The 57,671-nt window shown below is 52.5% G+C and carries 56 protein-coding genes (2 of these 56 cut by a window edge); 12 read left to right on the top strand and 44 right to left on the bottom strand.

The window, feature by feature from the left end; all coding sequences use genetic code 11:
* Nucleotides 1–243: the 3' portion of a protein YfbO gene (gene yfbO, locus K0778_RS09840; RefSeq protein WP_000188051.1), read on the top strand. 180 nt of this gene lie to the left of the window's left edge; only the last 243 of its 423 coding nucleotides appear in the window; its start codon lies beyond the left edge, outside the window; its stop codon occupies nucleotides 241–243.
* A 58-nt stretch (nucleotides 244–301) separates the two neighbouring features.
* Nucleotides 302–1,150 (top strand): tetratricopeptide repeat protein YfbP, encoded by an 849-nt coding sequence (gene yfbP, locus K0778_RS09835; RefSeq protein WP_000767280.1) that lies wholly within the window; start codon nucleotides 302–304, stop codon nucleotides 1,148–1,150.
* A gap of 83 nt (nucleotides 1,151–1,233) precedes the next feature.
* On the opposite strand, the gene nuoN is transcribed toward yfbP, so the two are convergent.
* The 14 genes from nuoN to lrhA all read right to left on the bottom strand — a co-directional run bounded on the left by nuoN (nucleotide 1,234) and on the right by lrhA (nucleotide 17,827).
* Entirely contained in the window at nucleotides 1,234–2,691 is a 1,458-nt protein-coding gene (nuoN, locus tag K0778_RS09830; RefSeq protein ID WP_000156701.1) for an NADH-quinone oxidoreductase subunit NuoN, read from the bottom strand.
* Between the two features lie 6 nt (nucleotides 2,692–2,697).
* The gene (nuoM, locus tag K0778_RS09825; protein ID WP_000926441.1) at nucleotides 2,698–4,227 is read right to left on the bottom strand and encodes an NADH-quinone oxidoreductase subunit M; all 1,530 of its coding nucleotides are present in this window, start codon (nucleotides 4,225–4,227) and stop codon (nucleotides 2,698–2,700) included.
* A gap of 163 nt (nucleotides 4,228–4,390) precedes the next feature.
* On the bottom strand, nucleotides 4,391–6,232 hold the full coding sequence (nuoL, locus tag K0778_RS09820) for an NADH-quinone oxidoreductase subunit L (RefSeq protein ID WP_001056643.1): 1,842 nt from the start codon (nucleotides 6,230–6,232) through the stop codon (nucleotides 4,391–4,393).
* Nucleotides 6,229–6,531, bottom strand: a complete 303-nt coding sequence (gene nuoK / locus K0778_RS09815; RefSeq protein ID WP_000612644.1) for an NADH-quinone oxidoreductase subunit NuoK — start codon at nucleotides 6,529–6,531, stop codon at nucleotides 6,229–6,231. Before nuoK ends, nuoL begins: the two co-directional genes overlap by 4 nt.
* The gene (gene nuoJ / locus K0778_RS09810) at nucleotides 6,528–7,082 is read right to left on the bottom strand and encodes an NADH-quinone oxidoreductase subunit J (protein WP_000393511.1); all 555 of its coding nucleotides are present in this window, start codon (nucleotides 7,080–7,082) and stop codon (nucleotides 6,528–6,530) included. The genes nuoK and nuoJ overlap by 4 nt, the downstream gene beginning before the upstream one ends.
* 11 nt (nucleotides 7,083–7,093) lie before the next feature.
* Entirely contained in the window at nucleotides 7,094–7,636 is a 543-nt protein-coding gene (gene nuoI, locus K0778_RS09805; protein ID WP_000172749.1) for an NADH-quinone oxidoreductase subunit NuoI, read from the bottom strand.
* A 14-nt stretch (nucleotides 7,637–7,650) separates the two neighbouring features.
* The gene (gene nuoH, locus K0778_RS09800; RefSeq protein WP_000118507.1) at nucleotides 7,651–8,628 is read right to left on the bottom strand and encodes an NADH-quinone oxidoreductase subunit NuoH; all 978 of its coding nucleotides are present in this window, start codon (nucleotides 8,626–8,628) and stop codon (nucleotides 7,651–7,653) included.
* Nucleotides 8,625–11,351: an NADH-quinone oxidoreductase subunit NuoG gene (gene nuoG / locus K0778_RS09795; protein ID WP_000190939.1), complete on the bottom strand. Its 2,727-nt coding sequence runs from the start codon at nucleotides 11,349–11,351 to the stop codon at nucleotides 8,625–8,627. The genes nuoH and nuoG overlap by 4 nt, the downstream gene beginning before the upstream one ends.
* Nucleotides 11,352–11,403: 52 nt before the next feature.
* Nucleotides 11,404–12,741, bottom strand: a complete 1,338-nt coding sequence (gene nuoF / locus K0778_RS09790; RefSeq protein ID WP_000789500.1) for an NADH-quinone oxidoreductase subunit NuoF — start codon at nucleotides 12,739–12,741, stop codon at nucleotides 11,404–11,406.
* Nucleotides 12,738–13,238 (bottom strand): NADH-quinone oxidoreductase subunit NuoE, encoded by a 501-nt coding sequence (gene nuoE / locus K0778_RS09785; protein ID WP_000545042.1) that lies wholly within the window; start codon nucleotides 13,236–13,238, stop codon nucleotides 12,738–12,740. Before nuoE ends, nuoF begins: the two co-directional genes overlap by 4 nt.
* 2 nt (nucleotides 13,239–13,240) lie before the next feature.
* Nucleotides 13,241–15,043 carry an NADH-quinone oxidoreductase subunit C/D gene (gene nuoC, locus K0778_RS09780; protein WP_000247879.1) on the bottom strand — a complete coding sequence of 601 codons (1,803 nt, stop codon included), beginning with the start codon at nucleotides 15,041–15,043 and terminating at the stop codon, nucleotides 13,241–13,243.
* A 93-nt stretch (nucleotides 15,044–15,136) separates the two neighbouring features.
* The gene (gene nuoB / locus K0778_RS09775) at nucleotides 15,137–15,799 is read right to left on the bottom strand and encodes an NADH-quinone oxidoreductase subunit NuoB (RefSeq protein WP_000386733.1); all 663 of its coding nucleotides are present in this window, start codon (nucleotides 15,797–15,799) and stop codon (nucleotides 15,137–15,139) included.
* A gap of 15 nt (nucleotides 15,800–15,814) precedes the next feature.
* Entirely contained in the window at nucleotides 15,815–16,258 is a 444-nt protein-coding gene (gene nuoA, locus K0778_RS09770; RefSeq protein WP_000062997.1) for an NADH-quinone oxidoreductase subunit NuoA, read from the bottom strand.
* Between the two features lie 630 nt (nucleotides 16,259–16,888).
* The gene (gene lrhA, locus K0778_RS09765; protein WP_000622290.1) at nucleotides 16,889–17,827 is read right to left on the bottom strand and encodes a transcriptional regulator LrhA; all 939 of its coding nucleotides are present in this window, start codon (nucleotides 17,825–17,827) and stop codon (nucleotides 16,889–16,891) included.
* 919 nt (nucleotides 17,828–18,746) lie between these two features.
* On the opposite strand from lrhA, the gene alaA reads away from it, so the two are divergent.
* Together alaA and yfbR are read left to right on the top strand one after the other, a co-directional pair.
* Nucleotides 18,747–19,964: an alanine transaminase AlaA gene (gene alaA, locus K0778_RS09760; protein ID WP_000074527.1), complete on the top strand. Its 1,218-nt coding sequence runs from the start codon at nucleotides 18,747–18,749 to the stop codon at nucleotides 19,962–19,964.
* 83 nt (nucleotides 19,965–20,047) lie between these two features.
* A complete protein-coding gene (gene yfbR / locus K0778_RS09755; RefSeq protein WP_000813859.1) occupies nucleotides 20,048–20,647 on the top strand; it encodes a 5'-deoxynucleotidase in 600 nt (199 codons plus the stop codon).
* A gap of 58 nt (nucleotides 20,648–20,705) precedes the next feature.
* Here yfbR and K0778_RS09750 read toward each other — a convergent pair whose 3' ends face one another.
* The 4 genes from K0778_RS09750 to yfbV form a co-directional block, all read right to left on the bottom strand.
* Nucleotides 20,706–22,538: an SLC13 family permease gene (locus K0778_RS09750; RefSeq protein WP_001012899.1), complete on the bottom strand. Its 1,833-nt coding sequence runs from the start codon at nucleotides 22,536–22,538 to the stop codon at nucleotides 20,706–20,708.
* A gap of 86 nt (nucleotides 22,539–22,624) precedes the next feature.
* Nucleotides 22,625–23,275 (bottom strand): hexitol phosphatase HxpA, encoded by a 651-nt coding sequence (hxpA, locus tag K0778_RS09745; RefSeq protein ID WP_001203392.1) that lies wholly within the window; start codon nucleotides 23,273–23,275, stop codon nucleotides 22,625–22,627.
* 10 nt (nucleotides 23,276–23,285) lie between these two features.
* A complete protein-coding gene (locus K0778_RS09740; RefSeq protein ID WP_000426124.1) occupies nucleotides 23,286–23,780 on the bottom strand; it encodes a YfbU family protein in 495 nt (164 codons plus the stop codon).
* Between the two features lie 82 nt (nucleotides 23,781–23,862).
* Nucleotides 23,863–24,318, bottom strand: a complete 456-nt coding sequence (gene yfbV / locus K0778_RS09735; RefSeq protein ID WP_000106627.1) for a terminus macrodomain insulation protein YfbV — start codon at nucleotides 24,316–24,318, stop codon at nucleotides 23,863–23,865.
* Nucleotides 24,319–24,655: 337 nt separating this feature from the next.
* Between yfbV and ackA the strand changes: the two genes are divergently transcribed.
* From ackA to yfcC, 3 genes are all read left to right on the top strand, one after another.
* Complete coding sequence (gene ackA / locus K0778_RS09730) at nucleotides 24,656–25,858, top strand: acetate kinase (protein WP_000095707.1); 1,203 nt, start codon at nucleotides 24,656–24,658, stop codon at nucleotides 25,856–25,858.
* Nucleotides 25,859–25,932: 74 nt separating this feature from the next.
* Entirely contained in the window at nucleotides 25,933–28,077 is a 2,145-nt protein-coding gene (gene pta, locus K0778_RS09725) for a phosphate acetyltransferase (protein WP_000086722.1), read from the top strand.
* A gap of 189 nt (nucleotides 28,078–28,266) precedes the next feature.
* A complete protein-coding gene (gene yfcC / locus K0778_RS09720; protein WP_001274493.1) occupies nucleotides 28,267–29,787 on the top strand; it encodes a putative basic amino acid antiporter YfcC in 1,521 nt (506 codons plus the stop codon).
* A 32-nt stretch (nucleotides 29,788–29,819) separates the two neighbouring features.
* Here yfcC and yfcD read toward each other — a convergent pair whose 3' ends face one another.
* The 3 genes from yfcD to yfcF are packed head-to-tail and all read right to left on the bottom strand — an operon-like array spanning nucleotide 29,820 to nucleotide 31,671.
* The gene (gene yfcD / locus K0778_RS09715) at nucleotides 29,820–30,362 is read right to left on the bottom strand and encodes an NUDIX hydrolase YfcD (RefSeq protein ID WP_000437935.1); all 543 of its coding nucleotides are present in this window, start codon (nucleotides 30,360–30,362) and stop codon (nucleotides 29,820–29,822) included.
* Between the two features lie 57 nt (nucleotides 30,363–30,419).
* Nucleotides 30,420–30,971 carry a phosphodiesterase gene (gene yfcE / locus K0778_RS09710; RefSeq protein ID WP_000772452.1) on the bottom strand — a complete coding sequence of 184 codons (552 nt, stop codon included), beginning with the start codon at nucleotides 30,969–30,971 and terminating at the stop codon, nucleotides 30,420–30,422.
* Between the two features lie 55 nt (nucleotides 30,972–31,026).
* The gene (gene yfcF, locus K0778_RS09705; RefSeq protein WP_000042442.1) at nucleotides 31,027–31,671 is read right to left on the bottom strand and encodes a glutathione transferase; all 645 of its coding nucleotides are present in this window, start codon (nucleotides 31,669–31,671) and stop codon (nucleotides 31,027–31,029) included.
* Between the two features lie 135 nt (nucleotides 31,672–31,806).
* Between yfcF and yfcG the strand changes: the two genes are divergently transcribed.
* Genes yfcG through K0778_RS09690 form a run of 3 tightly spaced genes read left to right on the top strand, consistent with a single transcriptional unit; the run spans nucleotide 31,807 to nucleotide 33,787 of the window.
* Entirely contained in the window at nucleotides 31,807–32,454 is a 648-nt protein-coding gene (gene yfcG / locus K0778_RS09700) for a GSH-dependent disulfide bond oxidoreductase (RefSeq protein WP_000566471.1), read from the top strand.
* A 56-nt stretch (nucleotides 32,455–32,510) separates the two neighbouring features.
* Nucleotides 32,511–32,873: a dihydroneopterin triphosphate 2'-epimerase gene (gene folX / locus K0778_RS09695; protein ID WP_000068457.1), complete on the top strand. Its 363-nt coding sequence runs from the start codon at nucleotides 32,511–32,513 to the stop codon at nucleotides 32,871–32,873.
* Nucleotides 32,874–32,893: 20 nt separating this feature from the next.
* Nucleotides 32,894–33,787 carry a TIGR01777 family oxidoreductase gene (locus tag K0778_RS09690; RefSeq protein ID WP_001028341.1) on the top strand — a complete coding sequence of 298 codons (894 nt, stop codon included), beginning with the start codon at nucleotides 32,894–32,896 and terminating at the stop codon, nucleotides 33,785–33,787.
* A 47-nt stretch (nucleotides 33,788–33,834) separates the two neighbouring features.
* On the opposite strand, the gene rpnB is transcribed toward K0778_RS09690, so the two are convergent.
* The 16 genes from rpnB to pdxB form a co-directional block, all read right to left on the bottom strand.
* Nucleotides 33,835–34,725: a recombination-promoting nuclease RpnB gene (gene rpnB, locus K0778_RS09685; RefSeq protein ID WP_000156149.1), complete on the bottom strand. Its 891-nt coding sequence runs from the start codon at nucleotides 34,723–34,725 to the stop codon at nucleotides 33,835–33,837.
* Nucleotides 34,726–34,921: 196 nt separating this feature from the next.
* Nucleotides 34,922–35,695: a histidine ABC transporter ATP-binding protein HisP gene (hisP, locus tag K0778_RS09680; protein WP_001293613.1), complete on the bottom strand. Its 774-nt coding sequence runs from the start codon at nucleotides 35,693–35,695 to the stop codon at nucleotides 34,922–34,924.
* Nucleotides 35,696–35,702: 7 nt separating this feature from the next.
* Entirely contained in the window at nucleotides 35,703–36,419 is a 717-nt protein-coding gene (locus K0778_RS09675) for an ABC transporter permease (RefSeq protein WP_000569958.1), read from the bottom strand.
* Nucleotides 36,416–37,102, bottom strand: a complete 687-nt coding sequence (hisQ, locus tag K0778_RS09670) for a histidine ABC transporter permease HisQ (protein WP_000965522.1) — start codon at nucleotides 37,100–37,102, stop codon at nucleotides 36,416–36,418. Before hisQ ends, K0778_RS09675 begins: the two co-directional genes overlap by 4 nt.
* A gap of 89 nt (nucleotides 37,103–37,191) precedes the next feature.
* Nucleotides 37,192–37,974, bottom strand: a complete 783-nt coding sequence (gene hisJ / locus K0778_RS09665; RefSeq protein ID WP_000737621.1) for a histidine ABC transporter substrate-binding protein HisJ — start codon at nucleotides 37,972–37,974, stop codon at nucleotides 37,192–37,194.
* Nucleotides 37,975–38,194: 220 nt separating this feature from the next.
* Nucleotides 38,195–38,977: a lysine/arginine/ornithine ABC transporter substrate-binding protein ArgT gene (gene argT, locus K0778_RS09660; RefSeq protein WP_000748271.1), complete on the bottom strand. Its 783-nt coding sequence runs from the start codon at nucleotides 38,975–38,977 to the stop codon at nucleotides 38,195–38,197.
* A 265-nt stretch (nucleotides 38,978–39,242) separates the two neighbouring features.
* Nucleotides 39,243–39,812, bottom strand: coding sequence for a flavin prenyltransferase UbiX (ubiX, locus tag K0778_RS09655; protein WP_000825700.1), 570 nt, complete (start codon nucleotides 39,810–39,812; stop codon nucleotides 39,243–39,245).
* A gap of 94 nt (nucleotides 39,813–39,906) precedes the next feature.
* Nucleotides 39,907–41,424, bottom strand: coding sequence for an amidophosphoribosyltransferase (purF, locus tag K0778_RS09650; RefSeq protein ID WP_000334220.1), 1,518 nt, complete (start codon nucleotides 41,422–41,424; stop codon nucleotides 39,907–39,909).
* Between the two features lie 36 nt (nucleotides 41,425–41,460).
* Entirely contained in the window at nucleotides 41,461–41,949 is a 489-nt protein-coding gene (gene cvpA, locus K0778_RS09645; RefSeq protein ID WP_000262113.1) for a colicin V production protein, read from the bottom strand.
* A 258-nt stretch (nucleotides 41,950–42,207) separates the two neighbouring features.
* Nucleotides 42,208–42,870 carry a cell division protein DedD gene (gene dedD, locus K0778_RS09640; RefSeq protein ID WP_000146992.1) on the bottom strand — a complete coding sequence of 221 codons (663 nt, stop codon included), beginning with the start codon at nucleotides 42,868–42,870 and terminating at the stop codon, nucleotides 42,208–42,210.
* Nucleotides 42,860–44,128, bottom strand: a complete 1,269-nt coding sequence (folC, locus tag K0778_RS09635) for a bifunctional tetrahydrofolate synthase/dihydrofolate synthase (protein WP_000584546.1) — start codon at nucleotides 44,126–44,128, stop codon at nucleotides 42,860–42,862. The genes dedD and folC overlap by 11 nt, the downstream gene beginning before the upstream one ends.
* A 69-nt stretch (nucleotides 44,129–44,197) precedes the next feature.
* Entirely contained in the window at nucleotides 44,198–45,112 is a 915-nt protein-coding gene (accD, locus tag K0778_RS09630) for an acetyl-CoA carboxylase, carboxyltransferase subunit beta (RefSeq protein ID WP_000118404.1), read from the bottom strand.
* Nucleotides 45,113–45,267: 155 nt separating this feature from the next.
* Nucleotides 45,268–45,927: a DedA family protein gene (locus K0778_RS09625; protein ID WP_000364335.1), complete on the bottom strand. Its 660-nt coding sequence runs from the start codon at nucleotides 45,925–45,927 to the stop codon at nucleotides 45,268–45,270.
* An 82-nt stretch (nucleotides 45,928–46,009) separates the two neighbouring features.
* Nucleotides 46,010–46,822, bottom strand: a complete 813-nt coding sequence (gene truA, locus K0778_RS09620) for a tRNA pseudouridine(38-40) synthase TruA (RefSeq protein WP_063084750.1) — start codon at nucleotides 46,820–46,822, stop codon at nucleotides 46,010–46,012.
* Nucleotides 46,822–47,835, bottom strand: a complete 1,014-nt coding sequence (locus K0778_RS09615; RefSeq protein WP_001289167.1) for an aspartate-semialdehyde dehydrogenase — start codon at nucleotides 47,833–47,835, stop codon at nucleotides 46,822–46,824. Before K0778_RS09615 ends, truA begins: the two co-directional genes overlap by 1 nt.
* 65 nt (nucleotides 47,836–47,900) lie before the next feature.
* Entirely contained in the window at nucleotides 47,901–49,037 is a 1,137-nt protein-coding gene (gene pdxB, locus K0778_RS09610) for a 4-phosphoerythronate dehydrogenase PdxB (RefSeq protein WP_000699145.1), read from the bottom strand.
* Nucleotides 49,038–49,135: 98 nt separating this feature from the next.
* Between pdxB and flk the strand changes: the two genes are divergently transcribed.
* On the top strand, nucleotides 49,136–50,131 hold the full coding sequence (gene flk / locus K0778_RS09605) for a flagella biosynthesis regulator Flk (RefSeq protein WP_000615834.1): 996 nt from the start codon (nucleotides 49,136–49,138) through the stop codon (nucleotides 50,129–50,131).
* Here flk and K0778_RS09600 read toward each other — a convergent pair.
* Together K0778_RS09600 and fabB are read right to left on the bottom strand one after the other, a co-directional pair.
* Nucleotides 50,128–51,306 (bottom strand): arabinose transporter, encoded by a 1,179-nt coding sequence (locus K0778_RS09600; protein WP_000127751.1) that lies wholly within the window; start codon nucleotides 51,304–51,306, stop codon nucleotides 50,128–50,130. The genes flk and K0778_RS09600 overlap by 4 nt on opposite strands.
* 264 nt (nucleotides 51,307–51,570) lie before the next feature.
* Entirely contained in the window at nucleotides 51,571–52,791 is a 1,221-nt protein-coding gene (fabB, locus tag K0778_RS09595; protein WP_000817178.1) for a beta-ketoacyl-ACP synthase I, read from the bottom strand.
* Between the two features lie 158 nt (nucleotides 52,792–52,949).
* Between fabB and mnmC the strand changes: the two genes are divergently transcribed.
* Entirely contained in the window at nucleotides 52,950–54,956 is a 2,007-nt protein-coding gene (gene mnmC / locus K0778_RS09590) for a bifunctional tRNA (5-methylaminomethyl-2-thiouridine)(34)-methyltransferase MnmD/FAD-dependent 5-carboxymethylaminomethyl-2-thiouridine(34) oxidoreductase MnmC (protein ID WP_000683789.1), read from the top strand.
* Nucleotides 54,957–55,076: 120 nt separating this feature from the next.
* On the opposite strand, the gene K0778_RS09585 is transcribed toward mnmC, so the two are convergent.
* The 5 genes in view from K0778_RS09585 to aroC are tightly spaced (at most 33 nt apart) and all read right to left on the bottom strand, a layout consistent with a single transcriptional unit that may run on beyond the window.
* Entirely contained in the window at nucleotides 55,077–55,355 is a 279-nt protein-coding gene (locus K0778_RS09585) for a YfcL family protein (protein ID WP_000559764.1), read from the bottom strand.
* Nucleotides 55,356–55,388: 33 nt separating this feature from the next.
* Nucleotides 55,389–55,937, bottom strand: a complete 549-nt coding sequence (gene epmC, locus K0778_RS09580) for an elongation factor P hydroxylase (protein WP_001089222.1) — start codon at nucleotides 55,935–55,937, stop codon at nucleotides 55,389–55,391.
* On the bottom strand, nucleotides 55,937–56,746 hold the full coding sequence (locus K0778_RS09575; RefSeq protein ID WP_000447361.1) for a sulfite exporter TauE/SafE family protein: 810 nt from the start codon (nucleotides 56,744–56,746) through the stop codon (nucleotides 55,937–55,939). Before K0778_RS09575 ends, epmC begins: the two co-directional genes overlap by 1 nt.
* Nucleotides 56,746–57,570: a penicillin-insensitive murein endopeptidase gene (mepA, locus tag K0778_RS09570; protein ID WP_001043825.1), complete on the bottom strand. Its 825-nt coding sequence runs from the start codon at nucleotides 57,568–57,570 to the stop codon at nucleotides 56,746–56,748. Before mepA ends, K0778_RS09575 begins: the two co-directional genes overlap by 1 nt.
* Before the next feature lie 3 nt (nucleotides 57,571–57,573).
* On the bottom strand, nucleotides 57,574–57,671 hold the 3' end of the coding sequence (gene aroC / locus K0778_RS09565) for a chorismate synthase (protein WP_001333535.1). 988 nt of this gene lie beyond the right edge of the window; only the last 98 of its 1,086 coding nucleotides appear in the window; its start codon lies beyond the right edge, outside the window; it ends in the stop codon at nucleotides 57,574–57,576.

The raw sequence follows: 57,671 nt of genomic DNA, 5'->3' as shown, positions 1-57,671 counted from the left end.
AAAATACGTGAGCGTAACAATGTTAGTGATGTTTTGGTAGAAATTACGATGTTCGATGACCCAGACTGGCCCTTTAGTGAAAGTATTTTAGTTATCACCACTGCTTCACCAGAAGAAGTTCAGAGCTGGTTTGTAGAAGAAATTGCCCCTGATGAGTGCTGGGAAGGATGGTCAGAAGATACGGAGCATGGATGGGTTGAAGTCCCTGTGGGTATGCATCCGGTTACTTGTTGGTGGGATTAAAACATTTATATAAACAGATAAGCGGATGTTTACATAAATTTTTATGTGAAGGAACATGATGAAACTTATTCCTCGCAGTAGTGATATTTCACCTGGCATTGATGGAATTTGCCCGGGGCCTTTTCCTCCGAACGGATTTACCGTACTTACAGATGCAGCATATGGTAACGGAGACTGTTTCGGTTTGTACTGGCCTATTGGTCAGGAGCATAAACTACCTATAGTGTGCGAAACGTACCATGACGAATGGCGAATCGTACCTGCCTTTTCCAGCATTAAGAAGTTCGAAGAATGGCTGGAAGTGAATGATGATGATCCCCATGAAAATGGCATCAGCATCGAAGATCAAGACTTTGCAGCAAATCTCTTCCGTGTTGCTCGGAAATGTCTTTCAACGGGAAGGCTTGATGACGCACTGCCACTGTTACAGCGAGCAACAGAACAATTGCCTGAAGTCAGCGAATATTGGTTAGCACTGGCAATCCAGTATCGCCGATGTAAAAAAACAGAAGCTGCAGCACAGGCTGCGCTTAATGCTTATCTTGGCAATTGGGCATTTGGTGTTCCTGACAATAAAGTCATTCATTTGCTGTCACAGGCCGCAGATGTCCCGAATTTCCAGGATGATCCTGTGATTCAGTGCATTAAAGAACAAGGATTAGATCTTAGCTTTGGAGGAACAAAGGAAAATAATAATTACCCCTTGATGCAGATGTGTGTTGATACTTATTTTGCGCAGAGAAAACCGCTTCAGGCATTAACCCTGTTACATAATTATGCCTGGATAATGTCCAGTGAAACGACTGCATTTCAGGAACGCTATGATTTTAATATCGATGAATGGCGGGCAAAATTCAGGCAGTTATGTTTAGAGTATTTTGGCGATAGTCGTACACAGTTCACTTAACGCTCTGCGTCTATCTACTATCCCTTCTTTTTCAGAAAAACCGCCGAGCATGTCGGCGGCTTTCTGACTTACAAAGTAACAGATTACATCAGCGGCATTGCCAAACGCACAATGCTAATCAGCGGTTGTGGCCATACACCCAGCACCAGTACCAACAGTGCAGAGATCAGCACAACGATACCGCCCGCGCTGTACTGCCAGTTTGATGGTGCATCGCGACCCGGTTGTTCCGGGGCGTGAAGATACAGGCTCACCGCCACGCGCAGGTAGTAGTAGAGGCCGATTGCCGAACCGACAACCACGGCACCCACCAGCCACCACAAGTGTGCCTGGACACCGACCGCCAGCACGTAGAACTTACCGATAAAGCCCAGCGTCATCGGGATACCGGCCAGAGACAGCATCATCACCGTCATCACTGCCGCGAGGATCGGACGATGCCAGAACAGACCGCGGTAAGAGAACAGGGAATCAGCATCCGGGCCACGATACGGGCTGGACATCAGGCTGACCACGCCGAACGCGCCGAGGCTGCTGAACAGATAACCGGCCAGGTAAACCCCTACCGCTTCCATCGACATCTCGCCGGTTTGCAGCGCAATCAGCGCTACCAGCAGATAGCCGAGGTGAGAGATAGATGAGTAACCGAGCAGACGTTTGATATTGGTCTGGCTCAGCGCCATCAGGTTACCGAAGATGATGGAGGCAAAGGCGATAATCGCCAGCACCACGCGAATCGCTTCGCTGTCACCCACCGGTGCGTAGAGGAACAGACGCATCACCACACCGAAGATAGCGATTTTGCTCGCCGTCGCCAGGAAAGTGGAAACCGGCGCAGGCGCGCCCTGGTATACGTCTGGCGTCCACAGGTGGAACGGCACCAGAGAGAGTTTGAAGCCGAGGCCAACAATCATCAGGCCGAAACCTGCCAGCAACAGCGGCTCGTTGAGCATACCGTCGCCAAGGTTTTTACCCAACGCGACAAACGACAGGTCGCCAGACTGCGCATACACCAGCGCCATACCAAACAGCAGGAAAGAAGACGCTGCGGCAGAAAGGATGGTGTATTTGATACTGGCTTCCAGTGAACGTTTCTGGCGGAAAGCGTAACCGACCAGGCCAAACAGCGGCAAAGAGATCAGTTCGATACCGAGGAACAGAGACGCCAGATGGTTGGCATTCGCCAGCAGGATCCCGCCCAGCGCGGCAATTAACACCAACAGGTAGAACTCATCCTTGTTGTCGTTATAGCCTTCAAGCCACGGGTAGGCGAAAGTACAGGTGGCGAGGCTCGCCAACAATACCAGCCCGGTGTAAAGCATGGCGAAACCATCAACGCGCATCAGCGGCGTAACGTCCATAGCGCCCGCCTGGCCAACAAACCAGAGCGAAACCAGCGCCGCGTTAAGCCCAATAACCGAGAGCGTAGCGTTGAGGAAATGATTGCGTCGCCACGCAATGGAGAGCATCACAACCACCACCGTCAAGCCGACGATCAGCAACGGTAGCAGTGCGATCAGGTTTTGTGGAGTTATTGTCATGGCGATTTACGGCCTTGTAGTAGTAACGGAATTAACAAACCACTGCTGGATATTGCCAATCGCGGAGTGCGAGGTATCCAGAATCGGCTGCGGATAGAAGCCCAGCAGTACCAGCAGCACCACCAGCAACAGGATCATAAACAGCTCACGCAGCGACATCCCTGGCAGTTCCTGGCTGGCAATCTGGCTTTTCGCTTTACCGAAGTAAGCGCGATGTAACATCGCCAGCGAATAAACAGATGCAAAGACCAGCCCAAAGGTAGAGATAACGGTAATCACCGGTACAACCTGGAAGCTGCCGAACAGAATCATAAATTCGCCGACGAAGTTACCGGTGCCAGGCATCCCAAGCGTTGCCACCGCAAAGAACAGCGACAGTGCTGGCAGCCATTTCATCTTGCTCCACAGACCGCCCATCATGCGCATGTCGCGGGTATGGATACGTTCATAAAGCTGACCACAAAGAATAAACAGACCCGCCGCCGACAAACCGTGCGCAATCATCTGGATTACCGCGCCCTGGTAGGCCAACTGGCTGCCGGTGTAGATAGCAATCAGCACGAAGCCCATGTGGGAAACCGAGGTGTAGGCGATCAGACGTTTGATATCGGTCTGGGCGAAGGCCATCCACGCACCGTAGAAGATGCCGATAACACCCAGCCACATAGCAATTGGCGCGAACTCTGCCGACGCGTTCGGGAACAGCGGCAGGGAGAAACGCAGCAAACCGTAAGCGGCAGTTTTCAGCAAGATCCCCGCGAGGTCAACGGAACCGGCGGTCGGAGCCTGGGAGTGCGCATCCGGCAGCCAGCCATGCAGCGGAACCACCGGCATTTTGACTGCGAAGGCGATGAAGAAGCCCAGCATTAACAGGTATTCCACACCACTGGACATTGGCGTATTCAGCAGCTCTTCATAGTTGAAGGTCCAGACGCCGGTCGCATTGTAGTGAACAAAAACCAGCGCCAGGATGGCAATCAACATCACCAGGCCACTCGCCTGGGTGTAAATGAAGAACTTGGTTGCCGCCGTGATACGCGTTTTACCGTCAGAGGCTTTATGCCCCCACAGTGCGATCAGGAAGTACATCGGCACCAGCATCATTTCCCAGAAGAAGAAGAACAGGAACATGTCGATGGCAAGGAACACGCCGATAACGCCGCCCAGGATCCACATCAGGTTGAGGTGGAAGAAGCCCTGATATTTTTCGATCTCTTTCCACGAACATAGTACCGCCAGCACACCGAGCAGACCGGTCAGCACGACCATCAGCAGCGACAGCCCGTCAATGGCGAGATGAATAGAGATACCAAAACGCGGGATCCACGGCATGTCGAATTCAGACTGCCACTGCGGAATTCCGGCGGATTGCGTCAGTGAATAACCGCCCTGCAACCACAGTTGCAGCGACAGCGCCAGCGTCAATCCCATGGTGATCAGCGCGATCCAGCGTGGCACCTTGACGCCAAAGCGTTCGGTCTGCCAGCACAGGAAGCCGCCAATAAAGGGAATTAATATTAGCCAGGGTAGTAACATGGCGATCTTTATTCCTTGTAAAAGTCCCGTCAGGACCGGATTTTCAACGAATTCTCACGACAGAAAATTCTCTTCGGACTGGGGGTAGTGTCGGATGCACCGCGAAGGCGGCTTATCCGACCTACGTTCTTATATGCCCAGGGGCAATCCCACAATCCTTAACTCAACGCAGTACCATCAACAGTGCCAGCACCACGACCGCACCGATGCTCATGGATGCCACATACCAGCGCAGATAGCCGTTCTCACTTAACAGCAGACCTTTACCTGCAAAGCGGGAAAGGACAGCCGGGATGTTCATCATTGAGTTCAGCGGATCGCGTTTCAGCAACCAGGCAATACCCAGGAACGGCTTGACGAACACTTTGTCATACAGCCAGTCAAATCCCCAGGCGTTGTACCACCAGGTGCCCAGCAGACGGCCCGGCGCACTGTTGGCGATGGAGGTCACCAGAGTACGTTTACCCAGCCACAGCCAGGCTGCCAGCAGAATGCCGACCACCGCGACCACGCCAGAGGTAATTTCCAGGGTCAACATGCTGCCGTGCGCCAGTTCCGTCGTTTGCGGAAGCACGCCCTGCAGCGGCGGTACAATCAGTGCGCCAACGAAGGTGGAAAGGATCAGCAGCACAATCAGCGGCAGGCTGTGAGTTACCCCTTTCACGGCGTGAGCGTGAATTTGTTCTTTTCCGTGGAAGACGATGAAAATCATACGGAAGGTGTAGAGCGAGGTCATAAACGCACCGACCAGACCTGCCACCATCAGATTGATATGACCATTCGCCATCGCACCCGCGAGGATCTCATCCTTACTGAAGAAGCCCGCAGTGACCAGCGGTAGTGCCGACAGTGCTGCGCCGCCCACCAGGAAGCAGAGATAAACCAGCGGAATAGATTTACGCAGACCGCCCATCTTGAAGATGTTCTGTTCGTGATGGCAGGCCAGAATGACGGAACCGGATGCCAGGAACAGCAGCGCTTTAAAGAACGCGTGGGTCATCAAGTGGAAAATCGCCGCATCCCATGCCTGCACGCCAAGCGCGAGGAACATGTAGCCAATCTGGCTCATGGTAGAGTAAGCGAGAACACGTTTGATGTCGGTCTGTACCAGCGCGGCAAAACCGGCCAGCAGCAGCGTAACCGCCCCGACAATACCCACCAGATGCAGAACTTCCGGCGTCATCAGGAACAGGCCGTGGGTACGGGCGATCAGGTAGACACCCGCGGTTACCATGGTTGCGGCGTGGATCAGCGCGGAGACAGGCGTCGGGCCCGCCATCGCGTCGGCAAGCCATGTCTGCAACGGCAACTGCGCAGATTTACCGACCGCACCGCCCAGCAGCATCAGCGTCGCCCACATCAGCATGTTATTGCCGTCAGCAAAGTGCGCTGGTGCCAGTTCCACCATTTCGCGGAAGTTCAGGGTGCCCAGTTCGTTGTAAAGAATGAACAGTGCGAAAGCGAGGAACACGTCACCCACACGGGTCACGACGAACGCTTTCATTGCCGCTGCGCCATTCTTCGGATCGGTGTAATAGAACCCGATCAGCAGATAGGAGCACAGGCCCACGCCTTCCCAGCCGAGGTACATCAGCAGCAGGTTGTCGGCAAGCACCAGAACCACCATGCTGGCGATGAACAGGTTGGTGTAAGCGAAGAAGCGAGAGTAGCCCTCTTCACCGCGCATATACCAGGAGGCGTACATGTGAATAAGGAAACCCACACCAGTGACCACCGAGAGCATGGTCAGCGACAGGCCGTCCAGCACCAGGTTAAAACCGATGTTAAAGTCGCCTACCGACATCCACGTCCACAGCGGCTGGCTGTATGTCTGCTCGCCGTTAGCGAAGAAATCAACGCCGATAAAGGCGGTTACCAGCGCCGCCAGGCCCACAGAGCCTACGCCGACGATCGCCGAGACGTTTTCAGACCAGCGCCCACGGGAGAATGCCAGCAGGACGAAGCCAATCAATGGCAAAATAATGGTTAAGGCAAGCATGTTCATCCGCGCATCTCACTTACTGAATCGATGTTCAGGTTCTGGCGACGACGGTGAAGTTGCAGCAGCAGCGCAAGGCCGATACTCGCTTCTGCCGCCGCGAGGCTGATGGCGAGAATGTACATCACCTGACCGTCGGTCTGGCCCCAGTAGCTTCCGGCGACCACGAAGGCCAGCGCGGAGGCGTTAATCATGATTTCCAGACCAATCAACATAAACAGCAGATTGCGACGGATAACCAGACCGGTTAAGCCAAGAACGAATAAGATTGCCGCGAGGATCAGTCCATGTTGTAAGGGGATCATGCGTGCTCCTCCGTTTTTCTTTTCGCGCTGTCGTCTTTACGATTGCTCAGCACTTCACCCGCACGCTCTTCACGACCGACGTGGAAGGCCACAACCAGACCTGCGAGCAGCAGCATAGAAGCCAGTTCCACCGCCAGTACGTAAGGCCCGAACAGCGTAATACCCACTGCTTTAGCACTGATTGGCGTACCGTCGATACCCTGATCGTTAACACCGAGGATGGCGTAAACAATCACCACCAGCATGATGGCCGACAAAATTGCCGGACCAATCCACACCTGCGGTTTCAGCCACTGGCGTTCCTGTTCGATTTCTGAACCGCCCAGGTTGAGCATCATCACCACGAACACGAACAGCACCATAATGGCACCCGCGTAGACGATAATTTCCAGCGCACCGGCGAAGTAAGCGCCCAGTGAGAAGAACACCCCGGAAATCGCCAGCAGCGAAATAATCAGGTACAGCAGTGCGTGTACCGGATTGGTATGGGTGATCACTCGCAAGGTCGCAAGTATGGCTATCAGGCCACAGATATAAAAAGCGAACTCCATTGCCCCTCTCCTTACGGTAACAGGCTCTTGACGTCGATAGGCTTGGCTTCGTTCTCTGCTTCGCCCTTATCTTTGCCGTCGATTGCCATACCTGCCATCCGGTAGAAGTTATATTCCGGGTATTTGCCCGGACCGGAGATCAGCAGATCCTCTTTCTCGTAAACCAGATCCTGGCGCTTGTATTCCCCCATTTCGAAATCCGGGGTTAACTGAATCGCCGTGGTCGGACAGGCTTCTTCGCACAGACCACAGAAAATGCAGCGTGAGAAGTTGATGCGGAAAAATTCCGGGTACCAGCGACCGTCTTTGGTTTCTGCTTTTTGCAGCGAGATACAGCCGACCGGGCAGGCTACCGCGCAGAGGTTACAGGCTACGCAACGCTCTTCGCCGTCCGGGTCGCGGGTCAGAACGATACGACCACGATAACGGGGCGGCAGATAGACCGGCTCTTCCGGGTACATTCGCGTTTCGCGTTTGGCGAACGCGTGCAGGCCGATCATCCAGATACTACGAACCTGGGTGCCGAAACCTACTAACAATTCTTTTAAGGTCATGGTCTTATTGCCCCTTATTGCGCCTGCCAGAGAATGACAGCCGCCGTTACCAGCAAGTTGATCAGCGTCAGCGGCAGGCAGATTTTCCAGCCGAAGGACATTACCTGGTCATAACGCGGACGCGGTAACGACGCACGAATCAAAATGAACATCATCATAAAGAACGCGGTTTTCAGCGCGAACCAGATGAATGGCGGTAACAACGGGCCTTGCCAGCCACCGAAGAACAGCGTCACCATCAATGCAGAGATGGTCACAATCCCGATGTACTCACCCACGAAGAACAGACCGAACTTCATACCGGAATATTCAATGTGGTAACCATCCGCCAGTTCCTGCTCGGCTTCCGGCTGGTCAAACGGGTGACGGTGACATACCGCCACGCCCGCGATGGCAAAGGTAATAAAACCAAAGAATTGCGGGATAACGTTCCACACATGCGCCTGGCTGTTGACGATGTCGGTCATGTTGAATGAACCGGCCTGCGCCACCACGCCCATCAAGGAAAGCCCGAGGAACACTTCGTAGCTCAGGGTCTGCGCAGAAGCACGCATCGCACCCAGCAACGAGTATTTGTTGTTACTTGACCAGCCCGCAAACAGCACCGCGTAAACCGCCAGACCTGCCATCATCAGGAAGAACAAAATCCCGATGTTCAGGTCGGCAACCACCCAACCCGGACTGACTGGCACAATCGCAAAGGCCAGCAGCAGCGAGGTAAAGGCAATCATCGGTGCCAGGGTAAAGATGACGCGATCCGAGAATTTCGGGATCCAGTCTTCTTTAAAGAACATTTTGATCATGTCCGCAACCAGCTGGAGCGAACCGCCCCAGCCAACACGGTTAGGTCCGTAACGGTTCTGGAACAGACCCAGCAGGCGACGTTCGCCAAAGCTCATGAATGCCCCGCAGGTGACAACCACCAGCAGGATCACCACCGCTTTGAGGATGGTCAGCAGGATCTCAATCAGTTCCGGTGATATCCAACTCATTGTTGTGCCTCCTTGAGATCCTCAAGATGCGCGCCAGCCAGCACCGGAGCAATGCCGGACATACCCATCGGCAAGCCCACCTGCCCTGCCGTCAGTCCTTCGGCGATTTCAACCGGCAGCGTGACCGTGTTGCCATCGTAACTAAAGGAGACGCGTGTACCTGCGTTCACACCCAACTTCGCGGCATCCGCTGGGTTGAGTTTGATGTACGGCTGCGGCATACGGCTCTGGAAGACCGGAGCACGCTGTGACAATTCATCGCTGCCAAACAGGTGGTAATACGGCGCGATACGCCATTTCCCGTCCTGCGGCTGGAAGCGTGCCGGTACGCTGGTGAAGTAATCCAGACCATTTTCGCTGGTTTCAAACAGACGCACGCCCGGATCGCCAAAGCGCAGTTTGCCGCCCACTTCGTCCTGGAATTTGTTCCACGCCTGCGGGGAGTTCCAGCCCGGCGCCCAGGCAAACGGCACTTGCGAACGGTGCGCAGTCGGCTGGTTGTTACCTTCCATCGAGAAGGTGAACATGGTGTCAATATCCTGCGGCTGACGCGGCTCATGAACGCTGATATTGGCGCGCATGGCGGTACGACCGCTGTAACGGTGCGGTTCACGGGCCAGTTTCTGCCCACGAATACGGAATGTCGCATCCGGCGCAGCATCTTTGATACCTGCCAGTTCCGGGATTTTCGCCACAACAGCGTCAATCACATGGTCGAGCTGCGTCCAGTCCACTTCACGGCTCAGCAGGGTGCTGTGCAGCGAGTGTAACCAGCGCCAGCTTTCCAGCATGACAGTTTTGCTGTCGTAATAAGCAGGATCGTAAACCTGGAAGAAACGTTGGGCGCGGCCTTCGTTGTTGATCACCGTACCGTCGCTTTCAGCAAAGCTGGCAGCAGAAAGTACCAGATGGGCGTTTTCCATAATCGCTGTGCGTTGATGATCAACCACCATCACCAGCGGTGCTTTAGCCAGCGCAGCATTCACGCGGATAGCAGAAGCGTGACGATGCAGATCGTTTTCCAACACCACCACCGCGTCGGCGCGTCCGGTTTCCAGTTCGGTTAACGCTTCTTCAAGCGAACCGCCACCCATAATGCCCAGCCCCATGCTGTTGACGGAACGGGCAATCATGGTGATACCGACGTCAGCGCCGCGACCTTTCAGGGCTTTCGCGACGTTAGCCGCCGCCTGAATCACCTCTAAGCTACCGGCGTTCGTCCCGGAGATAATCAACGGTTTCTTCGCACCTGCCAGTGCCTGCACGATGACGTCGATTTTGCTTTGCAGCTCAGGTTCGATACCGTCAACCGCTGGTGCAGAGTTATCCAGCGCATGGGCGATGGCAAAACCTAAACGCGCCTGATCTTCAACCGGTGCGCGGTAAGTCCACGCCGCGATATCATCCAGACGGGTGTCATCAACGTTGGTAACAAACAGCGGATGCTTCGCACGTTGACCGATGTTGAGGATTGCCGCAATCTGCCAGTCAGCCACTTTCTGTGCTGCCGCCATTTCGCGCGCTTTACCTTTCACAGCCTGACGCACTGCCAGCGCGACGCGCGCGCCGGTCTGGGTAACGTCTTCGCCCAGCACCAGTACCGCATCGTAAGATTCGATTTCGCGCAGAGCCGGAGTATAAATGCCGCCTTCACGCAGCACTTTCAGCGCCAGTTGCAGACGTTCCTGCTCACCGTGAGCGATACCGGTGTAGAAGTTTTCTTCGCCCACCAGTTCACGCAGCGCAAAGTTGCTTTCCACGCTGGCACGCGGAGAACCAATACCGATCACTTTCTTCGACTGACGCAGAATATCTGCCGCGCCCTGCATTGCCTGTTCGGCGTTGAGGGTAATGAAATCATCGCCACGACGCTGTACTGGCTGACGCGGACGATCCTTCAGGTTGACGTAACCGTAACCGAAACGACCACGGTCGCAGAGGAAGTAGTGGTTTACCGTACCGTTGTAACGGTTTTCGATACGACGCAGTTCGCCGTAACGTTCACCGGGGCTGATGTTACAGCCGATGGAACATTGCTGGCAGATGCTCGGCGCAAACTGCATATCCCATTTACGGTTGTAACGCTCGGAGTGCGTTTTGTCGGTAAATACGCCGGTCGGGCAAATTTCGACCAGGTTACCGGAAAATTCGCTTTCCAGCGTGCCGTCTTCCGGGCGACCGAAGTAGACGTTGTCGTGCGCACCGTAAACGCCCAGATCTGTACCGTCAGCGTAATCTTTGTAGTAACGCACACAGCGGTAGCAGGCGATGCAGCGGTTCATTTCGTGAGAGATGAATGGCCCCAAATCCTGATTACGGTGGGTACGTTTGGTGAAACGGTAGCGACGGAAGCTGTGTCCGGTCATCACAGTCATATCCTGAAGATGGCAGTTACCGCCCTCTTCACATACCGGACAGTCGTGCGGGTGGTTGGTCATCAACCACTCGACCACGCTTTCACGGAACTGTTTCGCTTCTTCGTCGTCAATGGAAATAAAGGTGCCATCGGAAGCCGGTGTCATACAGGACATCACCAGGCGACCACGCGTGTCTTCCGCGTTTTGGTATTGCTTCACCGCACACTGGCGGCAAGCACCGACACTTCCCAGCGCCGGATGCCAGCAAAAGTAAGGAATATCAAGGCCCAGAGACAGACAAGCTTCCAGCAGGTTGTCCGCTCCGTTGACCTCGTATTCTTTGCCGTCTACATGAATTGTAGCCATTAGCATGCTTCCAGTTTTCTCAGTCAGAGACTGAGCGTTAATCGAAATTCGGTTACCAGCGCTCTTTCAGCAGGTTCGGCTGAATCCCATTAATCAAATGGGTATTGCTGAACGGCTGTTTGATTCCCGCCTCAAATTCTTCGCGGAAATATTTGATGGCGCTCTGTAACGGCTCCACTGCACCAGGTGCGTGGGCACAGAAAGTTTTACCCGGGCCTAAGAATCGACACAGTTGCTCAAGTGTTTCGATATCGCCCGGCTGACCTTCACCACGCTCCAGCGCACGCAGAATTTTCACGCTCCACGGCAGACCGTCGCGGCACGGCGTACACCAGCCGCAGGACTCACGGGCGAAAAACTCTTCCAGGTTACGCACCAGCGACACCATGTTGATCTCATGGTCAACCGCCATCGCCAGCGCCGTACCCAGACGGCTGCCCGCTTTACCGATACTTTCGAATTCCATCGGCAGATCAAGGTGCGCTTCGGTCAGGAAGTCAGTCCCCGCGCCGCCTGGCTGCCAGGCTTTAAATTTCAGACCATCACGCATACCACCGGCGTAATCTTCGAGGATCTCGCGTGCGGTGGTGCCGAACGGCAGTTCCCACAGTCCCGGATTTTTCACCCGACCGGAGAAGCCCATCAGCTTGGTGCCAGCATCTTTACTTTTCGAGATGTTCTGATACCACTCCACGCCGTTAGCGAGGATCGCCGGAACGTTACACAGGGTTTCGACGTTGTTGACACAGGTCGGTTTACCCCATGCGCCGGAGGTTGCCGGGAAGGGTGGCTTCGAGCGTGGGTTAGCACGACGTCCTTCCAGGGAGTTGATTAACGCTGTTTCTTCCCCGCAGATGTAGCGCCCTGCCCCGGTATGGACGAACAGTTCGAAATCGAAACCTGTTCCCATAATGTTTTTGCCAAGCAGACCCGCTTCGGTGGCTTCGGCAATGGCACGGCGCAGATTAACTGCCGCTTCGATATATTCGCCACGCAGGAAGATGTAGCCACGGTAAGCTTTCAGCGCAAACGCGGAGATGAGCATACCTTCCACCAGCAGGTGCGGCAGTTGCTCCATCAACAGGCGGTCTTTATAGGTGCCCGGCTCCATTTCATCGGCATTACACAGCAGGTAACGGATGTTCATGGATTCGTCTTTCGGCATCAGGCTCCATTTCAGGCCAGTCGAGAAGCCCGCGCCGCCGCGCCCTTTCAGACCAGCGTCTTTTACCTGATTAACGATTTCGTCCGGAGACAGCCCGGTCAGCGCCTTACGCGCGCCTTCGTAACCGTTTTTGCTGCGGTATTCGTCCAGCCACACTGGCTGTTTGTCATCGCGCAGACGCCAGGTCAGCGGATGCGTTTCGGGAGTACGGATAATGTTTTTCATTTATACCGCTCCAGCAGTTCAGGGATCGCTTCCGGGGTCAGATGCGCGTGAGTGTCCTCATCGATCATCATGTTTGGCCCTTTATCACAGTTCCCCAGGCAGCAAGTTGGCAGCAGCGTAAAGCGGCCATCAAATGTCGTTTGCCCTGGTTTGATGTTCAGCTTTTTCTCGAGCGCCGCCTGAATACCCTGATAACCGTTGATATGACAGACCACGCTGTCACAATAACGGATCACATGGCGACCAACCGGCTGGCGGAAGATCTGACTGTAGAACGTTGCCACACCTTCGACGTCGCTTGCCGGAATACCCAGCACATCGGCGATCGCGTGGATCGCACCATCCGGCACCCAGCCACGCTGCTTCTGAACGATTTTCAGCGCTTCAATGGACGCCGCACGCGGGTCTTCGTAGTGGTGCATCTCGTGCTCGATCGCTTCACGCTCTGCCGCACTCAGCTCAAAAGCCTCGGTTTGTGGTTGTTGATTCTCGTGCATAATTAGCGGTCCACATCTGACATAACAAAATCGATACTGCCCAGATAAACAATCAGGTCAGACACCAGGCTGCCGCGGATCGCCGCCGGAATTTGCTGCAAATGCGCAAAGCTCGGGGTACGAACACGGGTGCGGTAACTCATGGTGCTGCCGTCGCTGGTCAGGTAGTAACTGTTGATCCCTTTGGTCGCCTCAATCATCTGGAAAGATTCATTGGCAGGCATCACCGGACCCCACGACACTTGCAGGAAGTGGGTGATCAGGGTTTCGATATGTTGCAGCGTGCGCTCTTTCGGCGGCGGCGTGGTCAGCGGGTGATCCGCTTTGAACGGGCCTTCCGGCATGTTGTTGAGGCACTGCTCAAGAATGCGCAGACTCTGGCGCAGCTCTTCCACTTTAAGCATTACGCGGGTGTAGCAGTCAGAAACGCCACCACCCACCGGGATTTCAAAGTCGAAGTTTTCATAGCCAGAATAAGGACGCGCCTTACGCACGTCGAAGTCGATCCCGGTAGCACGCAGGCCCGCGCCAGTGGTGCCCCACTCCAGCGCCTCTTTCGCGCCATAGGCGGCAACGCCCTGGGAACGACCTTTCAGAATGGTGTTTTGCAGCGCCGCTTTCTCGTAAGACGCCAGACGTTTCGGCATCCAGTCGAGGAACTCACGCAGCAGGCGATCCCAGCCGCGCGGCAGGTCGTGCGCTACGCCGCCAATACGGAACCACGCCGGGTGCATACGGAAACCAGTGATTGCTTCCACCAGATCGTAAATTTTCTGACGATCGGTAAAGGCGAAGAACACTGGCGTCATTGCGCCGACGTCCTGAATAAAGGTCGAGATATACAGCAGGTGACTGTTGATGCGGAACAGTTCGGAGAGCATAACGCGAATGACGTTAACGCGATCCGGCACGGTGATCCCGGCCAGTTTCTCTACCGCCAGCACGTAAGGCATTTCGTTAACGCAGCCGCCGAGGTATTCGATACGGTCAGTATACGGAATGTAGCTGTGCCAGGACTGGCGTTCGCCCATTTTCTCCGCACCACGGTGGTGGTAACCGATGTCTGGTACGCAGTCGACAATCTCTTCGCCATCGAGTTGCAAAACGATACGGAAAGCCCCGTGCGCCGACGGGTGGTTCGGACCGAGGTTGAGGAACATGAAGTCCTCGTTTTCGGTGCCGCGCTTCATCCCCCACTCTTCCGGTTTGAAGGTCAGGGCTTCCATCTCCAGATCCTGTTTGGCTTTGGTCAGCTCAAACGGCGAGAATTCGGTAGCGCGCGCCGGATAATCTTTACGCAGCGGGTGACCTTTCCAGGTTTGCGGCATCATGATGCGTCGCAGGTTCGGGTGACCGTCGAAAGTAATGCCAAACAGATCCCAGGTTTCACGCTCATACCAGTTAGCGTTCGGGAACAGTTTGGTGAAGGTCGGTACGTGCAGGTCGTTTTCTGCCAGCGCCACCTTCAGCATGATGTCGCGGTTACGATCGATAGAAATCAGATGGTAGAAAACGGAAAAATCCGCGGCAGGTAACCCTTCGCGGTGTGTGCGCAGACGTTCGTCCATGCCGTGTAAGTCAAACAGCATGACGTAAGGTTTCGGCAGTTTCTTTAAGAAATCGCCAACTTCCAGTAATTGTTCACGCTTGATCCACACAACGGGAACCCCGGTGCGAGTCGCCTGAACAGTAAAGGCATCCGGCCCAAAACGGTTGCGCAGTTCGCCAATCACCGGATCATCAAGATGATCGCGGGTCTGCCAGGCGGGTTCTTGCGCGGTTAAGTCGGTCATATTGTTCACCATTGCAAATGGTCCGTGGTGACTGTCGGCGCAGTAAGCTTCGCGAAATAGATTTAGGAATAAGCGAAGAAAAATCCCTTTGCCGACAGGCGCAAATTAAATCTCGTCAGGTGTACGCAGGTTAGTTACGGCAATGCGTTCACCGCGCTTGCGTTCGCGCTCTGATTGCATATTGGCGCGATAAACGCCCTGATCGCCAACCACCCAGGAGAGCGGACGACGTTCTTTGCCGATAGATTCCTGCAACAGCATCAGTGCCTGCATGTACGCTTCAGGACGCGGCGGGCAGCCCGGGATATACACATCAACCGGGATGAATTTATCGACGCCCTGCACAACGGAATAAATATCGTACATACCACCAGAGTTGGCACAGGCACCCATTGAGATAACCCATTTTGGTTCCAGCATCTGGTCATACAGACGCTGAATAACCGGTGCCATTTTGGTAAAGCAGGTTCCTGCAACCACCATCAGGTCAGCCTGACGCGGCGAAGCACGCAATACTTCTGCGCCAAAACGCGCCACGTCATGCACCGCGGTAAACGAAGTCACCATCTCAACGTAACAGCAGGAAAGACCGAAGTTATACGGCCAAATTGAGTTTTTACGACCCCAGTTAACCATGTCATTGAGCTTGCCCATAAACACGTTTTTGTTAACTTCTTGCTCCAGAGGGTCGGTTACGATCTCCTGCTTTTGCAGGGGGTAACGGTCGTTCTCACCGTTGGGATCTATGCGGGTGAGCGTATAATCCATCTTAATGCCTCGCGGTTAGCGTTGACGATTAGCGATACTGTTCGTTTCCGGGTTCATACGCTCGCGGCGTGAACGCGCGGGCGTCCAGTCCAGCGCGCCAATACGCACCAGATAAACCAGACCTGCCAGTAACACAAAAATAAAAATTGCAGCTTCCACAAAGCCTACCCAGCCGCTTTCGCGGATAGAGGTTGACCATGCGAACAGATACAGCGCTTCAACGTCGAAGATAACGAAGAACATGGCCACCAGATAAAACTTGGCGGACAGGCGTAAGCGGGCGGAGCCGACCGAGTCGATACCGGATTCAAACGGCACGTTTTTCGACCTCGCGCGTGCGCGACCGCCTAAAAACCAACCGCCTACCAGCATCAGGCAACACAGGCCAATGGCAACGATAAGAAAGATAGCGAATGCCCAGTGATGAGCGATGACTTCAGTGGATGTTGACATACTCATTGCTTACTCATCAAAAGTAGCGCCAGATTCACTGCTCTTCACGGCAGATGGACGCCACATCGATTCATGGGGAGGAATAAAAAAAACCTTACAATCACTGTAGAAATTCTTTTATACAGCTAATTGATGTGGTCTTTTACTCCTTTCTATAACCTTTTGTCAACTTTAACAAAAGTTTCTTCACATTAGTTTACATAATATCAACACCATTAGCATTTAATGCCCTTTCACCCCAGATCCTTGACGACTCCAGGATAATTAGATGTTGTTGAATCGTGTCCGTTGTGAAGCAATGGAAAAAATACGGGTCTATTTTGACAGGAATTTGTGTCGATTCCTCCCCCCAAAAGAGAGTATTTTCTTGATCTGTGACACGCTTTTGTCATTCCATAACAAAAACGCAGCAACAAATTTACGTATTTTTTAACATCATTGTAGCAGGTGATTTTTTTCAGGCGATTATTTGTGCGTTCGGGACGTGAATCTCTGGTGATTGAAAAATGAACAGCTTTGTGCGTTCTGCACTATGCGAGGAAGGATTTTTACTAAAAAAAAGCCGCTGGGGTTTAAAACACCCCCAGCGGCTCGTTTTTTACACTATTGTCTCAGGAATTATCTATCGTCCGTCGATTACTCGATATCCCTTTCAATCAACAATGAATCATCCCCTTCCGGAGCAGACATTGGGCTGTATTGCCACGGATTATGGTAGCTCTCCATCGCCTGATAGATCACCTGGGCCAGCTCATTATTACTGGACGGGTCATAGCACAGCAAATATTCGGTATCAGGTAGCGGCGGTAAGCCATCTACTCCACTCAGCACACGCAGGTCCGGGCTCATCATTTCAACCGGCCTTGCCGTCACGCCAAGACCGGCTTTCACTGCCGCACGAACGGCCGGAAGCGTCGAGGCGACATAAGCCAGTCGCCATGGAATATCTGCTTTATTAAGCGTCGCCAGCACCATATCGCGAAACGGACTTGGATCATCCAGCAATACAAGAGGGATCGGCTCACCTTTTTGCAATACGTATTCCGCTGCGCAGTACCAGTGTGTTGGCGAGGTACGCAGGTTCAATGCCTTAAAGGTAGAAGGACGATGGGTGGTTACCATCAAATCCACTTCCTGGGATTCCAGCATTTCTGCCATATAGGCATTACGTTTAACGCGGACATCCAGCGCTAATTTCGGATAAACCGAACTCACGCGATTTAACAGGAAAGGTAAGATCGTATCGGCAGATTCATCTGAAGCACCGATAGTTAACACGCCCTGAAGATTACTGAACATTAATGATGAGCAGGCCTCATCATTAAAACGCAGGATTTTCCTGGCGTAACCAAGAAGTTGAATGCCATGTTCAGTTAACAGTTTGTTGCGACCGTGACGAGCGAACAGTTCTTTCCCAACGAGTTGTTCCAGACGCTGCATTTGCTGACTTACGGCGGACTGAGTACGACACACAGCGGCAGCTGCGGCAGCAAAAGTGTTCAGATCGGCAACAGCAACAAATGTTCTCAGCAGATCGAGGTCGAGGTTAATTATCGGACGATTTGCACTTATCATATATTATCACTTACTGGCGGCTCATACTGAGCTGGTTAATGCTGTGCACACACAAACAAGCAATTCCATTTGTAATGTGCCTCCCTGGCAGTTTCATCCGGAACCCGGACGAAAGTAAAAATGCATATGAGTTGCACTAAAAAAGCGACTCACATTGTTCCGTTATAATGCCTGAAGTAGATCACAGAATATATCTTCAGGGATCGCATATCTATTAAGTTACTCACTCTTTTCTATTTATGACATGCGCGTGTTTGTATAAATGTAAATGTGAGTCCTTGTTCCACTCTCGTGCAGCATCGCTGGTCATACGCGAACACGTACAAACAGCAATGGTGAGGCGGCATCAAGAGCAGGGATCCGTCATTTATGCGAGCATTTTACCCCAAAAACCTTTTATTTATAAGGGTCATTGCGAATTATCTGATGCAAAGTTATGTTATGTTAGGCAAAGTAATCTTCTATTATTAATAAGCACATCAAAACCTTTTTGAATATTAAATAATAATTAATTAGCATCATCCTCATTCATTAATTCCGCTTAACAATAGTTTCACACCTTGCCCCCATTACGACACCTCGGAAATCATCACGCTGTTAAACTCTCCGTAATGCGGAAATATCATCATCGCGTTTCATTAGTGAATTCTTAAATGAGGCATTTTCACACAATTATCTTACAGATAAAAAAACCAGACTTACAATTAAGAATCAGAACAATTCACTATATAACATTGCATGTAAAGCATATACACCTCATTATTTTGTCATTATTAAGTTATTAACAGCACAATCGAGCCTTCCCCTCTGGCAAAATCTTATTCTGCAGACCTTCAAAACACCGTCCTGGGGGAGTACATTGTTCTAAGCTGACTTCCACGGCAGGGAGTGGCGATAACAGCAAAAAAGGTCAAGATTCATGTCCCCCATTGAAAAATCCAGCAAATTAGAGAATGTCTGTTATGACATCCGTGGTCCGGTGCTGAAAGAAGCAAAACGCCTGGAAGAAGAAGGTAACAAGGTACTGAAACTGAACATCGGCAACCCAGCCCCGTTCGGTTTTGACGCGCCAGATGAAATCCTCGTTGACGTGATACGCAACCTGCCTACCGCTCAAGGGTATTGCGATTCCAAAGGTCTTTACTCCGCGCGTAAAGCCATCATGCAGCACTACCAGGCTCGTGGCATGCGTGATGTTACCGTGGAAGATATTTACATCGGCAATGGTGTATCGGAGCTTATCGTTCAGGCAATGCAGGCATTGCTGAACAGCGGGGACGAAATGTTGGTTCCTGCACCAGATTACCCACTATGGACCGCGGCGGTTTCGCTTTCCAGCGGTAAAGCGGTGCATTATCTTTGCGATGAATCCTCTGACTGGTTCCCGGACCTCGATGATATTCGCGCTAAAATTACGCCTCGTACGCGTGGGATCGTTATTATCAACCCAAATAACCCAACCGGCGCGGTATATTCCAAAGAGCTTTTAATGGAGATTGTGGAGATTGCACGTCAGCATAATCTCATTATCTTCGCCGATGAAATTTATGACAAAATTCTCTACGACGACGCTGAGCATCACTCAATTGCACCGCTGGCACCTGACCTGCTGACCATTACCTTTAACGGACTGTCGAAAACGTACCGCGTTGCAGGCTTCCGTCAGGGGTGGATGGTGTTGAACGGGCCGAAAAAACACGCCAAAGGCTACATCGAAGGTCTGGAAATGCTGGCTTCAATGCGCCTGTGTGCTAACGTTCCTGCGCAACACGCCATTCAGACCGCGCTAGGTGGTTATCAGAGCATCAGTGAATTTATTACCCCTGGCGGTCGTCTTTATGAGCAGCGTAACCGCGCGTGGGAACTGATCAACGATATTCCGGGCGTTTCCTGCGTGAAACCTCGTGGTGCGCTGTATATGTTCCCGAAAATCGACGCCAAACGCTTTAACATTCACGACGATCAGAAAATGGTGCTGGATTTCCTGTTGCAGGAAAAAGTTCTGTTGGTGCAAGGGACGGCATTCAACTGGCCGTGGCCGGATCACTTCCGCATTGTCACGCTACCGCGTGTCGATGATATCGAGCTGTCTTTGAGCAAGTTCGCGCGTTTCCTTTCTGGTTATCATCAGCTGTAATCTTAATTTCACTGCCGGAGATTGCATCCGGCAGCGTTATCCCGCCACAATGACCTGATGATGTCATCATACGTAAGGTCACTATGAAACAGAGCCATTTTTTTGCCCATCTCTCCCGCCTGAAACTCATTAACCGCTGGCCGCTCATGCGCAACGTGCGGACGGAAAATGTGTCCGAACACAGTTTGCAGGTAGCGATGGTCGCCCATGCGCTGGCAGCTATCAAAAATCGAAAATTTGGCGGTAATGTCAACGCCGAACGTATCGCTTTACTGGCGATGTACCACGATGCCTCAGAAGTGCTCACCGGCGATCTCCCTACTCCGGTGAAATACTTCAATTCGCAAATCGCTCAGGAGTACAAGGCTATTGAAAAAATCGCTCAGCAAAAACTGGTCGATATGGTTCCGGAAGAGCTGCGGGATATCTTTGCGCCGTTAATTGACGAGCATGCATATAGCGATGAAGAAAAATCGCTGGTGAAACAGGCAGATGCACTGTGTGCATATCTGAAATGTCTGGAAGAACTCGCGGCCGGAAATAATGAATTCTTGCTGGCAAAAACGCGACTGGAAGCGACGCTTGAAGCGCGTCGCAGCCAGGAGATGGACTACTTCATGGAAATATTTGTTCCCAGCTTCCATCTTTCGCTCGATGAGATTAGCCAGGATTCACCGCTGTAAGCAGCCGGAGTCTGCGTCGCATCAGGCAATAAGCGCCGGATGCGACATCAGGCTCTTGTCAAAACGGAAACAGCATCGGGATCATCACCACACAAACCGCCATCACGATAATGGTGAACGGTACCCCCAACTTCACAAAGTCACTGAAGCTGTAATTTCCCGGACCTAAAACCAGTGTGTTAACAGGTGAAGAAACCGGTGTCATAAAGGCGGCGGATGCTGCCATCGCCACGACCATCGCGAATGGATAAGGCGACACCCCCATCGTTTTGGCAGCAGCCAGCGCAATCGGAGCCATCAACACCGCCGTCGCGGTATTAGAGATAAATAGCCCAATAACCGCCGACAAGACAAACAAACACCCCAGCATCATATGTGGCCCGTAACCACCGCCAATGTCCATCAGCCCTTTCACCGCCAGCGCGACACCTCCCGTTTTCTGTAATGCCACAGCAAACGGCATCATCCCAACGATCAAAATAATGCTCGGCCAGTGAATGGATTTATAGGCGCTTTCAGCATCTATACAGCGGAATTTCCCCATCAGCAGGCAGGCGATGATAGCGGCAACAGGATTAGGAATTTCATCTGTCAGCATTAACGCCACCATTAGCACCAGACAGAAAATGGCATGGGGTGCCTGGCTGTGCGCGGGTGATGCTTCACTCACCTCTTCCGGTAAGTTCAGCGCTACGAAGTCGCGGCCCTGTTTGGCCAGCATACCGATCAGTTTCCAGTTACCCACAACCAGGATGATATCGCCCAGCAGCAGAGGCTCATCCGCCAGCGAACCTTCCAGCGCCACGCCATTGCGCTTTAGCCCCACCACATTCAGTCCGTAGCGGGTACGAAAACCAATTTCGCGCACCGATTTACCAATCAGTTCTGACTCAGGAATTAATGAAATCTCTGCCATGCCCACATCAAGGGCCTGGTCAGAAAAATACTCGCCGCGCAGTACCATCGGCTCCAGCAATTGCTCACTACAAAATTGCCGGAGATCGACATCAGCCGCAGACATATCAATAAGCAAAACGTCACGCGCGCGAAATTCAGAAACCCCATTAACGTTCACGATAACGCGACGAAAACGCCGCCAGCGTTCAACACCGATGACGTTAGCGCCATAACGCTCACGTAATTTGAGATCATCCAGCCGTTGACCAATCATTGGCGATCCGGGGCGAATAGCCAGACGTCGCGCACGCCCGGTCAGTCGATATTCACGGATAAGATCGCGAAAGGTTCGACGCGTCCAGCCTTCGCGCTGCGGGGTCTGGGTATCCCCTTTCAGCATGAAACGCATCACTAACATATACAAAATACCCAGCACCAGCACGACCAGGCCAATAGGTGTTACGCTAAAGAAACTGAAGCCGTGATAGCCTTCACGCAGCAATTCACTGTTGACTACCAGGTTCGGCGGCGTCGCCACCAGCGTCATCATGCCGCTAATCAGCCCGGCAAAACTTAACGGCATCATCAGACGTGACGGCGACGTTTGCATACGCATGGCAACGCTTAACACCACGGGAATAAAGATAGCGACAACGCCGGTTGAACTCATAAACGCGCCAAGCCCCGCGACGGTCAGCATCAACAAAACCAACATTTTGATTTCACTATTGCCCGCAACTTTGACCAGCCATGTTCCCATTACGGTGGCAACACCGGTACGGACCAAACCATCGCCAATAATAAACAAGGCGGCAATCAGGACAACGTTAGGATCAGAAAAGCCGGAAAATACTTCTGGGACTGTCAGCGTTCCGCTTAATGCAAACGCGACAATAACAAACAAAGCGACCGCATCCATACGCACTCTGCCCGTCGCAAACAAGACGATGGCAACGGCCAGTAATGAAAGAACCCAAATCAATTCACCGTTCACAACTTATCCTTGTTAATTGAGGGGGATGACTTGATTCTGCCATAAAAAAGCCCCGACGAGACGGGGCTAAATCATGATCAGGTGTTTCACTGAATAATAACATCGCCATTTGGCTGTTTGGTCACAGTAATTTGCTCCAGACTGTGGAGGACCAAATCGACCTCATTCAGGCGCGGGGTATCTGCCGGAGCGTTAACCGCAATGACATGACAACCCGCCGCCAGGCCAGAAAGCACGCCAGCGGGAGCATCTTCCACCACCACACACTCCTGCGGCGCAAGCCCCAGCAGCTGCGCGCCTAACAGATACGCATCAGGTTCTGGTTTTCCGCGCTTCACTCGCTCAGCGGTTACAAACACCTCTGGTGCGGGAAGCCCAGCTATTTTATGGCGCGCTCGCGCTACCGGCATGGAGCCAGAAGTCACAATGGCCCACGGAATACCTGCTTTATTCAAATGACTGAGTAAGGCGATTGCCCCCGGAAGCGCGGTAATACCTTCGGTTTCCGTGGCCTCGATGTGCTCCAGACGCGTAAACTCGGCGGCAATATCAGCCTCGGATTTGCCCGCCATAAAATGGCGCAGAGAGGTGATCGCCTGTTTACCGTGAATGAAAGCCAGCACCTCTTCCGGCGCTAACCCATGACGTCTGGCCCAGTTGCTCCACGCCCGTTCTACCGCAGGCAGGGAATCCACCAGCGTTCCATCAAGATCAAACAGAAAACCTTTGCACCGCACGCGGGCCTCCTCAGGCATTGATAATTTGATTAATTTCGTTGGCGCTCAAATGGTACTGACGCGGGCAGGCATGCCACACATTAAGCATGCGCTGATATTTTTCCCACATTGGCGTCTGGGCGTTAAAACCGTGAGTTCCGGCGTCAAAATGGGTATAGCGCCCTTCCACATTAACCATAAAGCGGACATAACCGAGGTAACGTGCTTCAGTGGCGGCGTCAAAGCCGAGGAAGGTGACACGACGTTCATCGATGGATTGCTGGTCCTGCAAATTAGACCAGGAAACATGCAACGCATGATACATCTCCATAATGTCGATGATAGTGCGGCAGGTTTCTTCTTTCAGCTCGCCAAACTCGCGATCCAATTCACGCATCTGTAATCCGTAACCACGCTCAATAATTGTTTGCAGGCGACGGTAACGTTCAGCATTTGCCGGATCGAGCATAGTCATCATCTTGTACTGATTAGACAAAATAAGACGTTGCGCGTTGGTCATTTCCATTGTTGACTCCTGTATCACTCTACTACGGTGAAAAAAAAGAAGGCTGAGTATGCCTTCTTTTATATGCGTAATCAGGGGTCAATTACAAATCATCAAGGAAAGTTTTATCCAGTTGTTTGAAGGCGCGCTTAAGCGTGTCAGCTAATGCCTGGTAATCAGGCTTGCCTTCAACGGGTGCCAACACCTGTCCAGACTCCTGCAATTTACCGCGAACTTCATAAAACCAGTTAAGGATTGCAGGGGGTAATGGCGTGACAGAACGCTTGCCCAGCCACCACAATCCCTGCATGGGTAAACTTAAGGCGAACAGGGCAGTGGCAACTGCCGGCCCAAGCTGACCGCCCAGGGCAATCTGCCAGCAGAGAGTAAATACGGCGATCGGCGGCATAAAACGGATCGCATAACGCGTCATCTTGATAACGCGATTTTCGACAAAGACCGGGGCAAGGCGTTTTTCCAGCGGCCACGTCTTTGAGTAATGCTGTCCCCGGCGAAACAAGCTAAAAAAATTAACAGAACGATTATCCGGCGTTGACATGCTTCACCTCAACTTCACATATAAAGATTCAAAAATTTGTGCAAATTCACAACTCAGCGGGACAACGTTCAAAACATTTTGTCTTCCATACCCACTATCAGGTATCCTTTAGCAGCCTGAAGGCCTAAGTAGTACATATTCATTGAGTCGTCAAATTCATATACATTATGCCATTGGCTGAAAATTACGCAAAATGGCATAGACTCAAGATATTTCTTCCATCATGCAAAAAAAATTTGCAGTGCATGATGTTAATCATAAATGTCGGTGTCATCATGCGCTACGCTCTATGGCTCCCTGACGTTTTTTTAGCCACGTATCAATTATAGGTACTTCCATGTCGAGTAAGTTAGTACTGGTTCTGAACTGCGGTAGTTCTTCACTGAAATTTGCCATCATCGATGCAGTAAATGGTGAAGAGTACCTTTCTGGTTTAGCCGAATGTTTCCACCTGCCCGAAGCACGTATCAAATGGAAAATGGACGGCAATAAACAGGAAGCGGCTTTAGGTGCAGGCGCCGCTCACAGCGAAGCGCTCAACTTTATCGTTAATACTATTCTGGCACAAAAACCAGAACTGTCTGCGCAGCTGACTGCTATCGGTCACCGTATCGTACACGGCGGCGAAAAGTATACCAGCTCCGTAGTGATCGATGAGTCTGTTATTCAGGGTATCAAAGATGCAGCTTCTTTTGCACCGCTGCACAACCCGGCTCACCTGATCGGTATCGAAGAAGCTCTGAAATCTTTCCCACAGCTGAAAGACAAAAACGTTGCTGTATTTGACACCGCGTTCCACCAGACTATGCCGGAAGAGTCTTACCTCTACGCCCTGCCTTACAACCTGTACAAAGAGCACGGCATCCGTCGTTACGGCGCGCACGGCACCAGCCACTTCTATGTAACCCAGGAAGCGGCAAAAATGCTGAACAAACCGGTAGAAGAACTGAACATCATCACCTGCCACCTGGGCAACGGTGGTTCCGTTTCTGCTATCCGCAACGGTAAATGCGTTGACACCTCTATGGGCCTGACCCCGCTGGAAGGTCTGGTCATGGGTACCCGTTCTGGTGATATCGATCCGGCGATCATCTTCCACCTGCACGACACCCTGGGCATGAGCGTTGACGCAATCAACAAACTGCTGACCAAAGAGTCTGGCCTGCTGGGTCTGACCGAAGTGACCAGCGACTGCCGCTATGTTGAAGACAACTACGCGACGAAAGAAGACGCGAAGCGCGCAATGGACGTTTACTGCCACCGCCTGGCGAAATACATCGGTGCCTACACTGCGCTGATGGATGGTCGTCTGGACGCTGTTGTATTCACTGGTGGTATCGGTGAAAATGCCGCAATGGTTCGTGAACTGTCTCTGGGCAAACTGGGCGTGCTGGGCTTTGAAGTTGATCATGAACGCAACCTGGCTGCACGTTTCGGCAAATCTGGTTTCATCAACAAAGAAGGTACCCGTCCTGCGGTGGTTATCCCAACCAACGAAGAACTGGTTATCGCGCAAGACGCGAGCCGCCTGACTGCCTGATTTCACACCGCCAGCTCAGCTGGCGGTGCTGTTTTGTAACCCGCCAAATCGGCGGTAACGAAAGAGGATAAACCGTGTCCCGTATTATTATGCTGATCCCTACCGGAACCAGCGTCGGTCTGACCAGCGTCAGCCTTGGCGTGATCCGTGCAATGGAACGCAAAGGCGTTCGTCTGAGCGTTTTCAAACCTATCGCTCAGCCGCGTACCGGTGGCGATGCGCCCGATCAGACTACGACTATCGTGCGTGCGAACTCTTCCACCACGACGGCCGCTGAACCGCTGAAAATGAGCTACGTTGAAGGTCTGCTTTCCAGCAATCAGAAAGATGTGCTGATGGAAGAGATCGTCGCAAACTACCACGCTAACACCAAAGACGCTGAAGTCGTTCTGGTTGAAGGTCTGGTCCCGACACGTAAGCACCAGTTTGCCCAGTCTCTGAACTACGAAATCGCTAAAACGCTGAATGCGGAAATCGTCTTCGTTATGTCTCAGGGCACTGACACCCCGGAACAGCTGAAAGAGCGTATCGAACTGACCCGCAACAGCTTCGGCGGTGCCAAAAACACCAACATCACCGGCGTTATCGTTAACAAACTGAACGCACCGGTTGATGAACAGGGTCGTACTCGCCCGGATCTGTCCGAGATTTTCGACGACTCTTCCAAAGCTAAAGTAAACAATGTTGATCCGGCGAAGCTGCAAGAATCCAGCCCGCTGCCGGTTCTCGGCGCTGTGCCGTGGAGCTTTGACCTGATCGCGACTCGTGCGATCGATATGGCTCGCCACCTGAATGCGACCATCATCAACGAAGGCGACATCAATACTCGCCGCGTTAAATCCGTCACTTTCTGCGCACGCAGCATTCCGCACATGCTGGAGCACTTCCGTGCCGGTTCTCTGCTGGTGACTTCCGCAGACCGTCCTGACGTGCTCGTGGCCGCTTGCCTGGCAGCCATGAACGGCGTAGAAATCGGTGCCCTGCTGCTGACTGGCGGTTACGAAATGGACGCGCGCATTTCTAAACTGTGCGAACGTGCTTTCGCTACCGGCCTGCCGGTATTTATGGTGAACACCAACACCTGGCAGACCTCTCTGAGCCTGCAGAGCTTCAACCTGGAAGTTCCGGTTGACGATCACGAACGTATCGAGAAAGTTCAGGAATACGTTGCTAACTACATCAACGCTGACTGGATCGAATCTCTGACTGCCACTTCTGAGCGCAGCCGTCGTCTGTCTCCGCCTGCGTTCCGTTATCAGCTGACTGAACTTGCGCGCAAAGCGGGCAAACGTATCGTACTGCCGGAAGGTGACGAACCGCGTACCGTTAAAGCAGCCGCTATCTGTGCTGAACGTGGTATCGCAACTTGCGTACTGCTGGGTAATCCGGCAGAGATCAACCGTGTTGCAGCGTCTCAGGGTGTAGAACTGGGTGCAGGGATTGAAATCGTTGATCCAGAAGTGGTTCGCGAAAGCTATGTTGGTCGTCTGGTCGAACTGCGTAAGAACAAAGGCATGACCGAAACCGTTGCCCGCGAACAGCTGGAAGACAACGTGGTGCTCGGTACGCTGATGCTGGAACAGGATGAAGTTGATGGTCTGGTTTCCGGTGCTGTTCACACTACCGCAAACACCATCCGTCCGCCGCTGCAGCTGATCAAAACTGCACCGGGCAGCTCCCTGGTATCTTCCGTGTTCTTCATGCTGCTGCCGGAACAGGTTTACGTTTACGGTGACTGTGCGATCAACCCGGATCCGACCGCTGAACAGCTGGCAGAAATCGCGATTCAGTCCGCTGATTCCGCTGCGGCCTTCGGTATCGAACCGCGCGTTGCTATGCTCTCCTACTCCACCGGTACTTCTGGTGCAGGTAGCGACGTAGAAAAAGTTCGCGAAGCAACTCGTCTGGCGCAGGAAAAACGTCCTGACCTGATGATCGACGGTCCGCTGCAGTACGACGCTGCGGTAATGGCTGACGTTGCGAAATCCAAAGCGCCGAACTCTCCGGTTGCAGGTCGCGCTACCGTGTTCATCTTCCCGGATCTGAACACCGGTAACACCACCTACAAAGCGGTACAGCGTTCTGCCGACCTGATCTCCATCGGGCCGATGCTGCAGGGTATGCGCAAGCCGGTTAACGACCTGTCCCGTGGCGCACTGGTTGACGATATCGTCTACACCATCGCGCTGACTGCGATTCAGTCTGCACAGCAGCAGTAATCTCGTCATCATCCGCAGCTTTGCGCTGCGGATATCTGAACCGGAAATAATCACTATTTCCGGTTTTTTATTCTCTTAATTTGCATTAATCCTTTCTGATTATCTTGCTTAACTGCGCTGCATCAATGAATTGCGCCATCCCACTTTGCATACTTACCACTTTGTTTTGTGCAAGGGAATATTTGCGCTATGTCCGCAATCACTGAATCCAAACCAACAAGAAGATGGGCAATGCCCGATACGTTGGTGATTATCTTTTTTGTTGCTATTTTAACCAGCCTTGCCACCTGGGTAGTTCCGGTGGGGATGTTTGACAGTCAGGAAGTGCAGTATCAGGTTGATGGTCAAACAAAAACACGCAAAGTCGTAGATCCACACTCATTTCGCATTCTGACTAACGAAGCAGGCGAACCTGAGTATCACCGCGTACAGCTGTTCACGACGGGCGATGAACGCCCGGGCCTGATGAACTTCCCGTTTGAAGGATTAACCTCAGGATCGAAATACGGGACAGCCGTTGGCATCATCATGTTTATGCTGGTGATTGGCGGCGCGTTTGGCATTGTGATGCGTACAGGAACCATTGATAACGGTATCCTGGCGCTTATTCGCCATACCCGCGGGAATGAAATTCTCTTTATTCCTGCGCTGTTTATTCTGTTTTCACTTGGCGGCGCGGTATTTGGTATGGGAGAAGAGGCCGTCGCCTTTGCCATTATCATCGCACCGCTAATGGTCCGGCTGGGCTATGACAGTATTACCACCGTCCTGGTGACCTATATTGCCACGCAAATCGGTTTTGCCAGTTCGTGGATGAACCCGTTTTGTGTGGTCGTTGCTCAGGGGATTGCCGGCGTTCCGGTGCTTTCTGGCTCCGGGTTGCGCATCGTGGTGTGGGTTATCGCCACTCTGATTGGCCTGATCTTTACCATGGTGTACGCCTCACGAGTGAAAAAGAATCCTCTTCTGTCACGCGTGCATGAGTCCGACCGCTTCTTTCGTGAAAAGCAGGCTGATGTTGAACAACGTCCGTTTACCTTTGGTGACTGGCTGGTATTGATTGTCCTGACCGCCGTAATGGTCTGGGTGATTTGGGGCGTGATCGTTAATGCCTGGTTTATTCCAGAAATTGCCAGCCAGTTCTTCACCATGGGTCTGGTGATTGGCATCATCGGCGTTGTTTTCCGCCTTAACGGCATGACGGTTAATACCATGGCTTCATCCTTTACCGAAGGGGCGCGAATGATGATCGCCCCTGCCCTGCTGGTGGGTTTCGCCAAAGGGATTTTGCTGCTGGTCGGTAATGGTGAAGCGGGTGATGCCAGCGTGTTAAATACCATCCTCAACAGCATTGCCAATGCCATTAGCGGTCTGGACAACGCGGTCGCGGCCTGGTTTATGTTGCTCTTCCAGGCGGTATTTAATTTCTTCGTGACGTCCGGTTCTGGTCAGGCGGCGTTAACCATGCCGTTACTGGCACCGCTTGGCGATCTGGTCGGTGTTAACCGTCAGGTTACCGTGCTGGCGTTCCAGTTTGGTGATGGCTTCAGTCACATCATTTACCCAACCTCAGCGTCGTTAATGGCAACGCTCGGTGTGTGCAGGGTGGACTTCCGTAACTGGCTGAAGGTGGGCGCGACCCTACTTGGACTGCTGTTTATTATGTCCAGCGTCGTAGTGATCGGCGCTCAGTTGATGGGCTACCACTAAAAATGTTAAGAGCCGCAATTGCGGCTCTTTTTTCATTCTGCCGTTTCAGTCTCTACGGCTTCATTTTTGGCATTGCGCTTCATCCACAACGCTAGCGCTTTCAGCGAGTCTGGAGTGAACTCATCGCAGCGTGCGGTGATTTCTTCCGGCGTCAGCCAGCAAACTTCACTGACTTCATCTTCCTGTAGTGCGAAGGGACCGTGAGAGACGCAGCTGAACAATGCGCCCCAGACACGGCAATTTTTATCTTCGAAATAGAACTGCCCGTGCTCGGCAAAGGGGACACCGGCAATGCCCAACTCTTCTTCCGCTTCGCGACGCGCGGATTCCAGCAGTTGCTCATCGGCCTGGACTACACCGCCTGCGGTCGCATCTAACATGCCGGGTAAAAAGTCTTTTGTCTCGGTACGACGCTGGACCAGAATTTTGCCCATGCCATCATGCACGACGATGTAAGTTGCACGATGACGCAGACACTGTGCCCGCATTTGTTCCCGGCTGGCTTGTGCAATGACTTCGTTCTCTTCATTGACAATATCCACCCATTCAGTACTTGCCAAACGACGCTGTTCCATTATCAGGAAACCTTCTTTTTCTGGCGCTCTTACGGCGCATTTTGAGTTGTGGGTAAATTACGGATTAATCGCGACCTGCGCAATGATACTTTGATCATTGAGTGCGATTACACTAAGTACGTCATTATCCAGCATGCCATAACTCGCCGGATTACCGCCTTTCGGAATACTCACCGAGCCGGGGTTGAAGTGGAAAATCTCCCCCCGCTGTTCTGCCACTGGCAGATGGGTATGACCGTACACCAGCACATCGTTCTGGTTTAAAGCAGGCAGATTTTCCGGGCCAAAAAGATGACCATGCGTCAAAAACAGACGTTGTTTTTCCAGTAATACCTGTTGCCACGGCGCGGTTATCGGGAAATGCAGCAGCATTTGATCCACTTCGCTGTCGCAGTTGCCGCGCACAGCGATAACCTTATGTGCCACTTCATTAAGCCGTTCAGCGACTTTGGCTGGCGCGTAACCCTCCGGTAAAGCATTACGCGGGCCGTGATTCAACACGTCGCCAAGGATCACCAGCCACTGGGCACCGCTTTGGGCAAACAACTCCAGAACACGTTCCGTCGCCGGTAACGACCCATGAATGTCCGATGCAAACATCAGTTTCATCACTCACTCCTCGTCGAAAAAACGTAAGCTATGATACTGGATTCTGTCGTTGCTATCAGCCAGATTGCTTCGCCGAAAGTGCAATAAAACGCTGGACAGACGCTCGCTGCCACTGGAATGTTGCATAATCCACCAGGCGTTCTGGCACCTCATCGCCATGTAGTACCAGGCGGTTAATCATTAGCGCCAGATCAGTATCAGCAATGCACCATTCACCAAATAAATTCGGCTGACCCAGTACTAACAAATGTTCTGCCATCGCGAACAGTTTCTCTGCACTGGCTTTTCCCTCGGCCGTTAGTGGCGCTTTTTTCGCCCCCGCAAAGACAACATCCGTCGGACGCTCTTCGCGGATGGGCATCAGATCGCTGCGCAGCCAGGCCTGAATCTGTCGTGCACGCGCACGATTTTCTAAATCAAGCGGATAAATACGTTCCCAGGTCGGTGGCGCAAATCGATCTTCCAGATACTCCGCAATGGCAGAAGATTCACTCAACTCAAAATCATCGATTTGTAATAACGGCACACGGCGTGTCTGACCGTAACCTTGCCACGTCGGCTGCAAATGTTCACCGCTGTCGAGGTCGATGGTCTTGATATGAAACGACAGGCCTTTTTCCTGCAACGCCACCCAGGCGGATAACACATAAGGGGAGAAAAAGTGGGCATCTGACCAAAGCGTGATAGCGGGTTTACTCATTATGTCCTCGGCAATAAAGGGGGCTGGCTATCAAACTATAGAGCCTTTTTGTCACTGTCACGTGACGAATACTCACGTAAGTCGCCGCGCTTTCTATACTTGTGGTGTTCAGATGATTAAACAACCGGAGCTGCAATGATCGATCTCTATTTCGCCCCGACACCCAATGGTCACAAAATTACGCTGTTTCTCGAAGAAGCAGAGCTGGATTATCGCTTGATTAAGGTAGACCTGGGGAAAGGCGGTCAGTTTCGTCCGGAATTTTTGCGCATTTCGCCCAACAACAAAATTCCGGCAATTGTTGATCATTCTCCTGCCGATGGCGGCGAACCGCTAAGCCTCTTTGAGTCTGGTGCCATTTTGTTGTATCTGGCTGAGAAAACAGGACTCTTTTTGAGTCATGAAACGCGTGAGCGCGCCGCCACATTACAGTGGTTATTCTGGCAGGTAGGCGGACTGGGGCCGATGCTTGGGCAAAATCATCATTTTAATCACGCAGCCCCCCAAACCATTCCTTACGCTATTGAACGTTATCAGGTTGAAACTCAGCGTCTTTACCATGTACTGAACAAGCGGCTGGAAAACTCGCCCTGGCTGGGAGGCGAGAACTACAGCATTGCGGATATTGCCTGCTGGCCGTGGGTTAATGCCTGGACTCGCCAGCGAATTGACCTAGCAATGTATCCGGCAGTCAAGAACTGGCATGAGCGGATCCGTTCGCGCCCTGCCACCGGGCAGGCACTGCTAAAAGCACAACTCGGTGATGAGCGTTCGGATAGTTAACAGAAACAGGTTCTCGTGTATTATTTCATCCTAAGTAAAACAACGGAGAACCTGCAATGGCACAACCTGCCGCTATTATTCGTATAAAGAACCTTCGTTTGCGTACGTTTATCGGAATTAAGGAAGAAGAAATTAACAACCGTCAGGATATTGTTATCAATGTGACGATCCACTACCCCGCCGATAAAGCGCGCACTAGCGAAGATATCAACGATGCGCTGAATTATCGCACCGTAACGAAAAACATTATTCAGCATGTAGAGAATAACCGTTTCTCTTTGCTGGAAAAATTAACTCAGGATGTGCTCGATATCGCACGTGAACATCACTGGGTGACGTATGCTGAAGTGGAGATCGATAAACTGCACGCGCTGCGCTACGCCGATTCGGTATCCATGACCTTAAGCTGGCAGCGTTAATCGCCATATCGGGAGGCTGCATGAACATAGTGATCACCGGAGGGACAGGATTAATTGGTCGCCATTTGATTCCGCGTTTGCTGGAGCTGGGCCATCAAATTACGGTAGTGACGCGTAACCCGCAGAAAGCCAGTTCCGTTCTCGGCCCTCGGGTGACACTATGGCAAGGGCTTGCCGATCAAAGCAACCTCAACGGCGTTGATGCGGTAATCAACCTGGCCGGAGAACCGATTGCTGATAAACGCTGGACTCACGAGCAAAAAGAGCGTCTCTGCCAAAGCCGCTGGAATATCACGCAAAAACTGGTCGATTTGATTAATGCCAGCGACACGCCACCGTCGGTACTCATTTCCGGCTCGGCAACGGGCTATTATGGTGACTTAGGTGAAGTGGTGGTTACCGAAGAGGAACCGCCGCATAACGAATTTACCCATAAACTCTGCGCTCGCTGGGAAGAAATTGCCTGCCGGGCGCAAAGTGACAAAACGCGAGTGTGCCTGCTGCGTACCGGTGTAGTGCTGGCACCGGATGGCGGTATTCTCGGTAAAATGCTGCCGCCGTTTCGTCTTGGCCTGGGCGGGCCGATTGGCTCTGGTCGGCAGTATCTGGCCTGGATTCATATTGATGATATGGTCAACGGTATTCTCTGGCTGCTGGATAACGAGCTGCGCGGGCCATTTAATATGGTTTCGCCCTACCCGGTACGCAATGAACAATTTGCCCATGCGCTCGGTCATGCGCTGCATCGCCCGGCCATTTTGCGCGTCCCCGCGACCGCCATTCGACTGTTAATGGGCGAATCTTCAGTACTGGTATTAGGTGGACAACGCGCGCTGCCTAAACGGCTGGAAGAAGCGGGTTTTGCGTTTCGCTGGTACGATTTAGAAGAGGCGCTGGCGGATGTCGTTCGCTGATGTGGTTTACAGCAAACATCCGCCAGTTAACTCCCGGTGTTACAGGATTAGTGGCTTTGCGCGATAAGATCGTCTGGTGAAAGTCGGGTCACCATCATAACTAACTCTCTGTCTAAACCTCTATCCAGCATCTCCTGAGCAATACGCAGGGCTTCTTCGTGTTTGCCCTGCATTGCGCCTTCTTCACGTAATCTGTCAGCAATGGTCATCAGTTTCTCCTTTTCTTGTGGTGCGCGTTCCGCTATCTCACCAATAAATGCACGAAAACGCTGGGCATCCCCTGTTTGTAATACGTAATTAAACAGGGCTTTTAGCTGTCTGTCATTAGTGTTCCCTGTAACTAGCAGCGAAACAATTTGGTCGACTAATCCCAACAGATCGCGCTGACGAATATGTTTCTGAATTAACTCCAACAGCGCCATTTTGCGGTGTTGCATAATCTCGTCATCCGGCACCACGGTAATATCCACCAACGGAAAAGCCGATGAATATATTTTGCGGGCTATAGCAGGCTCGGCAAATTCATCAAGCCAGCAGAGTGAATAAGGATAAGGACTTCTGCAACCATGATAAAACAGCATCGGGAGCACCAATGGAAGCTCTTTATAGCCCGCATCAAGATGGTTTTGCATTGCCGCAATGGAATAACGCATCATGCGAAAAGCCATTAATTCTTCCGGCTTACTTTGGTGCTCTATCACTACATAAATATAACCCACTCCCTCCTGCGTTTTCACAGACCACAAGAGGTCGGAATAATATTGCCGCAGGTCTTCATCAATAAAACTGTTTGGTTCCAGTTTAAGCGTCGTTAAATCACACAGTTTGCGCAGCGGCGCGGGAAGATGAATATCAATAAAATCCCGCGCGGTGTCTGGATGGCGTAAAAAAGATTTAAATACCGCATCATGCGGCGTGGAAGTTGTCGATATTGTCATGGCGTTCCGTCACCCCTCAAATTTAAGATGACGCGACAATAACCACGATTAACACCCAATGCAGCAGGCAGTTTTTATCTTTGGACAGCGAATTCAGAAGTATTTTTAGCGGACTGTAACTTTTACATTTCAGCGGAAGCTGACTCGCAAATTCCCCATGAAAATACTCCGGCAGCGTTAGCCACCGGAGAGGAAATTATTTCAGCGATCCCTTAAGGAACCGTTGCAGACGAGGGCTTTGCGGGTTGCCAAATAACTGCTCCGGCGCGCCCTCTTCTTCTATTTTCCCCTGATGGAGGAAAATGACATGAGTAGAAACATGGCGAGCAAAGCCCATTTCGTGAGTCACTACCACCATGGTTTTCCCCTCTTCTGCCAGTTGCTGCATAATACGCAACACTTCGCCTACCAGTTCAGGATCGAGCGCCGAGGTAGGTTCATCAAACAGTAAAACTTCCGGTTCCATCGCCAGCGCCCGCGCGATAGAAACACGCTGTTGCTGACCGCCGGAAAGATGCACCGGATATTTCCCCTGCGCACGTTCGTCTATCCCGACTTTTGCCAGATACTTCACCGCCCGCTCGCGCGCTTCCTGCTTGCTCAGGCCCAACACCTGAATCGGCGCTTCCATGACGTTTTCCAGCACCGTCATATGGCTCCAGAGATTGAAGTGCTGGAATACCATCGTCAGGCGTGTGCGCAGTAAGCGCAGTTGATTTTTATCGGCGACTTTGAGTTGACCGTCTTTGTCGCGCACCAGATTGATCGTCTGGCCATTGACCACGATCGACCCTTCACTCGGTTTTTCGAGGAAGTTAATGCAGCGCAGAAAGGTACTTTTCCCCGATCCCGACGATCCGATGATGCTTATTACATCTCCGGCATTCGCTTGCAGTGATACCCCTTTCAGCACTTCATGTTCGCCGTAGCGTTTGTGCAAATCGATAACGTTTAATTTATTCTCGGACATCGTATTCTCAGTGCGTTGAAGAAGGTTTCACATGCTGCAACCAGCGTTTTTCCGCTCTGCGAAAGAGGCTGATCAGGACATAAGAGATGATTAAATAGAGCACCGCGGCAATGCCGAAGGCGGTAAAAGGTTGATACGTGGCGGCGTTAATATCGCGGGCTATTTTCAGCAGATCCGGCACCGTGGCAGTAAATGCCAACGCAGTAGAGTGCAGCATCAGGATCACTTCGTTGCTGTATGCCGGTAACGCAATACGCAGCGCAGAAGGCAAAATAATGCAGCGATACATTTTAAAAGTCGAGAAGCCATAGGCTCTGGCGGCTTCAATTTCCCCATGCGGAACCGAACGGATTGCCCCAGCAAAAATCTCGGTAGTGTAAGCGCAGGTGTTAAGCGTCAGCGCCAGCACGGTACAGTTCAGGCCACTGCGGAAGAAAGCGTTAAGGAATTCGGTTCCCTTAACAATCTCAAGCGTGTACATGCCGGAATAGAACACCAGCAACTGAACATACAGCGGCGTACCGCGAAAAATATAGGTAAATAACCAGATTGGAAACTGGATGTATTTATTACTGGAGACACGACCAATCGCCAGAAACAGCGCCAGGACTCCGCCTATCACTACCGACAAAATAAGCAGCCACAGAGTGATCGCCACACCAGTAAAGCGATAACCGTCGGTCCACAGCAGCGGTTTCCAGTATTCATGTAAGATTTCGATCACAGGTCAGCCCTCTTCACACCCACGGAGTAGCGGCGCTCAAGGAACAGCAGCACACCATTGGAAACAGTGGTGAAAACCAGGTAAATCACGCCACAGACGATGGCGAAATAGAACGGTTCCCAGGTACTTTTGCCTGCCAGTTGGGTGGCTTTGACCACATCTTCCAGGCCGAGTAACGAAACCAGTGCGGTAGATTTGAGGATCACCTGCCAGTTGTTGCCAATGCCTGGCAGGGCGTAACGCATCATCGACGGAAACATGATCCGCCGAAACACTTGCCCACGAGTAAAACCGAACGCCGTCGCCGCCTCTATATGTCCTTTCGGCACTGCCATAAAAGCACCACGGAACGTTTCGGTAAAATAAGCACCGTAGATAAAACCGAGAGTGATAATACCAGCGACCATCGGATCGATATCAATCTGCCCGACGCCCATCGCCTCCGTCACCGTGTTTAGCGCAATCTGCAAACCGTAGAAAATCAGCAGCATCAACACTAAGTCCGGCACGCCACGAATCAGCGTGGTGTACCCTTCGAAAATCAGCCCCGAAAGCCGATTTTGCGAGAGCTTACCGCCAGCGCCAATTAAACCGATGATTACAGCGAGCACTACAGAGCTGATAGCCAGCTCCAGCGTGACGAGCGCACCCTGTAAAATAACACCTGAAAACCCATACAACATGCTGCCTGTCCTGTCGTGTGTGGTGAATTACCGCCTCTTGTCTCCCTCCGGTTACCCGAAGGGAGCGGGCTTTCTTTCACCGATGGCGATTAGCCACCATAAACATCAAAATCGAAGTACTTTTTCGCTAATTTCTCGTAAGTACCGTCAGCGCGCATTTCGGCAAAGGCTTTGTTCAGTGCTTCGCGCAGTTCGTTATCTTCTTTACGCAGGCCCATGCCGGTCCCTACGCCAAACAGTTTTTCATCTTTAACAGACGGGCCACCGAATTTGTAATCTTTACCGACAGGTTGTTTGAGGAAACCTTCGCTGGCAGCGACCTCATCCTGGAACGCGGCATCAATACGTCCGGCAGTCAGGTCAGAATAAATGTTGTCCTGCCCCTGATACGAGACGATTTCAATGCCTTTTGGTGCCCAATGTTCATTACCGAACGTCTCCTGGGTGGTGCCCTGCAATACGCCTACCCGTTTGCCTTTCAGCGACTCGACTGTCGGCTGAATGTCAGAATTTTTCGCCACCACCAAACGAGAATCGGCAGCGTACAGTTTGTCGGTGAAGGCTATTTCTTGCTGACGTTTTTCCGTAATGGAAAGCGATGACATGATGGCGTCAATCTTCTTCGCTTTTAAGGACGGGATTAACGCATCCAGCGGATTTTCGACAAACGTACATTGCGTATTGATGCGTTTGCATAATTCCTTTGCCAGATCGATATCGAAGCCAACCAGTTCGCCTTGTGAATTTTTTGATTCAAATGGCGCATAGGTCGGGTCGGTACCGATGCGGATGTTTTGCGGAATCGCAGCAAACGCCGCAGTTGCGCTGGAGAAGGCCAGAACCAGAGAGAGCGATAGCACCAGTTTTTTCATAATGTCCTCAACTGACAGTCTTTTTATAGGGAATATTTACAGGTTTGTTACACTTATCGTGCCATAAAATTGACCATCAAGGCAAAATATCCCGCCCCGTTAGACGTATTATTTTTCATTAAAAATGCTTAAGTATGCATTTCAATGCACCACGATAGTGCAACAAACCTGGCGTGCACCATGATGATCATTCCATCAGGTACAGCTTCCCAGCGACGTATCAGTCACCGTAGACATTAAAGTCGAAATACTTTTTCGCCATCTTGTCGTAGGTGCCGTCCTGACGCAGCTCGCCAAGCGCCTTATTGAAGGCAGCCGTCAGTTCAGCATCATCTTTACGTAGCCCTACACCGGTGCCATCACCGAAGTATTTTTTGTCTTTTACTGATGAGCCAGCAAAGGCGAAATCTTTACCAGCAGGTTGCTTGAGGAATCCTTCGCTGGCAGCAACTTCATCTTGTAACGCAGCATCCAGACGTCCTGCAGCCAGATCGGAATAGACCAAATCCTGGTTGGCATAGGCCACCACATCCACGCCTTTACTACGCCAGGTCTCGTTAGCGTAAGCTTCCTGGGTTGATCCCTGCAGCACACCAACATGTTTACCTTTCAGTGAATCCAGCGTTGGCTGAATCGGTGAACCTTTGGCCGCAATCAAACGAGAATCTGCGGCGTACAGCTTGTCGGAGAAGGCAATCTCCTGCTGACGTTTATCGGTAATGGAAAGCGACGAAATAATAGCGTCGATTTTTTTCGCTTTCAGTGAGGGGATCAGCGCGTCAAAGTCACTGGCAACCCAGGTACATTTCACCTGCATCCGTTTGCACATCTCGTTACCGAGATCGATATCAAAGCCAACAAAATCACCTTTAGCATCTTTCGATGAGAACGGTGCGTAGGTGGTATCGGTTCCGATACGTACCGTCTCCGGTAGCGCCGCATAGCTGGAAGCCGCTGTGGAGAGACCGACTAACAAAGACAGAGCGAGAATCGACTTCTTCATACATAACCCTCAAGTGAAAATGGCTTTTTTATGTTGTGTATTGTGTTGTGTGTTTGCAGGCTCTTTCATGCAGGTCTTATGCCATCTTGACGACAACAGTAACATTCAACGTTAAATATGTTAATAAGACGTTGCATTATTGTCCTGAAGTTGAAGATAGCAGGTATAGCGGTTGAATCGCAGCGTTTCGATTGAATGGCAGAAACAAAATGTCGAGGATTTGATCGCGGTTGCAAAATTGCCCTGAAACAGGGCAACAGCGGAGTTATGCGCCCTGCCAGCGGGCAAAGAGATCTTCAGGAAGGGTTATCGCAAACTGGTCAAGAACACGATTAACCGTCTGATTTATCACATCATCAAGGGATTGCGGGCGATGATAAAACGCCGGAACGGGAGGCATAATCACCGCACCGATTTCTGCCGCCTGAGTCATTAAACGCAGATGGCCTAAGTGCAATGGTGTTTCACGCACGCAGAGCACCAACGGGCGACGCTCTTTCAGCACCACATCTGCCGCACGGGTCAGTAAGCCATCAGTATAGCTATGGACAATGCCGGAAAGGGTTTTGATTGAACAGGGTAAAATCACCATCCCCAGCGTCTGGAAAGAACCGGAAGAGATGCTGGCGGCAATATCGCGCGCATCGTGCGTGACATCGGCTAATGCCTGCACTTCGCGCAGAGAAAAATCCGTTTCGAGGGATAAGGTCTGGCGCGCTGCCTGGCTCATCACCAGATGCGTTTCGATATCTGTGACATCGCGCAGAACCTGTAATAAGCGCACGCCATAAATCGCGCCGCTGGCACCGCTGATGCCTACAATGAGTCGTTTCATAAATAGTTGCCCTGTCAGACTTGCAGGCAGACTTTGCAGGATTTCGGCGGGAGTTGCAAGTCAGGGTGCCAGACCGGCACCCTCAGCGAAGGCATCATCCTTCGTTATGCATTTCGAGATTTTCCACTTCGTTCTGACGTTGCACTGCTTTGGCGTCATCATTACGTAACGTATCGAGGAAATCGAGGTAGCCCTGATCAACATCTTTGGTGACGTAGACGCCGTTGAACACCGAGCATTCAAACTGCTGGATATCCGGATTTTCAGCGCGAACGGCGTCGATCAGATCGTTCAGATCCTGGAAAATCAACCCGTCAGCACCGATGATCTGGCGAATTTCATCAACTTCGCGACCGTGAGCGATCAGTTCCGTGGCGCTCGGCATATCAATACCATAAACGTTCGGGAAGCGAATTTCCGGTGCCGCAGAAGCGAGGTACACTTTCTTCGCTCCGGCTTCGCGTGCCATCTCGATAATCTGCTCAGAAGTGGTGCCACGGACGATGGAGTCGTCGACCAGCAGGACGTTTTTATCGCGGAACTCGGCGCGGTTGGCATTCAGTTTACGGCGCACGGACTTACGACGCAGCTGCTGGCCCGGCATGATAAAGGTGCGGCCAACATAGCGGTTTTTAACGAAGCCCTGGCGGTACGGTTTGCCCAGAATACGAGCAATTTCCAGCGCGATATCACACGAGGTTTCTGGGATCGGGATCACCACGTCGATATCCAGATCTTCCCATTCGCGGGCAATTTTCTCGCCCAGTTTCGTGCCCATATTCACACGCGCGCTGTAAACGGAAATTTTGTCGATAAACGAGTCCGGGCGGGCAAAGTATACATACTCAAACAGGCACGGATTGCTGACCGGATTGTCAGCACATTGACGGGTAAACAACTGCCCTTCTTCAGTGATGTAAATCGCTTCGCCCGGCGCGACGTCACGCAGGAAATCAAAGCCCAGCGTATCGAGCGCTACGCTTTCGGAAGCGACCATATATTCTGTACGGTTCTCGTCAATATCACGTTTTCCCAGTACCAGCGGACGAATCCCGTTTGGATCGCGGAAAGCAACCATACCGTGGCCGATAATCATCGCCACACAGGCATACGCGCCGCGGATTAAGCGGTTTGTGGCAGCAATGGCAGCGAAAATATTGTCGGCTTCCAGCGGGTAGTGGCGGAAGTTGTCCAGCTCGCTGGCGAAGATATTAAGCAGAATTTCCGAGTCGGAAGTGGTGTTGATGTGGCGGCGTTTTTCTTCAAACAGTTTTTTACGCAACTCGTGAGCGTTGGTCAGATTGCCGTTGTGGGCAAGCGTAATGCCATACGGGGAGTTAACGTAAAACGGCTGCGCTTCAGAGGCGCTGGAGCTGCCAGCCGTGGGGTAACGCACATGACCAATGCCCATATTGCCCTGCAAACGCTGCATATGGCGAGCTTCAAATACATCGCTCACCAGCCCGTTCGCTTTACGCAAACGGAAGCAGTTATTGGCATCTATGGTGATGATGCCGGCGGCATCCTGACCGCGATGCTGAAGCACCGTTAAGGCATCATAAATCGACTGGTTAACCGGCATAACACCGGCGATACCGACAATACCGCACATACGTCTTTTTCCTCGTTAAGCCACATCTCAGAGCACTTACGCTCTGGGCAAGAAACTTGACGAGCTTTGCAGATAATCAAAAAACCATCTGATGATAAAACTGAATTGCGGGATCAGCTGTGATTTGCTCCAGTCTTCGCTTTTCGACACCCCGGTAAAGGAGTCGAGAAAGAAGAGAATGGCAGCAACAATCAACACACCGCGCAACGCACCGAAACAGACGCCCAGCACCCGATCGGTGCCTGACAACCCCGTTTTCTCCACCAACTGGCCTATCACGAAGTTCACGATAGCACCAACGATCAGGGTAGCGATAAACAGTACCGCGATGGCAATCCCATTTCGAACCAGTTCGTCTTCAAAGCCCGTAAACCAGACTGACAGGTAAGTGTAGTAATGACTGGCAACAAAGAAAGCACAACCCCATGTCACCAGCGATAACGCTTCACGAACAAAGCCGCGGATCAGGCTAACCAGAGAGGAAAAAGCAATCACCGCGATTATGGCGTAATCAATCCAGACCATATGTGTCCCACGATTTTACGCCCTGTCATCCTGTTCGGGGCGCATTCTAACAGAAAAAGAAAACGTTTGCGTAGGGATTTCCTTCCCGCGCATCAATAAAAATGGCGCTGAAAAAATATTCAACGCCATCGACTTTTTATGCCTTTGCGGCATCGGGCAATGCGTGTCGGATGCGGCGTAAACGCCTTATCCGACCTACGGTTCTACCCCTGCGTAGGCCTGATAAGACGCGCCAGCGTCGCATCAGGCAAGACCGTATTAATTCGGCGTATAGCCCATTACCACGCCACTTAAGCCAGAAAGTTGCTTCAACTCACCCAGCGAACCTTTCAGCTTATCTTTCGAGGCATCCGGCCCAACCAGAATACGGGTAATTTTACCCTGCACTGGCGTGGATGGCGACGTATAAACCCGATAACCGGCACCGCGCAGCTTACCGACAATCTCATTCACTTTATCGGCATTTTTCAGCGCACCCAGTTGCACAACATAGGCTTTACCCGTCGGTGCAGCTTTTTCTTCCACGACCGGCTTCGGTTCTGGCTTCGGCGCAGGTGGTGCTTCAACCTTTGGTTTAGGCGGCTCCACCGGTTTCGGCTTCGGTGGGGCGACCGGTGCAGGTTCCGGTTCAAACTCGGTGTTATTGGCTGCAATAGTGGCCGGATCGAGCGACGGTGCTGCGGCATCACCTGCCCGCACCTCTTCCGCTGCGCCTTCCGGCGGCTGCGTCGGTAACGCCTGGGTGGCGGCTGGCATCATATCAGGCTCATCACGATCGCCCGCTTTCGGCACCAGCGGGATAGCCGCGAACTCATCCTGATAATGTTTTTTCTGCCCGTCCAGCAGCCCTGGAAGTACAATCACCCCCAGCGCCACCAGCACGATCGTGCCCACTAACCGATTCTGAAACTTACTTGCCACCGCTTCTCCTCGCGTCAATCACTTCCATGACATGTGCGACCGTGTGGAAAGAACCACACACCAGCACGGTGTCTTCCGCTTTAGCGTCCGCCATTGCGGCATCCCATGCCTGCGCAACGCTATCAAATGATTTGCCGTTACCCAAATGCTCAAGCAGTTGTTCTGCCGTGGCACCGCGCGGCCCTTCCAGTGGCGCACAATACCAGTCATCAACCACGCTTTTCAACCAGGCCAGAGTTCCGGCAATATCTTTATCATGTAGCATACCGATAACCGCCAGCACGCGCCCGTTTTTCGGTAGCGCTTTCATACGCCCGGTGAGATATTCCGCCGCATGTGGATTATGCGCGACATCAAAAATAACGCGTGGCGACTCGCTCACAATCTGGAAACGTCCCGGCAAAATTGCGCTGGCAATCCCGTCGCGAATGGCATTTTCACTGACTTCCAGCCCGCTGGCACGCAGTGCCGCCAGCGCTGTTGCGGCATTCGGTTGCGGGACAAGCGGCAACGGCAGATTTTCCAGCGTGCCGTGAGCATCGCTAAACGCCCAGTCATGATCGGTGACGGAATAGTTCCACTCAACGCCCCGACGTTGTAACAGTGCACCTTTTTCCTGCGCCACATCAGCAATGGTAGAAGGCATTTCCGGCTCACCGACAATTGCCGGTTTTTCGCTGCGGAAGATGCCTGCTTTCTCGCGACCAATACTTTCGCGATCTGGACCCAGCCAGTCGGTATGATCCAGCGCAATACTGGTTACTACCGCGACATCGGCGTCGACAATATTGGTTGCGTCCAGACGACCGCCCAGCCCTACTTCCAGAATCACCACGTCAAGTTGTGCCTGCTTGAACAGCCACAACGCCGACAGCGTACCGTACTCGAAATAGGTCAGGGAAATATCACCGCGTGCCGATTCAATCTCCGCAAAAGAGGCGGTATGGGCCGATTCCGGCAATTCCTGGCCCTGCACACGTACGCGCTCGGTATAACGCACCAGATGAGGCGAACTGTAGACGCCCACTTTGTACCCTGCCGCCATCAGAATCGACTCCAGCGTACGGCAGGTGGTGCCTTTGCCATTCGTACCCGCAACGGTAAACACAAATGGCGCTGGTTTCAGGACGCCAAGACGCGCCGCGACCAGGCTCACGCGCTCAAGGCCGAGATCGATAGTTTTACTGTGCAGGTTTTCCAGATAAGAAAGCCACGAAGCCAGAGGCGACGCGGCTTGAGGAGTGCGTTTGATAATCATGGTATCCGCTGATTCGTTACGGTGAGAATAGCAAAAGGGCAGAGCCAGTGGCCCTGCCCTTATCAGTTATCAGGCCTCAGGTTCCTGATCCGGTACCGGGGGTACCACTACGCCTTCACGCGGCGCTTCAGGATTCGGCGCTGGCAGATTCATCAACTTCGCCAGAATGCTCGCCAGTTTCAGGCGCATTTCCGGACGACGGACGATCATGTCGATCGCGCCTTTCTCGATCAGGAATTCACTGCGCTGGAATCCAGGCGGCAGTTTTTCGCGAACGGTCTGTTCGATAACACGCGGACCGGCAAAGCCGATTAACGCTTTCGGTTCAGCGATGTTGAGATCGCCCAGCATGGCGAAACTTGCAGAAACACCGCCCATCGTCGGGTCGGTCAGCACGGAGATGTACGGCAAGCCGCGCTCCTGCATTTTTGCCAGTGCCGCAGAGGTTTTCGCCATCTGCATCAGCGACATCAGTGCTTCCTGCATACGTGCGCCACCAGAGGCGGAGAAGCAGATCAGCGGGCAGTTATCTTCCAGCGCCTGCTCAACGGCACGCACGAAACGTGCACCCACAACAGACCCCATTGAACCGCCCATAAAGGCGAACTCGAATGCCGCAGCGACAACCGGCATTCCATACAGAGTGCCTTTCATCACCACCAGCGCATCTTTTTCGCCGGTTTCTTTCTGCGCAGATGCCAGACGGTCTTTATACTTCTTGGAGTCACGAAACTTCAGCACATCTTTCGGCTCAAGCTCGCTACCCAGCTCCACAAGGCTTCCTTCATCTAACAGGCTATGCAGGCGATTACGCGCTGTCATACGCATGTGATGGTCACACTTCGGACAGACCTCAAGATTACGTTCCAGCTCAGCGCGGTATAAAACCTGACCGCAGCTATCACACTTAGTCCACACCCCTTCAGGAATGCTCGCCTTGCGGGTGGGAGTAATGTTGCTTTTAATTCGTTCAATCCAGCTCATTAGGGACCTTTCTGTCTGAACCTGGTTCGATGCCAGTTTTATCTTTGGGGACGCATAATGCCATTTTTGCCCCCAACAGACCATGAATGTTGCACATTAAAACATAACAGCCCGAAACTTTGGATAAAAAAGTGGTCGAACCGCGGAGTTACTTTTTATTTTGCGGCGCGTGCCGCAGCGCGTTTGTGACGGATTATTTCGATGACGCCCGGCAAAATAGAAACCACAATAATCCCGACGATCAGCAGCTTAAGGTTATCCTGAACCATCGGGATTGTACCGAAGAAATAGCCTGCGTAGGTAAAAAGCAGTACCCACAACAGTGCGCCGATCACGTTATAAGCGGCGAAATGACGGTACGACATGTGGCCCATTCCCGCAACAAACGGGGCGAACGTTCTGACGATCGGCACAAAACGGGCGAGAATAATCGTTTTGCCGCCATGTTTCTCATAAAACTGATGGGTTTTGTCGAGATAACTGCGACGGAAAATTTTCGAATTGGGATTACTGAACAACTTTTCACCGAACAACCGCCCGATAGTGTAATTGACCGCGTCACCCACAATCGCGGCGATCAGCATCAGCACCACCATCATATGGACGTTGAGATCGTTGGTTTCCAGTGATGCCAACGCTCCGGCAACAAACAGCAATGAATCACCCGGTAAAAACGGCGTTACCACCAGACCGGTTTCACAGAACAAAATTAAGAACAAAATGGCATAAACCCAGACGCCGTACTCCGCGACCAGCTCTGCCAGATGCACGTCAATGTGCAGGATAAAATCGATGAGGAAATAAATCAGGTCCATATTTGCCTATGCCTTGTACTCGTCATCTTTCAGGCTGTAACTACGTTGGCTACAGCCTGAAATGTTCCGAGCATTATTCTCGTTAGTCCGCCAGAAATAGCGGGCCCATTGGCGGTTTTGGAAGATCATACTGGTCAGGGTAATCCACCGCGACCAGATACAGCCCTTCCGCTTTTGCCGTTGCTGCCGCCAGCGTTCTGTCCTTTGCCGCCAGCAACTCTGCTATCCAGCTCTCCGGCTGGTTGTGGGCACCGACTTCCATCAGGCTGCCGACAATATTCCTGACCATATGATGTACAAAAGCATTCGCTTTAATATCTACCACCACATAAGGACCGTGACGCGTGACATTAATATGCATAACGTTGCGCCACGGGGTTCGGGACTGGCACTGCACCGCACGGAACGAGGTGAAATCATTCTCGCCCAGCAAGCATTGCGCAGCCCGATGCATCCGTTCAGCGTCCAGCGGTTCGTAAAAATGGGTTACCCCTTTACTCAGTACCGCCGGGCGCAGCCGATGATTGTAGATGATGTAGCGATAACGGCGAGCCGTGGCGCTAAATCGGGCATGAAAATCATCAGGTACAGCTTTAACCCAACGCACAGCGATGTCACCAGGTAAATTCGCATTTACGCCCAAGGTCCACGCCGCGTCTTTGCGCAGCGCGGTTGTTTCGAAATGCACAACCTGCCCGGTACCGTGTACCCCTGCGTCAGTACGCCCGGCGCAGAAGACGGTGATGGGTTCGTTCGCCACCTGGGAGAGCGCCTTTTCCAGCTTCTCCTGCACACTGCGGACTTCGTTCTGCCGTTGCCAGCCGTAATACTTACTGCCGTCGTACTCAATGCCCAGCGCAATTTTATAAACTGGCGGTTGTTGCTGGTCGGACATTAGTACAGATACTCCTGCACCAGTTTCTCGGCGATTTTTACTGCCATCAGCGCGCCGCCAAAGCGAACGTTATCGGCCACCGACCAGAACTGGACTTGCTCCGGCATACCGTAGTCATTACGCACGCAGCCAACAGAAAGATGCGGCGTACCCGAAGCATCACCTACCTGAGTTGGGAATTCGTTCTCTTCAGAGAGCACAATATCTTCGCCTTGAACAAACGCATCACGCGCTTCTTCTGCTGCCAGTGGACGCAGAGCTTCAAAGTTGACCATCTGGGCATGACCGTAGAATACCGGTGCCTGGACGACGCTAGCCGAAATCATCAGCCCTTCGTCCTGCAGGATTTTGCGTACTTCGTCAACGATACGACGTTCTTCACGCACGCTACCTTCGCTATCCGGCAGTAACGGCAGCATGTTGAACGCCAGCTGACGCCCGAAGAAATCTTCTTCGTCAATCGGAATGCCGTTGAGCAATTTCGCACTCTGCCCCGCTAACGCATCGACCGCTTTTTTGCCCTGGGCGGAGGCTGAAATCAGGCTGGTAACGCTGATACGTGATAAACCGCCCTGATCGATTAACGGTTTCAGTGCCGCCAGCAGCTGGCTGGTCAGACTGTCTGGTACGGCGATGACATTCCGGTTCCGGTAATCTGTCAGTACAAACGGGTTTACTTCCGGCACCACCAGCGGTACGTCGGGTTCGAGAGCAAACAATCCACTGCTGTCGATCACCAGGCAACCTGAGTTGGTCGCTTCTTCAACCCAGGCAGCGGTAGCTTCTTTGCCTGCGACAAAAAATGCCAGCTGCGCCTGCGTCCAGTCGAATTCAGCGGCATCCTGCACGGTGATTGTCTTACCACCAAAGCGCAGTTGTTCGCCTGCGCTTTCGTTACGTGCCAGTGCATAAATTTCCCCAACCGGGAACTGACGTTCAGCCAGCGTTTCAAGCAGGGCTTCGCCCACAGCGCCAGTTGCGCCCAGGACGGCAATGTTCCAGCCTTCAGACATGGTGGTTTACTCCAGAAATAGCAAAGCTCCCTGCCAATGTTACAGCAGAGAGCATGAAGAAGAGATTAACGTGCCGGATGATGAACGGCGTTAAAACCCAGTTTACACAGCAATGATGCCGCACTGGCGTCATCACAAATTACATACAGAGATGACCATTCACGGCGCTCAAGATAGTTTTTGCGCAGTTTATCGAACTCACCCGGTATCCCGGCGACTTTACGCAGCGGTGCGTCATCGCGGCGCACATCATACACCAAATGCACCAGCCTTTTCAGCGTCGGTTGATCGAGCGGGCCATGCAGCGTAATGCGACCAAACTCTGGCGCAGGCAGTAATGTATCCAGCGCAACGTGCTGTTCATGCCCAATAAACTTGCTATAAGCTTCAAACACTTGCGTAGTACCGCGTGCTTTACCTTCCAGGGTATAGCCTGCGATATGCGGCGTGCCGATATCCACTTTTTTCAGCAGCTCGACGTTGAGTTCCGGTTCGCCTTCCCAGACATCCAGCACTACGCTTAACTTCTGGCCTTCATTCAGGCAGGTCAGCAACGCAGTATTATCGACGACTGCGCCACGGCAGGCGTTAATCAGAATCGCTCCGGGCTTCAGGCTACGGATCAGTTTTTCATCCGCCAGATGTAGCGTTTTGTACGGACCATCTTTAAAGAGTGGCGTATGGAAAGTCAGAATATCCGCGCGCTGGACTAACTCATCCAGCGAGCGGAAATCACCCTCATCCCCACGGTCGGCGCGAGGCGGATCGCAAAGTAAGGTTTTAATCCCTAACGCTTCCAGTCGCGCCTGCAATCGACGTCCAACGTTACCAACGCCCACGATCCCCACCGTACGGTCGTACAGTGAAAATCCATCGCGTTCGGCAAGCATCAGCAGGGAGGAGAAAACATATTCCACCACCGCAATCGCATTACAGCCAGGTGCAGCGGAAAAACCAATTCCCGCCTGCTTCAACCATGCTTCATCGACATGGTCGGTCCCCGCAGTGGCAGTGCCAACAAATTTAATGGGTTTTCCTGCCAGCAAAGATTCATTCACTTTCGTGACCGAACGCACCATCAGCGCATCCGCGTCTGCCAGTTGAGCGACGGGGATTGGACGCCCGGGAACCGCGGTCACCTCACCCAAACGGCTAAATAAGTCGCGGGCATAAGGCATATTTTCATCAACAAGGATTTTCACGTTTGTGTTACCTGTATGAGACGAGAGTTAACCGGACAAGTGTGCCATAATCTCGCGGCCAGGCATACTTGCGAAGATTTCAGGTATAAGGATACGTAATGATACAACCTATTTCCGGCCCTCCTCCTGGGCAACCACCAGGTCAGGGAGATAATCTGCCGTCTGGCACGGGCAATCAGCCTTTATCCAGTCAGCAACGTACTTCGCTGGAAAGCTTAATGACGAAAGTGACCTCACTGACGCAACAGCAAAGAGCAGAACTGTGGGCGGGTATCAGGCACGATATTGGTCTGTCGGGAGATTCACCGCTGCTTTCGCGTCACTTCCCTGCCGCTGAGCATAATCTGGCGCAACGTCTGCTGGCCGCGCAAAAAAGCCATTCTGCCCGCCAGCTTTTAGCGCAATTAGGGGAGTATTTACGTCTGGGGAATAATCGTCAGGCGGTCACGGATTATATCCGTCATAACTTTGGTCAGACGCCGCTGAATCAGCTCTCACCGGAGCAATTAAAAACCATTCTCACCCTGTTGCAGGAAGGGAAGATGGTTATTCCGCAACCACAGCAGCGCGAGGCGACCGACCGTCCTTTATTACCGGCGGAGCACAATGCGCTAAAACAGCTGGTGACCAAACTTGCGGCGGCAACGGGGGAACCCAGCAAACAGATCTGGCAATCGATGCTGGAACTTTCCGGGGTGAAAGATGGCGAGTTAATTCCAGCGAAACTGTTTAACCATCTGGTGACCTGGCTACAGGCGCGTCAGACGCTAAGCCAGCAAAATACGCCGACGCTGGAATCACTACAGATGACGCTAAAACAACCTTTAGATGCCAGTGAACTGGCGGCGTTATCGGCATATATCCAGCAAAAATATGGTCTTTCTGCGCAATCATCGCTTTCTTCTGCCCAGGCCGAGGATATTCTTAATCAGCTTTATCAACGGCGGGTTAAAGGGATTGATCCGCGTGTTATGCAACCGCTGCTTAATCCTTTTCCACCGATGATGGACACGTTGCAAAATATGGCAACGCGTCCCGCGCTGTGGATACTGTTAGTCGCGATTATCCTGATGCTGGTCTGGCTGGTTCGTTAACCCCGACGAAATGACAGTATCGTGACAATAATACCCAGCACCGCAGAGATCGCCCCGGCAAGAAATACCGAAGAGTAACCAAACGTGGTCGCCAGCATTCCCGCCAGCGGCCCGGAGACGCCGAGGGCGATATCCTGAAACGCGGCGTAACCGCCCAGTGCGGTGCCGCGAACTTGTGAGGGGACGCGTTTAACCACCTCCACGCCCAGCGCAGGAAAGATAAGCGAACATCCGGCTCCGGTTAACGCCGCGCCCGCTAATGCGACCCATGCACCTGGGGCTTGCCAGAGCAGCAACAAGCCCACCGTTTCTACAAGCAGAGAGACAATCGCCACTTTCACGCCGCCAAAACGGTCCGGCATCCAGCCAAACATGACGCGCATCACGACAAATGCGCCGCCAAACGCGGTAAGAGTAAAGCCCGCCATCGCCCATCCTTTGCTGGCAAAGTAGAGCGAAACGAAAGTCCCGATAACAGCAAAACCAACGCCTTGTAGTGCCAGACCTAACCCTGGTTTCCAGATAAGCCCGACAACGCTCCACAGCGATGGACGTTCTCCCGCCAGGGCCGGTACTTTGCGCACTGTGCCGTTACAGGCCCACGCCAGTAAGGGTAATACCATTGTGGTGATCGCCAGTGCGGCAAAACCGTAATGGCTATGAATCAACAGGCCAAGCGGAGCACCAACAGCGAGGGCACCGTAAATCGCCATTCCATTCCATGACATCACTTTGCCAGAGTGTTTTGGCCCTACGATGCCTAACCCCCAGGTCAGAGCGCCTGTCAGTAACTGGCTTTCACCAAAGCCAAGAATCAAACGCCCGATGACCAACAGGGCAAATTTGAACGGTGCGGAGACAGGCAAAATCGCCGCCAGCAGCAACGCGCCGCCAGCCAGACCACAAGCTAACATCCCCTGAAGCGCCGAACGTTTTGCGCCATATTGATCGGCCAGTCGCCCGGCATAGCCACGCGTCAGCACCGTAGCCAGAAACTGAATCCCGACGGCAATCCCGACCATGGTATTGCCATAGCCCAGATCATGATGAACAAACAGCGGGATAACCGGCAACGGCAGCCCTACGGTCATGTAGGTGAGAAAAACCGCAAAAGCGATGCGGAAGAGCGAAAAATTGGCAGAAGATCGTGTTTCGGTTTGGCTTACAGCAGTCATGCATTACTCCAGAATGCAGCGCAAGGCGAGGAGTATCCCCGTCTCATCTCTCTGGTTTCAGGGTTACAGTGCGTTGGCAGGATTTAACGCGTACGTCTTTTCAGAAGGAAATCGACAAAGCGGGAAGTTTGCCTGGAACAGGCGGCGATTGTCAATGATGTGAAAAAGGGAACCATCGGGTTCCCTTTTGTGTTAGTGCCGGAGGCCGCATTGGCGCGTAACGTCGGATGCGACGCTGGCGCGCCTTACCCGACCTACGGCGAATTAATCTTTCAGCTTGCGCATTACCAGCGTGGCGTTGGTGCCGCCGAAGCCGAAGCTGTTAGACATAACGGTGGTCAGTTCGCGATCGGTCGTTTCGGTCACGATGTTCAGACCTGCAGCCTGCTCGTCCAGCTCTTCAATGTTGATGCTCGGGGCGATAAAGCCGTGTTCCAGCATCAGCAGAGAGTAGATAGCTTCCTGTACGCCAGCAGCGCCCAGAGAGTGACCGGTCATGGCTTTGGTTGCAGAAATCGCCGGGCTCTTATCGCCGAACACTTCACGGATAGCTGCCAGCTCTTTCACGTCGCCAACCGGAGTCGAAGTACCGTGGGAGTTCAGGTAATCGATTGGGGTATCAACGCCATGCATCGCCATCTTCATGCAGCGTACTGCGCCTTCGCCAGACGGAGCAACCATGTCTGCACCATCAGAGGTTGCGCCGTAGCCAACGATTTCAGCATAGATGTGAGCACCACGCGCCAGCGCGTGTTCCAGCTCTTCAACCACTACCATACCGCCGCCGCCAGCGATAACGAAACCGTCACGGTGAGCGTCGTAAGTACGGGAGGCTTTTTCCGGGGTGTCGTTGTATTTAGTAGACAGCGCACCCATTGCGTCGAATTCGCAAGCCATTTCCCAGCACAGCTCTTCGCCGCCGCCAGCAAACACGATGTCCTGTTTGCCCAGTTGGATCTGCTCTACTGCGTTACCGATACAGTGTGCGGAAGTCGCACACGCGGAGCTGATGGAGTAGTTAACGCCATGAATTTTAAACGGGGTGGCGAGGCAGGCAGAAACGCCGGATGCCATCGCTTTGGTGACCACATACGGGCCAACCGCTTTCAGGCCGCGCGGGCCGCGCATCGCGTCAGCGCCGAACACCTGGAAACGCGGGGAGCCGCCGCCGGAACCTGCAATCAGGCCAACGCGCGGGTTATTCTGGTAAGCTTCCGGAGAGAGGCCCGCATCAGCGATTGCCTGCTCCATAGAAAGGAATGCATAAATGGATGCGTCGCTCATAAAGCGCACAACTTTGCGGTCAATGAGGCCAGTGGTATCCAGTTTTACGTTGCCCCAGACGTGGCTACGCATGCCGGAATCCTTCAGCTCCTGAGAGAAAGTGATCCCTGAACGTCCTTCACGCAGAGATGCCAGGACTTCCTGCTGGTTATTACCGATGCTGGAAACAATGCCCAGGCCAGTAATCACTGCACGTTTCATTCAATACCTCTGTAAGTCGCACATAGAGTAAGTTTCGAATGCACAATAGCGTACACTTGTACGCCGAACAAGTCCGATCAGCCATTTAATAGAGAAATTTGCGCAGCCTTACACACATCGCTAAGATCGAGCCACCGCCTGTAAGACGAGTAACTTACGTGAAACACTACTCCATACAACCTGCCAACCTCGAATTTAATGCTGAGGGTACACCTGTTTCCCGAGATTTTGACGATGTCTATTTTTCCAACGATAACGGGCTGGAAGAGACGCGTTATGTTTTTCTGGGAGGCAACCAATTAGAGGTACGCTTTCCTGAGCATCCACATCCTCTGTTTGTGGTAGCAGAGAGCGGCTTCGGCACCGGATTAAACTTCCTGACGCTATGGCAGGCATTTGATCAGTTTCGCGAAGCGCATCCGCAAGCGCAATTACAACGCTTACATTTCATTAGTTTTGAGAAATTTCCCCTCACCCGTGCGGATTTAGCCTTAGCGCATCAACACTGGCCGGAACTGGCTCCGTGGGCAGAACAACTTCAGGCGCAGTGGCCAATGCCCTTGCCCGGTTGCCATCGTTTATTGCTCGATGCAGGCCGCGTGACGCTGGATTTATGGTTTGGCGATATTAACGAACTGACCAGCCAACTGGACGATTCGCTAAATCAAAAAGTAGATGCCTGGTTTCTGGACGGCTTTGCGCCAGCGAAAAACCCGGATATGTGGACGCAAAATCTGTTTAACGCCATGGCAAGGTTGGCGCGTCCGGGCGGCACGCTGGCGACATTTACGTCTGCCGGTTTTGTCCGCCGCGGTTTGCAGGACGCCGGATTCACGATGCAAAAACGTAAGGGCTTTGGGCGCAAACGGGAAATGCTTTGCGGGGTGATGGAACAGACATTACCGCTCCCCTGCTCCGCGCCGTGGTTTAACCGCACGGGCAGCAGCAAACGGGAAGCGGCGATTATCGGCGGTGGTATTGCCAGCGCGTTGTTGTCGCTGGCGCTATTACGGCGCGGCTGGCAGGTAACGCTTTATTGCGCGGATGAGGCCCCCGCACTGGGTGCTTCCGGCAATCGCCAGGGGGCGCTGTATCCGTTATTAAGCAAACACGATGAGGCGCTAAACCGCTTTTTCTCTAATGCGTTTACTTTTGCTCGTCGGTTTTACGACCAATTACCCGTTAAATTTGATCATGACTGGTGCGGCGTCACGCAGTTAGGCTGGGATGAGAAAAGCCAGCATAAAATCGCACAGATGTTGTCAATGGATTTACCCGCAGAACTGGCTGTAGCCGTTGAGGCAAATGCGGTTGAACAAATTACGGGCGTTGCGACAAATTGCAGCGGCATTACTTATCCGCAAGGTGGTTGGCTGTGCCCAGCAGAACTGACCCGTAATGTGCTGGAACTGGCGCAACAGCAGGGTTTGCAGATTTATTATCAATATCAGTTACAGAATTTATCCCGTAAGGATGACTGTTGGTTGTTGAATTTTGCAGGAGATCAGCAAGCAACACACAGCGTAGTGGTACTGGCGAACGGGCATCAAATCAGCCGATTCAGCCAAACGTCGACTCTCCCGGTGTATTCGGTTGCCGGGCAGGTCAGCCATATTCCGACAACGCCGGAATTGGCAGAGCTGAAGCAGGTGCTGTGCTATGACGGTTATCTCACGCCACAAAATCCGGCGAATCAACATCATTGTATTGGTGCCAGTTATCATCGCGGCAGCGAAGATACGGCGTACAGTGAGGACGATCAGCAGCAGAATCGCCAGCGGTTGATTGATTGTTTCCCGCAGGCACAGTGGGCAAAAGAGGTTGATGTCAGTGATAAAGAGGCGCGCTGCGGTGTGCGTTGTGCCACCCGCGATCATCTGCCAATGGTAGGCAATGTTCCCGATTATGAGGCAACACTCGTGGAATATGCGTCGTTGGCGGAGCAGAAAGATGAGGCGGTAAGCGCGCCGGTTTTTGACGATCTCTTTATGTTTGCGGCTTTAGGTTCTCGCGGTTTGTGTTCTGCCCCGCTGTGTGCCGAGATTCTGGCGGCGCAGATGAGCGACGAACCGATTCCGATGGATGCCAGTACGCTGGCGGCGTTAAACCCGAATCGGTTATGGGTGCGGAAATTGTTGAAGGGTAAAGCGGTTAAGGCGGGGTAATCTGCTCTCGCAGTGTTTGCCGGATGCGGCGTGAACGCCTTATCCGACCTACGTGTGACGTGTAGGCCTGATAAGACGCGATAAGCGTCGCATCAGGCATGCTGCTCCAGACGCCGCAACTTACTGCTGTGACGCCTGCTGAAACAGGTTTTCCCACATATCGGTCACCAGCGCCTGGTCACGCGGCGACAATTCACCAGCACCAATGGCTTTTTCCAGACTCTGGCTAACGGTCGTATGCACCGCCTGAGCGGAGTGGTCATCACCACTTTCCAGTTCTGCGATGGCTAATGTCAGGTGGCCACGCAAATACCCACTGGCAAACAACTCATCATCACTGGCATGGTCAACCATACCGTCGATTAATGCCAGAATGCGTGATTCAAACTCCGCGATCATCTTCTTTCCTCATTGTAAAACGTGGCGCTGGCTTCAGTTGAGCGCTTCCGGCCACGGGAACTGTTCCGCCGTAAGTTCCGGCGTGTGATAATAATTTTGTAGTGCTTTAATGAAGCGTGCCGGACGTTCCGGAATGCCATTTGTCAGATAATCCATCACCTGCGCATGTACTCGCCGTTGAAACACCACACGATCCGGTTCGAAATCCCCTTCCAGATTGTCGCAACTGACGTTAAACGGATATCCCGCCGCCACACAGAACAACCAGTCGAGCGCCTGCGGCTTCACTTCAACATCTTCAAACTGGCTTTGCGTTTGGGCATCGCGTCCGTCCGGGCAATACCAGTAGCCGAAATCAACCAGCTCACGGCGCGCTTTCCCGGCAATACACCAGTGCGAAATCTCATGAATTGCGCTGGCATAAAAGCCATGAGCAAAGACGATTCGGTTATACGGTACTTCCGCATCAGCAGGAAGATAGATCGGTTCGTCGTCGCCTTTAATCAGACGGGTATTAAAATCATCGGCAAAGCAGCTATTAAAAATTTCAATCAACTGCTCGTAGTGGTGTGTACTGTTCATTAGTTCATCCCCAACCAGTGGAGGATCTCCTGTCCGTGGCTGTCGTAAAGTAATTTGGCACTCATCACCGCCGAGACGATAACAATCATCGGGCGGATCAGCTTTTGTCCTTTGCTCAACACCAGTCGTGAACCCATGCGCGCGCCGAGGAACTGCCCCACCAGCATGACAAAGCCCGTCGCCCAAATCACTTTGCCGCCGAGAATAAACAGCAGTAAACCGCCGATGTTTGACGTTGCGTTGAGTAATTTGGCGTGAGCCGTGGCTTTGGCGAGGTTAAATCCGCACAGCGTAACGAAGGCCAGCGCGTAAAACGACCCGGCAGCCGGGCCAAAGAATCCATCATAAAAACCGACGCAGCCACCGGCTATTAACGCGAAGGGTAAACCGTACATCCGGCGCTGGCGGTCTTCTTCACCTAGCTTTGGCATCAGCAAGAAATAGAGGCCGATACAAATTACCAGAATGGGCAAAATCTGCCGTAAGACATCAGCCTGAACGTATTGCACCAGCAGTGCGCCGCTCATTGAGCCGACAAAGGTCATGGCGATATTGAGTTTCTGATCGCTTAAACTAACCACTTTGCGGCGAATAAAGTAGATAGTAGCGGAAATAGAGCCGCCGCAGGCTTGCAGTTTATTGGTTGCCAGCGCATTAGCGGGAGACATCCCCGCTGCCATCAATGCCGGAATGGTGAGTAACCCACCGCCACCGGCAATCGAGTCGATAAATCCCGCCAGCATGGCGACAAAAAAGAGAACTCCCAGCAACAGCGGGGAAACCATAAACAGGCTATTAAACGTTTCCATTAGATCACGTGCTCATCCAGTAGCGCCTGGCAGGAAGGCGGCAACGGAGGCGGTGTCTTCTTCTCAGGCTTTGTTGTTCCCGGTTTTGGAGGTTCAAACCAGCTTTGCAGTTCTGCCCCGCAACCATCGCCTGATGGCGGTAAAGGTTGATCTTCACACTCCAGACTATCGGCAGGGCAACGTAATCGTACATGCATATGCGCGCGATGCTGGAACCAGGGTCGCACTTTGCGCAACCAGTCGCGATCGGTGCCCGCATCAAGGCAAAGTTGTTGTTTAATCGCCGGATTAACAAAAATGCGCGTGACGTCTTTGTCCTGGGCGGCGAGTTTGATCAAGCTGAAAATTTCTGGCTTCCACAGCGTGGAGACAACGTGTTTACCGTCGCGGGAAACTAAGTCCAGTGCTTGCGGGCGCAAGAGCTGCGCGGAGGTCCAGCGAGTTTTCGGCAGTTGCAGAAAGATATCGACATCCAGTCCGGTCTGGTGGCTGGCATGACCGCCGTTGAAACGCCCACCAGCGGGCATCCCCATATCGCCAATCAGCACCGTACCCATGCCCAGATTGCTCACCTGGCTACTCAGACGCTGGATAAACATCACCAGATCCGGGTGACCGAAATAGCGACGCTGATCGGTACGCATGACCTGATAATGTTCGGACTGTATCGGCAGCGTGTCAGCGCCGACAATACAGCCATTAGAAAAACTGCCTATCGATTGTGCGCTACCCGGCACAGGTTGGGTTATTTTTTGCCACGGCGTCGCTGCCAGGCTGGCGCTACTGGCAAGCAGAGCCAGCAGCGCAATCGCGGTTTTATTCATTTTTTACCAGCGTGGAATATCAGTCTTCACATCGGCATTTTGCGCCCGTTGCCGTAACAGGTGATCCATTAAAACGATCGCCAGCATCGCTTCTGCGATCG

Source organism: Escherichia sp. XD33 (genome assembly GCF_019375075.1).
GTDB lineage: Bacteria > Pseudomonadota > Gammaproteobacteria > Enterobacterales > Enterobacteriaceae > Enterobacter > Enterobacter flexneri_A.
This window is presented reverse-complemented; position numbering and strand designations above follow the sequence as displayed.

Coding starts and splice junctions, on each gene's coding strand:
- yfbP (WP_000767280.1), top strand. CDS start 302: ATGAAACTTATTCCTCGCAGTAGTGATATTTCACCTGGCATTGATGGA.
- nuoN (WP_000156701.1), bottom strand. CDS start 2,691: ATGACAATAACTCCACAAAACCTGATCGCACTGCTACCGTTGCTGATC.
- nuoM (WP_000926441.1), bottom strand. CDS start 4,227: ATGTTACTACCCTGGCTAATATTAATTCCCTTTATTGGCGGCTTCCTG.
- nuoL (WP_001056643.1), bottom strand. CDS start 6,232: ATGAACATGCTTGCCTTAACCATTATTTTGCCATTGATTGGCTTCGTC.
- nuoK (WP_000612644.1), bottom strand. CDS start 6,531: ATGATCCCCTTACAACATGGACTGATCCTCGCGGCAATCTTATTCGTT.
- nuoJ (WP_000393511.1), bottom strand. CDS start 7,082: ATGGAGTTCGCTTTTTATATCTGTGGCCTGATAGCCATACTTGCGACC.
- nuoI (WP_000172749.1), bottom strand. CDS start 7,636: ATGACCTTAAAAGAATTGTTAGTAGGTTTCGGCACCCAGGTTCGTAGT.
- nuoH (WP_000118507.1), bottom strand. CDS start 8,628: ATGAGTTGGATATCACCGGAACTGATTGAGATCCTGCTGACCATCCTC.
- nuoG (WP_000190939.1), bottom strand. CDS start 11,351: ATGGCTACAATTCATGTAGACGGCAAAGAATACGAGGTCAACGGAGCG.
- nuoF (WP_000789500.1), bottom strand. CDS start 12,741: ATGAAAAACATTATCCGTACTCCCGAAACGCATCCGCTGACCTGGCGT.
- nuoE (WP_000545042.1), bottom strand. CDS start 13,238: ATGCACGAGAATCAACAACCACAAACCGAGGCTTTTGAGCTGAGTGCG.
- nuoC (WP_000247879.1), bottom strand. CDS start 15,043: ATGGTGAACAATATGACCGACTTAACCGCGCAAGAACCCGCCTGGCAG.
- nuoB (WP_000386733.1), bottom strand. CDS start 15,799: ATGGATTATACGCTCACCCGCATAGATCCCAACGGTGAGAACGACCGT.
- nuoA (WP_000062997.1), bottom strand. CDS start 16,258: ATGAGTATGTCAACATCCACTGAAGTCATCGCTCATCACTGGGCATTC.
- lrhA (WP_000622290.1), bottom strand. CDS start 17,827: ATGATAAGTGCAAATCGTCCGATAATTAACCTCGACCTCGATCTGCTG.
- alaA (WP_000074527.1), top strand. CDS start 18,747: ATGTCCCCCATTGAAAAATCCAGCAAATTAGAGAATGTCTGTTATGAC.
- yfbR (WP_000813859.1), top strand. CDS start 20,048: ATGAAACAGAGCCATTTTTTTGCCCATCTCTCCCGCCTGAAACTCATT.
- K0778_RS09740 (WP_000426124.1), bottom strand. CDS start 23,780: ATGGAAATGACCAACGCGCAACGTCTTATTTTGTCTAATCAGTACAAG.
- yfbV (WP_000106627.1), bottom strand. CDS start 24,318: ATGTCAACGCCGGATAATCGTTCTGTTAATTTTTTTAGCTTGTTTCGC.
- ackA (WP_000095707.1), top strand. CDS start 24,656: ATGTCGAGTAAGTTAGTACTGGTTCTGAACTGCGGTAGTTCTTCACTG.
- yfcC (WP_001274493.1), top strand. CDS start 28,267: ATGTCCGCAATCACTGAATCCAAACCAACAAGAAGATGGGCAATGCCC.
- yfcD (WP_000437935.1), bottom strand. CDS start 30,362: ATGGAACAGCGTCGTTTGGCAAGTACTGAATGGGTGGATATTGTCAAT.
- yfcE (WP_000772452.1), bottom strand. CDS start 30,971: ATGAAACTGATGTTTGCATCGGACATTCATGGGTCGTTACCGGCGACG.
- yfcF (WP_000042442.1), bottom strand. CDS start 31,671: ATGAGTAAACCCGCTATCACGCTTTGGTCAGATGCCCACTTTTTCTCC.
- yfcG (WP_000566471.1), top strand. CDS start 31,807: ATGATCGATCTCTATTTCGCCCCGACACCCAATGGTCACAAAATTACG.
- folX (WP_000068457.1), top strand. CDS start 32,511: ATGGCACAACCTGCCGCTATTATTCGTATAAAGAACCTTCGTTTGCGT.
- K0778_RS09690 (WP_001028341.1), top strand. CDS start 32,894: ATGAACATAGTGATCACCGGAGGGACAGGATTAATTGGTCGCCATTTG.
- rpnB (WP_000156149.1), bottom strand. CDS start 34,725: ATGACAATATCGACAACTTCCACGCCGCATGATGCGGTATTTAAATCT.
- hisP (WP_001293613.1), bottom strand. CDS start 35,695: ATGTCCGAGAATAAATTAAACGTTATCGATTTGCACAAACGCTACGGC.
- hisQ (WP_000965522.1), bottom strand. CDS start 37,102: ATGTTGTATGGGTTTTCAGGTGTTATTTTACAGGGTGCGCTCGTCACG.
- hisJ (WP_000737621.1), bottom strand. CDS start 37,974: ATGAAAAAACTGGTGCTATCGCTCTCTCTGGTTCTGGCCTTCTCCAGC.
- argT (WP_000748271.1), bottom strand. CDS start 38,977: ATGAAGAAGTCGATTCTCGCTCTGTCTTTGTTAGTCGGTCTCTCCACA.
- ubiX (WP_000825700.1), bottom strand. CDS start 39,812: ATGAAACGACTCATTGTAGGCATCAGCGGTGCCAGCGGCGCGATTTAT.
- purF (WP_000334220.1), bottom strand. CDS start 41,424: ATGTGCGGTATTGTCGGTATCGCCGGTGTTATGCCGGTTAACCAGTCG.
- cvpA (WP_000262113.1), bottom strand. CDS start 41,949: ATGGTCTGGATTGATTACGCCATAATCGCGGTGATTGCTTTTTCCTCT.
- folC (WP_000584546.1), bottom strand. CDS start 44,128: ATGATTATCAAACGCACTCCTCAAGCCGCGTCGCCTCTGGCTTCGTGG.
- accD (WP_000118404.1), bottom strand. CDS start 45,112: ATGAGCTGGATTGAACGAATTAAAAGCAACATTACTCCCACCCGCAAG.
- K0778_RS09625 (WP_000364335.1), bottom strand. CDS start 45,927: ATGGACCTGATTTATTTCCTCATCGATTTTATCCTGCACATTGACGTG.
- truA (WP_063084750.1), bottom strand. CDS start 46,822: ATGTCCGACCAGCAACAACCGCCAGTTTATAAAATTGCGCTGGGCATT.
- K0778_RS09615 (WP_001289167.1), bottom strand. CDS start 47,835: ATGTCTGAAGGCTGGAACATTGCCGTCCTGGGCGCAACTGGCGCTGTG.
- flk (WP_000615834.1), top strand. CDS start 49,136: ATGATACAACCTATTTCCGGCCCTCCTCCTGGGCAACCACCAGGTCAG.
- K0778_RS09600 (WP_000127751.1), bottom strand. CDS start 51,306: ATGACTGCTGTAAGCCAAACCGAAACACGATCTTCTGCCAATTTTTCG.
- fabB (WP_000817178.1), bottom strand. CDS start 52,791: ATGAAACGTGCAGTGATTACTGGCCTGGGCATTGTTTCCAGCATCGGT.
- K0778_RS09585 (WP_000559764.1), bottom strand. CDS start 55,355: ATGATCGCGGAGTTTGAATCACGCATTCTGGCATTAATCGACGGTATG.
- epmC (WP_001089222.1), bottom strand. CDS start 55,937: ATGAACAGTACACACCACTACGAGCAGTTGATTGAAATTTTTAATAGC.
- K0778_RS09575 (WP_000447361.1), bottom strand. CDS start 56,746: ATGGAAACGTTTAATAGCCTGTTTATGGTTTCCCCGCTGTTGCTGGGA.
- mepA (WP_001043825.1), bottom strand. CDS start 57,570: ATGAATAAAACCGCGATTGCGCTGCTGGCTCTGCTTGCCAGTAGCGCC.